This is a genomic window from Paenibacillus tyrphae (assembly GCF_027925525.1).
GTDB classification, from domain to species: Bacteria; Bacillota; Bacilli; order Paenibacillales; family NBRC-103111; genus Paenibacillus_G; species Paenibacillus_G tyrfis_B.
Window position 1 is genome coordinate 1 of sequence record NZ_BSDJ01000003.1, and the last position, 55,885, is coordinate 55,885.

A 55,885-nucleotide genomic window follows, 5' to 3' on the forward strand; every position below is an offset into this window, starting at 1 on the left:
AAGCGCGGCGAACCTCAACCGGGTCTGTACCTCTACGGGCAATATGGACAAGCATATTGCCTTCTTCAATCGTTAACTCGCGAACAAACAACGTCATAATAACCCCTCCGAATCGTAGTTGATAAGGTTATTTACCCGTTTTTCCAACTACGATTTCAGATGGGGCACTAGCTCCCAAAGTCGCGTTATGTTTACTTGAAAACCCTAGCAACGAAACGGAAGACTCTTTGCAACGACTTTATTACTTTACACAAGCGGGTAATGATTCTAGCTTAAGATTAGAACTGTATAACGTCATTGTGAAATATTCGAGAAAGCATGGCGTTATGAACTATATTGCGAAAGGGTTATTACAGAAGTATTTGATCGAAAGAGCAGATTTCAAACGTATTGACCAATCCTTCCAACAAGGACTAGAAATAGCGCATTATACTGACTTCTTAACTAACGAAGAAAACGTAATCTATCACTTTAGGATGGCTTTACATGCTTATGCTACAAAAAAATATAGGGAATGCATTGAATTTGCTGAAAATGGACTAGTGCTAGAAAGAATGCAATCGGAATTAAAGGCGAGAGTACATTTATCTCTGATCCATTCTTATTCGGCTTTGAAAAACTACGATAAAGTTGAAGAGTTATTAGACATTTTTGAAAAATACGAGTACGATTTTGTTTACGAGGCGGCTAATATTACACGGGCAATAACCAAAGCAAGAAAAGGGGAATATGATATTGCAATCCCTCAACTCGAATATCACCTTGAAAAATGTAGTCAGCAGAATCGGTTACATATCGTTGACGAGCTTTTGGAGATTTATTTAAAGATAGATAATTTAGATGCGTGTTCGAAACTTTTAGAAAGAGAGAATGAAATAATGAGTACGTGTCCTGATAGCCCTAATGCTTGCAGAGCGAAAGGGAAGTATTATCGACACAAAGGACATTATCAGTTAACTATTGGTCTAATTGATGAGGGAGTGAAGAGTTTCGCCCGTAGTCTGCAATATTTGAATAAGATTAATGCTTTTGAAGAAAAGGATGCTTGCATGTGTGAGTTTTTTTATTGTTTAACCAAAAATTCAATAATACTTAATAAGGAGTTTATGGATATAATTTATATTATGGCATATAATGTAAATGAATAAGCGTCAAGGAGGGAAAAGTTTATGAAGAAAGCAATTCTTTTTTCCATTGTTCTATTTTTATCTTTGAGTGGTAGTTTTTACAATACCCCAACTTACCCCATAGAAAAGCAAACTCAAATTATGATGTATAGTGATATAGATCCGGGATATTAATTTCTTTATGTTGTATTTGCTGAGTCGATAAATAGATAGAACAAATGAACAGGCATATTTGCCTGTTTTTTTATTTTTAAAAGCAAAATGTTTCTCATTTCTTGGATTAAATGGAAAATAAGAAAGATGATTTAGACTTATATTATGAAAAATATTTTTAGGAGGAGGAGCGGTGAATAGTCTAGTAGCAGATTGCAGCGACGAAATATTACATCACGCAATGAAAGCCATCCTACAGGAAATGGACAGGGCTGTGCAACAAGGCGAAAGCTTAACGAGTGAATCGATGGTTCGATTGAGTCAACAATTAGATACATACGTGTTAATTGCTCAAATTCGAAAAATGCGGTGCGCAAGCTAGAAATCGTTATGGTATGAGGTGTGTTTATGCAAGAGGATCGAAGAACTGGAATTGTTAGAGTGGTGGACAATTTAGGTAGAATCGTAATTCCTATGGAGCTCAGGCGTATGTTGAATCTGAATCCCGACGTGAAGACAGAGTATTTTTGCGATGACAAGAGAAAGGCGATTATGGTTTATAGATATCAATGCAATGAATGTTTGTTTTGCTCAGGTAAGGAACAAACCATTTACTTCAAAAAATTTTATATTTGTATGCCCTGCATTCAAAGCCTTCCGGCGCTTCAAGTGTTCTTAGCGCGGGTAGAACGTGAACGAGTCAACGAGAAAAAAAAGATAAAAAAAATTACCAAAAGAAGAAAAGAACTATTGGATCGACTGCATAAAGCGATGAAGGAAAATCCGGAAGCTTCGCAGAGAAAACTGGCCGAAATCTTAGGAGTTTCACAATCATGGGTTAGTCAATTGATTAGGAACCAACCTATAGATGGGTCGGGTGTCGGGTGCTAAACCCCATATAAAAGGAGTCCTGGATGTCGGTCCGGGGCTCCTATTATTTTCTCGAAAAATATGAGATTTTTTCTCTTATTTGGACAATATTGCATAAACCGCAATTATAAGCGTTCATTAATTTTGATCAGCATTTCCTTTAAGGTTCGCTTCTCCTCTGCGGTAAGGGCTTGAACGATTTCGTCCTCCACGCTTTGGAAGGAGTCATTAAAGGCTTCAATCAATTCAACGGCTTTGGGCAAAACATATATATTTTTTTGCCGTTCATTATTGGCAGGGATCTTACGCTCGATAAATCCTCTTTTCTCAAGGCCCTGAAGCATGCTTGTAATACTGGCTCCTCGCACGTGAAACCGATCGGCAAGGTCCTTTTGAATAATATTTTTATCTTGGTTTTCGTAGATATAGTCGATTATTTTTCCTTGCTGAGCGTTTAAACCCAACTCTTTTATGCTCTCGTCCGCTCTTTTCTTTAACTTAAGGCCGATAATCTGAAACAAATCCAGATAAGGCGTATCCTTACGGGGCTTCATGATCGTACCTCCTCAAATTATTAGAAGGCTAACTGTCGGTAAATAGACTATACAGAAAACTAGCATAAACGTCAATAAAAACTTAGTTTATTGACAGTTAGTATTCTAACAATTATACTCCTAAATAAAACAATGCCGCGCTAAGGAGGAAAAAGAAAATGAAGAATGGTACTCAATACTCTCCGTTAGAAAAAGTGACTGCAATTACGAATGCGCGTATTTTCGATGGAGAAAAAGTGATCGAGGCAAGGAGTGTTGTCATCAAAGGGGGAACCATTATTGCGGTGGGCGGCGACCTTCCGGCGAATGCAACTGTCATCGATGCTGAGAATGCAACATTATTGCCCGGCTTGATTGATGCGCATGTCCACACTTCCATCGGTGGATTACGAGATGCATTACATTTCGGCGTGACGACAGAACTCGAAATGAACGGTGATTTTACGGAAAGAGGGCGCACGATCCAATTGAAAAATGTGGACGACGTCGCCGATGTCCGTTCTGCAGGCACGGCAATCACCGCTCCGGGTGGTCATCCGGATGAATTGCTGCCAGATGGGGATGAGATTCCGGAATTCGTGTTAAAGGAATTGGAGAAGTTATCGAAGGAAGACCGGGAAGCTATGCTAGCCGCTTACGCCCACGATCACGAAGAAGTGCCGCAAGTAACGACGGTGGAAGAAGCGATCAAACATGTGCATACCCAGGTGGAGAATGGTGCCGACTATATAAAAATCATGATTGAAGAAGGAACAGTCATGGGTGCCCCTGGTCTGCCTGTTTTAAGCGACGAGATTCTAAAAGCAGCCGTGGAAGAAGCCCATAAGTTCGATAAAGTCGTTATCGCCCACGTCTTGACCGCTCATTCTTCGCAAACCGCCATCGATCTTGGAGTGGACGGATTGGGCCACCTGTTTATCGACAGGCCCGATTACACGTCGGAGTTAGTGCAATCCATCGTCGATTCTGGCGCGTTTGTTACACCGTGCTTGGTGTTGAACGCATCCATTCTTGGGAACCCAGCATCGGAATTGGCGAATGACCCGCGTGTTTATTCCAAACTAAGTCCGGAATGGATCGATATTTTGAACTCTAGCTTCAATACTTTCCCGCAAGGGAAAATGGAAAATAGCTTTAAAAATGTGATGGATCTTCATAGGGCCGGAGTGGATATTCTGGTCGGGACGGATGTCGCCCCCGTTCCCGTTCCGAACCTTGGCGGCCTTGCTCATGGAGCCAGCGTACATCATGAATTGCAATTGCTGGTTACGGCCGGGTTCACTCCAATAGAAGCGCTTCAGTCGGCTACCTCGAAACCGGCCCGTCGGTTCGGTCTTCATGATCGTGGCCGTATTGCCGAAGGTGCGCGCGCTGACCTAGTACTGGTCAATGGCGATCCGACAACCAATATCTCGGATACCCTATCCATTAAGGCCGTATGGTTCAAAGGTGTGCAAAAACTAAGTTAATCATTTTTACTAAACGTCCAACGATTGACATTCCGCCGCACCGTCCTTATAATTTGGTTGGTTGACCAACTAATAAAAAGGCGGGATTGGATGAGCACACAGGAGAAAAGACAACGATTAATCGACGCGGCTTATAAAGTATTTGTCAAAAAAGGGTACCTCAACGCATCGATCAAAGATATTGCAAGCGAGGCCGGGATGACGTCGGGGCTGGTTCATTATTATTTTAAAAATAAAGAGGAGTTGCTGCTTTCCGTACAGGAAGAGATCCAGCAGCGCTACCACAAGCAATATAACGGGCAGCCGGATGATGCCGCAACCCCCGAAGCTGTGCTGCTCGAAATCAAATCCAGAGCGGAAGACCATCCCGACTGGTACCGCTGGCGGTATGAGCTGTATTCGCTGGGGATGAAAAGCGAGAGCGGCCATCTGGAACGGGAAGTCGCGTCGATTCTCAAGAGCGGGAGGGAGAGCCTTTCCGCGCCGCTGCAGCACTTGATGGGCGATTCCGCTAACGCCTCCGCCCTTGCAAGTATCCTATTGGCCTGCTTCGACGGACTGGCGCTCCAGAAAATCGTCGACGACGAGTTTGACCTTGACCGGTCGTATCGATTGTTGATCGAGCTTCTTGGGCTTTATGTAAGCAAGTCTGAAGAGGAGAGCAGATGAAAAGGATAGTCATCAGTCTCCTCCTCTTTCTGTTCGCGGCACCTTCTCTTTCTCTAGCCGCCGAAGAGCGCGATCGTGATACGGCCCGACAAATCGACGCATTGATGAACGAAGCGCTGGCGAAATATCATATTCCCGGGACTTCGCTGGCGGTCGTGCATCGCGGGCAGACCGTCTATCAAGAAAGCTGGGGGACCATGAGCGACGGATCGGGTGTCACGGCAGACACGACTTTTCTGATCGGCTCGGTCAGCAAGCCGCTGACGGCTCTTGCCATGATGATGTTGGCGGAGGAAGGCAAGCTCAAGCTGGATGAACCGATCGAGACGTACCTCCCTTGGTTCACGTATCAAACAGATAGCGGCAAATCGATAACGGTGCGCCATCTATTGGAGCAAACGAGCGGGATCGGCGCTTATGACGGCATGAAGGTGACGGACCGGGAAGACCGCGATCGGGAAAAGGGGATTGCGCAAGCGGCTGCTGAGCTGAGCGGGGTCAAGTTGAGCCGTACTCCGGGCGAGGCCTATGAGTATAATTCGGCGAACTATTTGCTTTTGGGAGCTATTGTTGAGGCGGTATCGGGCCAGTCATTCTCTGCATTTATGGATACCCGAATCTTTTCGCCGCTTGGCATGAACCATACTTCTGCCGATTATGAAAGCGCGGTTAGCAAAGGATTCGTGCCGGGCTATCGTTCATGGTTCGGCAAACTGGTGAAAGGCGACGGGCTGTATGACCCATCGGGAGCGCCTTACGGGTATATGTCGTCAAGCGCAGCCGATCTGGGTAAATTCATCAAGTTCATGCTATACGGCGGGGAATTAGTAACGGAACAAGGTCTGAAGCAATTGCGCACGCCGCCGGAATCGAACAGACGCTATGGTCTGGGCTGGCACTTCCCGAGATCGGGGGAGAAGTATCCTTATCATACAGGGGCAACGCCGGAATACCGCTCGGAGCTGTTTATTATGCCTGAGCAAGATCTGGGCGCTGTTCTTTTGCTGAATAAATACCACGAGTTAGAGGCTGTCTCGTATTTAAGCATCATGGAGGGAATCCGGTCCATCATGAAGGGTGAGAAGCCACAATTGGCGGAAATGAACGCCAGCACGCAGTGGGTGACGCTCGGGGTTGTCATATTGCTCGTTATGGTATGCGTACTGATTTTAATCCGTCTACAGCGAAAAAGCGCAATAAATAAACCATTGTGGGTGTCTGTGGGGGGTCTCTCTCTGATCCTTGCCGCCGCGCTTATTCCATTGTTCACCTATAGTATGGGCATCTCGTGGAGAACGGTGGGCCTTTTCCTTCCGGACATCGCATTTCTCATGCAATGTCTCATTGCGGTATTGGCCGTCCATGGTCTGTTAGCCATTATCTTCGTTGCAGCGAAACGAAACGTAAGTTAAGAGCATGAAAACACCTGGTGCGGGCCCGCATGCTAGGTGTTTATTCCCTGTTCTCTTGATGTTCGGTAATCGTACTTAACTTAGTAAATTCATCATCAATAAAATTCGTTAATTCAATGAATTGAATCTGTTCATCGATTTGCGCTAATACTGTTGAAGCTTCCCCCAACTGTTGGACAAGGTTATGATATACGTTAATTTGAAGCTTGCTCTCTGTGAGTTCAATATTGTCCAATTGTTTTTCCAAAGACAAGGGAATCCCTGCTGCAGAACCTATGCTTTGACTTAAAATTGGCTGATTCGGCTGTTCATTAGCAATAAACGGAATATTGCTGGGAACCTGACGATAAGAAAAAGGCTGCGTAACAGGTTGCACGTTGGTTTTAGCTTTAGCATCGATCTTAGGCGTAACAGGTTGCACGTTGGTTTTAACTTTAGCATCGATCTTAGGCGTAACAGGTTGCACGTTGGTTTTAACTTTGGCATCGGCCTTAGGCGTAACAGGTTGCACGTTGGTTTTAGCTTTAGCATCGACCTTAGGCGTAACAGGCTGCACGTTGGTTTTAGCTTTGGCGTCGACCTTCGGCGCAGCAGGCTGCACGATGCTATTAGCTTTAGCATCGACCTTAGGCGTAACAGGTTGCAGGTTGGTTTTAGCTTTGGCATCGACCTTAGGCGTAGCAGTCTGCACGTTGGTTTTAGCTTTAGCATCGACTTTGGGCGTAGCAGTCTGCACGATGCTATTAGCTTTAGCCTCGGCCTTAGGTGTAACAGGTTGCACGTTGGTTTTAGCTTTAGCATCAATCTTAGGCGTAACAGGTTGTACGTTGGTTTTAGCTTTAGCATCGACCTTAGGCGTAACAGGTTGCACGTTGCTTTTAGCTTTGGCGTCGATCTTAGGCGTTACGGGTTGCACGGTGGTTTTAGCTTTAGCATCGACTTTAGGCGTTACAGCCTGCACGCTGCTTTTTTCCTTATCTTCCCGTATATCAGGCACAACTTGAAGGTGGCTTCTTTTTTTATCCGGCTCATTTTTACTACGAGCAATGCTTTTTGCTTCGAATGGGTGAAGCTCCTGAGCCGCTTCTATATTCGCCGCTTCCTTCAAGTGATGAGGATGTTCCCTATGCGTATGTTCCTCGTGATCGGCTAATTGCTTGGCGAAGCCTCTCAAGAAAATAATGCCTATGACAACAGCAATCATGATAAAGATAAAAGCTGTAATTAACATCCCTTCATTTCCCCTTCGTATTCGACGTTCTCTAAAAAAGAGGGTTACGCCGCAACGCAACCCGCATAAGTGCAGAAGGAATGATTAGTGAGTTTGGTTCATACTGAAGCTGCTTTGGTTGAAGCTTTGTTGATTCATTTGATTCTGTTGATTTTGTTGATTTTGCTGATTCATTTGATTCGCTTGCTGCTGAGATTGTTGGATCAGCTGCTGCATTTGGCTCAGCATTTGGAACGATTGAACGGTTTGGTTCGCTTGGTTCAACGTTTGGTTGGCTTGCTGAATGGATTGTTGAAGCTGTTGAATGGCTTGCTTTTGCTGGCTTTGCACTTGTTGGTTGAATTGGTTCATTTGGTTGACAAGCTGACCAATCTGCTGCTGATTTTGATTGGAGCTCGTCGAAGCGGAGCTTTGGGAAGAAGGGTTTTGAACTTGGGTTAAAATCTTTTGGATCTGGTTAAGCTGGTTTTCCAGCGGAGTCAACTCACTAGCCACTTCAGCCTTCACCTTATCCGCGATTTGTTCTTGAGTTACGGCTTCTTTTTTGGTAGTCATTCGAAATCAGGCCTCCTTAGGAATAAGTGTTGTTCAAAGAACACAACCGTATTGTGCCTTTGTCCGGAACTCTCTATCCTCCCGGGAGGCTTTGTTTATAATGGGAAACGTCGCACCGCAAATCAAAAGGGCCTGTCCGAAGGTCTAAGCAGACCTTTCGGGCAGCGCCCTTTGCGCGTTTCTTAATCTGTATCGTTCGACCACTTCAGCACATCGAACAATTTGAACACCAGGCTGAGCAGAATCGCCACGACCGTAGCAAGAGCCATGCCCTTCAGCTCAAGATGCCCCCACTTGAACGCAGCCCCGCTTAGACCGACGACCAGTACGACCGTAGTCAGGATCAAATTCGCAGGCTTGGAATAGTCCACCTTCGTCTCGACCAGCATGCGGATGCCGGATGCGGCAATGACGCCGAACAGCAGCAGCGAAACGCCACCCATCACCGCGACGGGAATGGTTTGGATCAGCGCCGACAGCTTGCCGACGAAGGAAAGGACGATAGCCATGACCGCAGCCAGTCCGACGATCCAAACGGAATAGACGCGACTGATCGCCATGACGCCGATATTTTCCCCATACGTCGTATTGGGGGTGGAGCCTACCGCCGCGGAGATCACGGTGGAGACGCCGTTGCCAAGCAATGATCGGCTGAGTCCCGGGTCCTTGGACAGATCTTTGCCGACAATGTTGCCGGTCACAATCAGGTGGCCGATGTGCTCGGCGATGACCACCAGCGCGGCAGGGGCAATAATGGCGATGCTCGTCCAATCCCATGCCGGTGTATAGAAGGTAGGCAGCGTCAGCCAGTTGGCTGCGGTGATCGCCTCTTGTACATGTACAAGCCCGAGCACACTGGACAGCACATAGCCGACGACGATGGCGATCAGGATCGGAATGATTTTAAAAATTCCGCGGAACAGCACCGATCCGAGCACGCCGACCAGCATCGTGACCACGGAGACCGTAACGGTCGTGGTATCCGGGGACCAACCGGCGGGCGCTCCGTCCGGAGCGATGAAGCCGGCCATCTTGGAGGCCGTCGGAACGAGCTCGAGCCCGATCACCGCGACGATCGCCCCCATGGAAGCCGGAGGGAATACGACATCGATCCAGGCCGTTCCCACATAACGGATCAGCAGGGCGACGACGGTGAAGATGACACCGACCACCAGAAAGCCGCCGATCGCGGCGTTATAACCTTTTTCTCCCAGGACGACGAAAACGGGCGATAGAAAGGCGAAGCTGGAGCCGAGATAAGCGGGAATTTTCCCCTTGGTAATGAAGAGGTACAGCAAGGTTCCGATACCGTTCATCAACAGGATCGTGGCTGGGTCGACCTTGAACAGAATGGGCACAAGAACCGTCGATCCGAACATGGCAAATAGATGCTGCAGCCCAAGCGGCAAGCTTTTCCAGAAGGGCGGTCTCTCATGAACTTGGATGATACGTGACATTGAAGTTCCCCTTTTGATCGTTTGAATTATTGTTATCTACCGTATTATAGTGCATGCAAAGAGGCATGAAAAGACGAATTTGCACGATCGCGACTTTGTTGAGAGACAGACATGTTGACCAAATGGTCAGCATATAATACAATGTTACTAACCAATTGGTCAGCAACGTTGAAGGGAAGTGAAGCATCTGCCTTTACAGCTGTACGAACGGGAAAAAATCCTCGAGGCCTGTTTGTCTGTTTTTGCGCGCTATGGGTTCAAAAACACTTCGACGGAGATGCTGGCGGAAGCCGCCGGTATTTCCAAGGCTTTGATCTTTCATCATTTCACCAGCAAAAAGAAGCTGTATCTCGGCTTACTGGAGCATTGCTTCGAGAAGGTCAGGACGGCGATGCGATTTGACGCCGTTTCGGAGTATGACGATTTTTTTGAAGCGATAGACAGATTTAGCCGCATCAAGCTCGACTACTTCCGCAAGCATCCCGATGAATTGAAATTGGTGTATGAGGCTTTTTATTCACCGCCGAATGAATTAAAACAGGATATTGAGGGAAAGTATGGTCAAGCGATTGCGGAGAGGAATCAAGCGTTAGAGAAGTTATTTAAAGCGGTTCCCCTTCGGGAAGGGGTGGACCGGAAGCAGGCGTTCGAGCTGATTACGATGACAACGAAGCATTTCGAAAATAAGTTTTCTTCGGCGTTCTCGGATATCGGTGTGATGGATGACGAGGCGGCCGACCGCCTGTTCGATGAGATGAACCGGTTTTTCAGCATGATCCGGCATGGAATTGCAAAGTAGAGGAAAGGGGTAAGTGATATGGAAAAAATCACTGGCGGCGATTTTGCCTCACCCGAGACGATGCGTGATTTCATTGTGTTCTATAAGCGGCTCACCGGGCAGCAAGAGCCTCTCTACCGCCTTGATGACTTTTTCGGGATGGGAGGAGCATGGCTTGCTTTCCGGCACGAGGATGTCGTTGCGATCCTGAAGGACCCCCGGTTTATCAAAGATATCCGGAAGCTCGCACCGCCGCAGGATCAAGGGGAGCCCGGCCAGAAGTACGCAGCTGTGAGTAGGTTAAGGCAATGGTTCAAGCAGATGCCGAATATGCTGACGGTCGATCCGCCGGACCATACCCGCTTGCGCAGGCTGGCATCCAAAGCCTTCACGCCTCATACGATCGAGGGCCTGCGTCCCCGGATTCAGCAGATTGCCGACGAACTGCTCGATGCCGTGCAGGAGCGGGGAAGGATGGACCTGATTACGGATTTTGCCTATCCGCTTCCCATCACAGTCATTTCCGAGATGCTGGGAATTCCCGCTGCCGATCGGGACCAGTTCCGCGAGTGGACACGTAAGCTCTTGAATGCTTCCCTGGACCCGAAACAAGAGGATACCGTCAGTGAAGTTCTGGATAGGTTTGTTGAATATATCAAAACATTGCTGGCCGAAAAGCGCGCACATCCCGGCAATGACGTAACAAGCGGCCTGGTCCAAGCTCATGATGAAGGAGATCAATTAAGCGAGAACGAGCTTCTATCGACCATTTGGCTGCTCATTGTCGCCGGGCATGAAACGACGGTCAATCTGATCGGTAACGGCATCGTGGCCTTGCTGCAGCATCCCGAACAAATGCGCTTGCTTCGCAGCGATCCTTCCCTGCTCCCCTCCGCGGTTGAGGAACTGCTGCGCTATGCGGGCCCCGTCATGATTGCCAGCCGCTTTGCGAGCGAGGATGTCACCGTGCACGGCAAGGAAATTCGCAAAGGGGAGATGGTTCTGGTCTCGCTGGCGGGTGCTAATGTGGACCCGCATCATTTTTCCAATCCGGAGGCATTGGATATTACGCGGGAAGAGAACGAGCATCTCGCCTTCGGCAAGGGCATCCATCTCTGCTTGGGAGCACCGCTGGCGCGTCTGGAAGGGCAGATCGCTTTCGGCACGCTGCTGCGGCGGCTGCCTCATCTGCGCTTGGCCGTCGCGCCGGAGCAGTTGACGTATAACCGCAGCACATTGCGCTCTCTTACGAACCTGCCGGTGCTGTTCTAGGCAAGAGCAGTTTGTAGGGGAATTACTACGACAATGAACCAGGGGCGCCGCTATAGGCGCCCCTTAACGTGTAGTCCCTATTTAGCTGGCTTGAAGCTGGCGCCACATGGTCACCATGTCGATCCAACCGCGGTGCTCGGCAATTTTGCCGTCGACGACGCGATATTGGCGGTACAGCGTGACATCGATGGAATTGCCCGTAGGGGCGGTTCCAAAGAACGTCCCGGTATGCGTGCCTTTCACGGTCATTCGGACCAGGACCTTCTCCCCTTGGGCGATCATCTCTTCCACGGTGTAGCGCTTATCGGGAAAAGCCTCCAGTATTTTGCCGGCAAATCGCTTCAGCCCTTCTTTGGATTCATAAGCGAGCTCTTGATAATTGTCCGATAAAAACCGGTCCGTACATTCCATGTCGCTTTCATTCCAGAACGCCTCGATAAACGCCGTAACGGTTTCGATATTTTTCTGCTCCATCGTTTGCATCATTCAACATCTCCTTCCTTTCGTTTTAATTGGCTTGAAGCTGGGGCAGCAGCGTTCCGGTATCGAACCACCCGCGATGCTCTACAATCTGGCCGTCGACGACGCGAAATTCACGGAACTGCGTAATTTTCACCGATCGGCCCGTAGGTGCTTTGCCGGCAAACGTGCCTTGATGTGTGCCTGTGATTGCAATTCTGGCCGTGACTTTCTCCCCTTGAGCCAGAATTTCGTCCACCGCATAGTGCCGGTCCGCAAAGGCCTCGCCGAGCTGCTTCGCAAAAAATTGGTCCGTGCGATCCAGCTCGCTTCGATTCTCAACAGTTTCGATAAACGCCGTAACGATTTCGACATTTTTCTGTTCCACCGTTTTCATGGCAAACCAACTCCTTTGTTGTTTGATTATATGGCGGCTTCGACTCCCGCCGTGAGCTTCCGGGTGAGGTCTACGAATTTCCCGACCGCGCTTTCGACCCTTCCCCGCATTCCCTCGTCTGACGGATGACCGTCCGAATCAAAGCTGTGGAACCCGGCTCCGATGGAAATCCACTCGGGACTGTTAACGCCGTGCAAATTGCGTACAATACTCTGGAGATGAAGCAGCGAGCTGACCCCCATCGGACCGCCGGCGGCGCTTACGGAAAGCACCGGCTTCCCGGCAACCAGACCGCCATGCAAGTAGTCCAGGGCGTTCTTCAACACTCCCGATATGGAGCCGTGGTATTCCGGGGTCGCGAGGATGAGCCCCTCGGCGTCCGCGATCACTTCTGCCAACCGCTGGACATTCGGATGGATCGCTTGGGCATCGGGGGAATACAGCGGCAAGGGCAGCTCTCGCAAATCAACAAACGTGACCGATATATTTTGGGCGTTCAACAGACTCTCGATGGACCGAAGAATAGAGGTACTCGTAGCGCCTTCGCGGTTACTGCCGGCAATCAGGGTAATTTTCATATCAAACATCACCTTTCACTCTGATTTGATGGTTGCAAACCGATTGGTTTGTGATAACATGTGACTATATTGTCACCCTTATAATATGTGACCATTAGGTAACGTGTCAAGGGGTAAAAATAAAATCCTGCAGCATGCTGTCCCAGAAGGAGGTGTTCTTATTGGAAAATGAAATCTTTAAGGCATTGGCCGATCCCAGCCGGCGCACGCTCCTGGATCTGCTTCACGCCTCCGACGGGCGGACGCTGAACGATCTCTGCACCCCTCTGCAAATGTCGAGATTCGGCGTCATGAAGCATCTGAACATTTTGGAGGAAGCCGGTCTCATTACGACCCGCAAAGTCGGCCGGGAAAAGCTGCATTATTTGAATGCCGTGCCGATTCGGCAAATCTACGACCGGTGGGTGAGCAAATACGCCGAGCCTTGGGCCATCGAACTAACATCTCTGAAAAACGAACTGGAGCGTGAAACGACTATGGAGAACAAACCCCGGCATGTTAACCGGATTGCTATTAAAGCGACACCCGAACAAATCTGGCAAGCCCTTACCGATCCGGCCAAAACCTCGAAATTTTGGTTCAATTGCTCGATCCGATCCGATTGGGAGGTCGGCTCTCCCTTCGAATTGTGGAACCCGCAAGGGAAGAAGCAAGTCGAAGGCACCATTCTCGACTTGAACCGTCCGCACAGGCTGACGGTGAGCTGGAAGTTTCTTTCGTTTCCCCATACGGCCGGCGATTCCCCGTCGCGCATGACATGGGAAATCGATCCGCATGCCGAGCTGCAGGGGGTAACTCTCGTAACGGTCGTGCACGATGAATTCGAGCAGGCTTTACCTACCGCCGCCATTCTTGAAAATGGTGTGCCGATTGTGCTCTCGGGCATGAAGACATTCCTTGAAACCGGGGCAACCCTCGCCGGGGATTAACAGCAGGCGGGTGGGGTATCCGCTGGAGAAAACAAAAGAAGAAGGAGTAAAAATCGCACGGATTTTTACTCCTTCTTCTTCCAAACAAATTAATGCTGGTTCTTCACGACTTCTTGCCCGCGAACGTTCCAAGTCAGGGCAAAGAGCACGGCTGCAATCGCGCACGAACCGACCAGCAGCGTAAATCCTGCATTCCATCCGGAGGCACTGACGATTACGCCCATCAAAGCGTTCGCCGTTACCGTACCTCCCAGGTAACCGAACAAACCGGTAAGTCCGGCTGCCGTCCCGGCGGCTTTCTTCGGAACGAAATCCAGCGCCTGCAGACCGACCAACATCACCGGACCGTAGATCAGGAAGCCGATCGCGATCAGGCAAAGCATGTCGACCGTCGGATTGCCCGGCGGATTAAACCAGTACACCAGAACCGCGATCAATACCCCGATCATAAATACGACGCCTGCCGGTCCGCGGCGGCCTTTAAACATTTTATCCGAAATCCAGCCGCAGAGCAGCGTTCCCGGGATTCCCGCCCATTCGTACAAGAAGTAAGCCCAGCTGGACTTGTTCATGTTGAAGCCTTTTTCTTCGCTCAGATACGTCGGCGCCCAGTCCAACACGCCATACCGGACAAAGTAAACGAAGATGTTCGCAAACGCAATTGCCCAAACCCACTTATTGTTCAACACATACTTGAAAAGAATTTCTTTGGTCGAAAGCTCGGTTTCGAACGTTTTCTTCGTAGCGCTCGGATAATCGTTACGGTATTCCTCGATCGACGGCAATCCGACCGATTGCGGCGTATCGCGGATTAAAAAGTAAGAGACAATCGCGAAAACAATGGCTGCCAAAGCAGGCAAAATAAAGACGCCTTCATACCCCGATTGGGAGAAACCGGACATTCCTGCGAAAATCGCAACGCCTGCAACGGCAAGCGGCGCCATGACGCCTCCGCCAACGTTGTGGGCCACGTTCCAAATGGCGGTTTTGTTTCCCCGTTCATTCAAGCTGAACCAGTGAACAAGAACCCGGCCGGACGGCGGCCATCCCATCCCTTGGAACCATCCGTTTAAGAAAAGCATAATAAACATGATGGCAACGGACGAGGTGAAGAAAGGAACGACCCCCATCAGCAAACTGACGACCCCGGAAAGGATCAGGCCCGCCGGTAAAAACATTCTGGCATTGCTTCGGTCGGAAATGGTCGCCATCACAAATTTACTGATGCCGTAAGCAATCGAAATGGCCGATAACGCAAAGCCGAGCTCCGCTTTGGAGAAACCTTGCGCGGTTAAGTAGGGCATGGCCAGCGAGAAGTTTTTGCGAAGCAAATAGTACGCTGCGTAACCAATGAAGATACCGAGAAAAACCTGGAGTCTGAGCTTCTTATACTCAGAATCGATTTTGTTGTCTGGTAACCTGTCGATCGGCGGAGCAGGTTTGAAGAGATTAAACATCGTTGTCCTCCTTGATGTAATTGATAACAACGGAAACCATGAAAAAAAACCCATACTTTAATAACACTTTCTTTAACGAAAGTGCCACAAAGTATGAGTCTCAGCGTCTCCATCATCGTTTTTTACTTGTAGGCAATATTTTAGTATTCGATGTAAACGTTGTCAATAAGTTTTTTTTATAAATTGTCCTTGGAGGGGAGAAGCAGTGGAACAGGTTGGAAAAAAATGAGGCCTGAAGTCCACATGGAAAAAATTCAATTTTACTCGGAAGGTTTGCAAATAGGAGAAGACTATGACAGTATAAGTCTATCTAATACGAACGAATGGAGCTATAGAAATATGTCTAATTTGCCAAGTTGCCCGAAATGTAATTCAGCGTACACTTACGAAGACGGAAGCCTTCTGATTTGCCCGGAATGTGCTCATGAATGGAAGTTAGAAGCAGAAGCGGAAAATCGCGAAGACCACAAGATTGTCAAAGACGCGAATGGAAATGTTTTGAATGATGGCGATACGGTAACGGTCATCAAGGACCTGAAAGTTAAAGGAAGCTCATCGGTCTTGAAAATGGGAACAAAAGTAAAAAATATCCGTTTGGTCGACGGAGATCACGATATTGATTGCAAAATCGACGGCTTTGGAGCGATGAAATTAAAATCGGAATTTGTAAAAAAAATCTAGTGCGGTTTATAGGAAACCGGCGGATTTATATTCGGAGGCCCTCTGTTGCGGAGGGCTTTTTTGTCGTAAAAAACAATGATCGTTTTGTCATACACAGACAGATCCACCGGGTAAATGATAAGATGGAAGAAGGGTAAAAGATTACTTTTATGTCAGGAAGGAAAAGAAAAAACTTGAGATTCCTATCCCGTTCTGTCCAGCGCTTTCGTCGATTGCAATGGAAGCTGACCTTATTTTATATTCTCACAACGATGGTTGTTCTGATCGTGCTCGAAATGGCGGGTATTCTGATCATGTTTGGCATAGCCAAATATAATGTCAGACAAACGCTTGCCTACGAAGTGGGAGTGGTGGCGCAGAACGTAGGCTCCAACTTCACGGGGCCCTTCATCAACCGGAATCGGCTGAATGAAGCTCTGAGGGATTGGCGCCTGGAAAACGGCACCGAATTTCAGGGGTTTTCTGCCGTGGTCGATCCCGAAGGGCAACTGATCGCCGTAGCAGGAGAGGATTGGGCCGAGGCGGGCGGATTCGGGGCAGGGCTGCCCGCAATCGTGCAGAGGCACATTCGGACGGCTCTGGCTTTGGAGCCCGGCTCGATTCCCCTCATGAATACGTCTACCTACGAGGAAAAGGGCACCATCTATATTGTGGCTCCGATTGTCAATGCGAAGGAGATCAAGGGGGCCTTGGTGGTGAAAGCCGGACAGGTCCGGACGTCTGCGAACAATTTGTGGGAGTTTATACCGAAAGCCTTTCAATTTTTCGGCTTCAGCATCATTGCCTTTTTTATAGGCGCGGCGATTGTCGGTCTCGCCTTCGGAATCGTGACGTCGAGAAGTCTTGTTCGGCGGTTGCGAAGGATTCTGACGTCGGCCGACCGATGGAGTCAAGGCGATTTCACGACCTTTGTTGACGATCCCTCCGGCGACGAGTTAGGGCGGCTGGCGCAACGGCTTAACCAGATGGCGAAGCAGCTTCAGCATCTGCTCCGGACGCGGCAGGACCTTGCGGCGCTGGACGAGCGCAACCGGCTCGCCAGAGAGCTGCACGATAGTGTGAAGCAGCAGATGTTTGCCGTCTCGATCTGGGTGAATACGGCCAAAACCTTGATCGGCCAGGATGAGCATGCGGCTCGTTCGCATCTGGTCGAGGCGGAAAAATTGATACGCCAAACGCAGCAGGAGCTGCGTGCGCTCATTCATCAGCTTCGTCCGGTTGCTCTGGAGGGCAAGAATCTGGCGCATGCCTTGGAGGATTATGTGAAGGTCTGGCAAGAGCAGACGGGGATTGCCGCAGAGGTGGAGGCGCCCGGCGGCCAACAGGTGTCTCCGCTTATTGAAGAAGCCTTCTTTCGTATCACCCAAGAGGCGCTGGCCAATATTGCCCGCCACAGCCAGGCGAGCGTGATGAAGCTCTCTCTGGCATGCGGCGAGACGGTGACGCTCTCCATCCATGACAATGGCTGCGGATTCGATGTCCGTCTCGCAGACCGGCAGGGCGTCGGTCTGTCCTCCATGCGCGAGCGCGTTCAGGCGTTAGGCGGCCATATCGATATCCGCAGCGAGAAGGGACACGGCACGACAATTGTCGTCCGCTGCAAGCAAACGGAGCTTCAAGCGGTGTAAAAGAACAAGATTACTTTTTTCGAATGGAGCGGGCAACATGACAAAGACGGAACCGATCACAATTCTGATTGTCGACGATCACTCGATTGTGCGTCAGGGCTTGTGCGCATTGTTCAAAATTCAGCCGGATTGCCGGGTCGTAGGCGAAGCCGATGCGGGAGAGAGCGCCGTCCGCTTGGCCGCCGAGCTTGTGCCCGACGTCATTCTCATGGATCTGGTGATGCCCGGGATGGATGGCGTAGAAGCTACGAGGCAGGTCAAGCAAGTCAGCCCCCGTTCTCAGGTGATTGTGCTGACCTCTTATCATGACGACGAGCATATCTTTCCGGCTTTGCGCGCCGGAGCGCTCTCCTATGTGCTCAAGGATATTGAACCGGAACAACTGGTCGAAACCGTGCGCAGAGCCGTACATGGCGAGTCGATGATGCATCCGCGCGTGGCTGCGCGGGTTGTTCAGGAGATACGCGATACGCAACGGGCGGATGACAGCCCGTTCGCCGAATTGAGCGACCGGGAGCTCGAAGTGCTGCGCTTGATCGCGGGCGGGCTGACGAACGCGGAGATTGCGGAGCGCCTGATCATCAGCGAGAAGACGGTGAAAGGCCACGTCAGCAATATTTTAAGCAAGCTGCATATGCTGGACCGTACCAAAGCAGCCGTTTTCGCTTGGCAGCAGGGACTTATGCGTCCGGACGACGAGTAAAAGCAGCTTTTTTCATTCATTTTCCTCAGCATGCACCTATTCATTCCAATGCCGGCTCCCCTTAACAGGGGAGCCGGTTCTGTTTACAACGGACCTCTGGTCGGGGGGATAAACAGATCTGCAGACGCGTCCCATTTCCGCTTGGCTGCCCTATGATTAAGGAGGAACAGGTCATATTTTCCATATTACGGAAGGGTCCGCTGTGGATGGCCGTTCGCGATTCGATTCTTAGAAATAGGGAGTTGTTCTTGATGGATACCGTGAAAAATTCTCTGCTGCAAACAACCGGCAATCCGTCCTCGCAGGTCGGACAGTGGCCATCCTGGATCGGCTATGCTGCGGCAGCTTGGTCTTTGGTTTACGGGCTGCTTGGCTTGTACTGGGCTTTAGGGGGCAGCGGCTTTCCCTTCGGCGAAGGGGATTCCCAGCCCAATATGTCGTTCTTAGGCAGCTTGCAAGCGAAGAGCGGAGCACCGTGGATAGCCGTTCTTGGTTTCGTCGGCGCGATATTGGCAGCAGCGATGACGCGGCTGACAGGGAAGGGCATTCTGCGCGCGGCCGTTCTGGCTTTCGCTTGTGCCGCTTCGGCTATCCTGTTGATCGCCATTCCGGACGCCAGAGTCATCATGGCCGTCGGGTATGCGCCTATATGTCTGCTCGGCGCTCCCTTCGGTTGGCCACCGGTCAATTATTTGGAGAAAGCTTTCCCTTGGGAAGTGATCAACCAGTTCATCTGCATGGCCGGCGGGTTCTTGTGGGTCGGCACGGCCCTCGCTTATTATCGCCGATCCCGGCAAGCTTGCGGGAGCTGCGGCCGGACGGGCAGCAGCGCCACTGCGGGCTGGACAACACCCGAAGCTGCGGCGCGTTGGGGGAGATGGGCCGTCTACGTAGCATTTGTCTTACCGTTCGGCTATGCCGGGATGCGGTGGGCGTGGGCTTTTGGCATCCCTCTCGGAATTGACCGGGAGCTGCTTCAGGAGCTTCACACCAACGGTCTATGGCTGGCCGGCGCGGGCTTGGCTACGGTAGCGGCCGGCGGCTCGGTGTTTACCTTGGGGCTCATCCAACGCTGGGGCGAGATCTTCCCGCGTTGGACGCTGGGACTGTCCGGCAAACGGGTCCCCCCGGCGCTTGCGATTGTCCCCGCCTCCTTTATCACCGTCGTGGTGATGACCGGCGGGCTGACGGTCATCCACATGAATTGGTCTGCTTTTCTCAGCGGCGCTTTTATGACGAATCCGATGATGTGGTGGCCGGTTTGGGGGATCTCGCTGGGAGCGGCTACGCTCGCCTATTATTACCGCAGGCGCGGGCAGTGCTCGGTGTGCGGCCGTGAATAATCGCTTCGAACGAGGAGGAGGATCGGTATGGATAGGGTATCGCCCCGCCCAACTGCGCGGTAGAGCGCGACCATGACCATATCAAATGTTAATAAAATCTTTATCTTTACCTTACTTCTTTTTAAACGTTATTCTTTATCCTTACAGAATGAAAGCGTAAGGAGGAAACGTAGATGAAGAAGTGGGTTTTTTTGCTTGTCATGCTTTTGCCGCTGGGGTGTGAAGCCATTCAACAGGAGCCGCAAGCCGTAAACGTGGAATACAGCAAGGCGGTCGACCAAGCTCAGGAGGCGGCTCCCCAAAAGAAGGCTCCAACGAAGACTCAAACAAAGAATCAAACAAAGGCTCAAACGATAAAAGTAACCAAAAACCAGATTTACCAAGGGAATCTGCTGCTGGTTAACAAGCAGTATCCGGTGCATGAAGAGGGCGTTACGGCCGATGTGGTCAACCTGTTTCGGGATAAGGAGCTGTCCCAGGGATACGTGGTGCTCGATAAGACGATCCGGCTGTCGAAAGGCGTGGCGCAAAAATTTCAAACGATGGTCAATGCCGCCTCCAAAGAAGGGGTGAGTGCTTTTATGATCAGCAGCGGCTACCGGGACAACAAAGAACAAAGCCAGCTGTATAAAAGTATGGGCGCCGATTATGCGCTGCCTGCGGGCTACAGTGAGCATAACTTAGGCTTATCCCTTGATATCGGATCGACACAAACGGAGATGAACCGCGCCCCGGAAGGAAAATGGCTGCAAAAAAACGCTTGGGCTTACGGATTTATTTTGCGCTATCCCAAGGACAAGACGGAGATCACGGGCATTCAATACGAGCCTTGGCATTTTCGCTATGTCGGCTTGCCGCATAGTGTGATCATGCAGGAGAAAAACTTTACATTGGAGCAATATTTGGATTACCTGAAGGAACAAGAGACGGTTTCGACGACGATAGAGGGCAAATCCTACGAAGTCTCGTATTATCCCGTGTCTGGCAATACATCGATTCCGGTGCCGGTCGGTCGCAACTATGAACTATCGGGAAACAATATGGATGGCGTCATTGTAACCTTGCTTCCTTGACTGGAAGTTCTGGTACAATGGAATGGTTAACTCTATGCAGAGGGTGAATGCGATGAAGCGGATCACGATTTTGATCGCGGATGACGAGATGGCGATTGCCGATTTGATCGGACTGCATCTAACCAAAGAAGGCTACCATGTGATTAAAGCGGCGGATGGGCAGGAGGCCATTCAAGCCGTTCAGACGCATTCGATCGATCTGGCGATTTTGGATATTATGATGCCCAAAGTGGATGGTTACGAAGTGACCCGGCAAATCCGGGAAACGAATCATATGCCGATCATTTTCCTGAGCGCGAAAACGTCCGACATGGATAAAATCGCAGGCTTGGTGAGGGGCGCGGACGATTATATGACCAAGCCGTTCAACCCGATGGAGCTGATCGCCCGCGTGAACGCCCAACTGCGGCGTTCCAGACTGCTCAGCCAATCGTCGGAGGAGAACAAGCCCGTGCTGGAAGCGGGAGGCTTGGCCATTTATCCCGATCAGCGTACGGTTACCTTATATAGCGAACCGGTCGATCTCACGCCGAAAGAATTCGATATCCTGTATCTGCTGGCCAGCTATCCGAAGAAAGTGTTCAGCGCGGAAAATATTTTTCAGCAGGTGTGGGGCGAAGATTACTATGAAGGCGGCAATACGGTGATGGTGCACATCCGGAAGCTGAGGAAAAAATTACAAGAGGATGAACGTAAACATAAGCTGATCAAAACGGTATGGGGGGTGGGATATACATTCAATGGCTAGCATGATGCGCAGCTTCCGGTCCAGAATGATCCTGCTGCTCGGTTTAAGCATGCTGTTCGCGGGCACCATTACGTATTTGTTCTATAAACTCCTTCAGTTTTATTACCGAACGTTCGTGAAGTTTCAGGATCCGCTGGCTTACGTGCGCATGTTCATCAACATTGTCGGAGATATTAACTTCTTTTTGCTGTTTTTCATCCCGCTTGCGACGTTGTTTTTCTTTGTCCTCACCAAGCCCTACGCCACTTATTTCAATGAAATTTCCAAGGGGATTCATCATCTGGCCAACGGCGATTTCAAGCAGCGCGTTCATATTTCCTCCCGCGACGAGTTCGAGGACATTGCGACGGACATCAATCTGGCGAGCGAAAAGCTGCAGCAGGCCGTCGAAAGAGGAGACTTTGCAGAAAGCAGCAAGGATCAGCTCGTCCTGAATTTGGCGCATGATTTGCGCACGCCGTTGACTTCGGTGATCGGCTATTTGGATTTTATTCTGAAGGACGAGCAGTTGACCAAGGAGCAGGTCAGACAGTATGCGGATATTGCTTTTCAAAAATCGCAGCGTCTGGAGAAGCTGGTCGACGAGCTGTTCGAAATTACGAGAATGAACTACGGCATGCTGGCCTTCGAGAAACAAACCATCGATCTCAGCGAGCTGTTGGTTCAGTTGAACGAAGAGCTGTACCCTGCCTTCGAGAAGCATCAATTGACGGCCCGGCTGCAGGTGGCTCCCGGTTTATCGGTATTGGGCGATGGAGACCTGCTGGCGCGCGTCTTCGAGAATTTGCTGACCAATGCCATCCGTTACGGAAAAGACGGCCGGTTCGTGGATATGAACGCTTATTCCGAAGCGGAAGCGGTCGTGGTGCAGGTGATCAATTACGGAGTCCCGATCCAGCCCGATGAGCTGCCGCACATCTTCGATATGTTCTATACCGGCGACAAGGCGCGCACGTATCAAGAGGGAAGCACGGGTCTCGGCCTCTATATCACGAAGAACATTGTGATGCAGCATGACGGAACGGTGACCGCCCATAGCAGCACGAACCGCACCATCTTTGAAGTGCGTCTGCCGCAAACAAATTAAGAAAAACTTTAAGATTGCCCTACTTCTTTTTAAACAGTATTTCCTATCCTAGGAGTGAAGGATAGGACAGAGCTGGGGATGAAGAAGCGGGGTTTTTTTGTTATCACGCACAGAAAGCGGGAGTGATCCGATGAATTACAACGGCCAAACGGCGGCGATTGCCGATTCATGCTGAAGCCAGGAATGAAACGCTGGACCCGGAGCGATGCGGCGGCGGCCCTGCTGTTTCTCGCACCCAGCGTCGCAGGCTTCGCACTGTTCTACCTTATTCCGTTTGCTGCGGGGGTGTACGACTCCTTCCTGGATCGCCCGGTCGGGGGTCGGTTCGTTGGGCTGGCGAATTACGGCGAGCTGCTCGCGGGCGGTTCGTTTCGGAAAGCGGCCTCCAATACGTTCTATTTTACCGCGGTCAGCGTGCCGCTCATCGTGGGGCTGTCTTTAGGACTGGCGCTGCTGCTGAACCGGAAGATGTACATGCGCAATATGCTGAGAACGGCTTACGTGCTGCCGCTTGTCGTCCCCGTAGCCTCGGTTGTTCTCATCTGGCAGATGCTGTTCGACTGGAACGGTTCGCTGAACGCGTGGCTCGGTTATTTCGGGCTCGAACGTGTGGATTGGATGAAGACGGAGGCGGCCCGGCATGTGGTCATGGTCATTTATTTATGGAAAAACGTTGGCTATAACATGATTTTATTTCTGGCCGGGCTTCAGCAAATTCCAAGCGATTACTACGAGACCGCCCGGCTGGAAGGCGCCGGACGACTCCGACAGTTCGTCGGCATTACGCTCGTTTATTTAACGCCGACGATGTTTTTCGTCGTCATCATGTCCATCACCGGCTCGTTTAAAATATTCCGGGAGACGTACTTGATCGCGGGCGATTATCCGCACGACAGCATCTATACGCTGCAGCACTATATGAACAATATGTTCATGACGCTCGAGATGCAGAAATTGACTGCGGCGGCAACGTTGATGGCGGGCTGCCTTCTGCTTGTAGTTTTCGCGTTGTTTGCGCTGGAGCGCCGTTTCCGGCAGTTCATGGAATAGCGGGAGGTGATTCGGCTGCGAAGTTCAAGAGCCTGGCAAAAAGGAGCGTTAACGGCCGTCATGGCCGTGATCGCGGCGGCACTGCTAATGCCCATCGTGATTTCTTTCACAAATTCGTTGATGACCGAATGGGAAATCGGCAGCAATTACGGACTGATCGGGAAAATGACCGACGCTGCCGCAGGGAACGCGAACCGGTTTGTGAATTTAAAGCTGCTGCCGAATCTGGCCTCGCTGGAGCAGTATGCGAGCGTGCTGGTCCTCGATTCAAGCTTTCTGAGGATGTTCTGGAATTCGGTCTTCCTGGTGGTGCCGATCATTGCGGGACAGACCGTCGTCGGCGCGCTGGCGGCCTATGCCTTCGCCAAGCTGCGTTTCCGGGGCCGGGATGCGCTGTTTCTCGTCTATGTCATGACGATGCTTATGCCGTTCCAAGTGACACTGGTGCCCAACTATATGATGGCCGATAAGCTGGGGCTGCTGAACAGTCCGTCTGCGATCATATGGCCCGGCGTGTTCGCGGCATTCGGCGTATTCATGCTCAGGCAGTTCGCGCTGCATATTCCGTTTTCCTATATCGAGGCGGCCAAGATGGACGGGGCCGGGCATGTGCGGATTTTCAGCGAGATCATTGTCCCGATGCTCAAGCCGGGGCTGGGGGCGCTCGTTGTTCTGCTGTTCGCGGATTATTGGAACATGGTGGAGCAGCCGCTTGTTTTTCTGGACGATTCGCTCAAGCAGCCGCTGTCGGTTTATTTATCGAAAGTGCAGGAAGGCGAACGGGGGATTGCTTTCGCCGCGTCCATGCTTTATATGACGCCGATGGTGCTGCTGTTTTTGTATGCGGAAACTTACTTCATCGAAGGCATCGAGCTGTCCGGCATCAAGGGGTAGCTTGTACGGTTAGGAGGCGGGGGACGCGGAAATGGGACCGAACGAAGAGCCCGTAGAACGTAGTCGCAAAAGAAAGCTTCGCGCGGTGTTCGGCAGCTTTATCGCGCTGCTCGTGCTGTTCACCTTATTCGGCAATACGCTGCAGTCGTTGACCTTGCCGAAGGTCAGAACGGAGAAGCCGGCGCGCGCGGGCTTGGTCTATACGCTTGAAGGAAGCGGGAACCTGAAGCCGATCGCGGAGGCCAAGCTAACGAATCCCGGCGGCTGGAAGGTCAAAGCGGTTCACGTGAAGGAAGGGGAGCGGGTGGCGAAGGGACAGGCGCTTGTCACCTATGACAGCTCGTCCGCTGAGCGGGAACTGCAGGATGAAAAGGCGCAACTGGAAAAGCAACACATCGAGCTGCAAAATACCCAGGACCGCTTCATCGTATCAGCACAGGAAGCGGACGAGATGAAGAAGCGGAGCGTTAGCCGCGATCTGGAGAAGCAAAAAATCGATTTGGGCATCCAGGAACGCAAAATCAAGCAATTGGAGGACCGTCTGGCCAGCCAAAAAGAAATTCCCGCCCCGTTCGACGGGATGGTTACGAAATTGAATGCCGTCGTGGGCTTGGCTTCCGCGGGAGAGCCAGATGTTGTGATCACGAACGAAAGCCGGGGCTACCGGTTCGAATTTATCGCCGATGCGCCGCTGTTGACCAATCTGGGGATTTCCCTGGAGGACAAGGTGCAGGTCGAAGTTCAGGCCATAGGGGATCAGCAACCGACCATGCTGGAAGGTGCCATTCTGGAGTTGGCGGATGCCGAGCCGCGCATGGCGAGCTCGTCCGATAAAAAGGCCAATCAGACAGCTACGATCACCCGGAAAGTGGTGCGCGTGAAGGTGGCGGCTTCCGAACTGAAAGGAGGTGAGCAGGCATGGGTCAAACTCACGAAGCGCTCGCAGCAAGAGGGGCTGTTGATTTCGAACGAGGCCATACATGAGGATCGCGCAGGCAAGTTCATCTATAAAGTGGAAGAACGGAAAGGCGCTTTGGGTGATGTGTTTATTGTGCGCAAGGTCCAAATTCGTGCCACGGAAACGAATGACAAAGTAACGAAGGTTCCGGAGGATGGCAGCGTGTACGAGGGCGATCCGATCATTCTGGAAAGCAGCGAGCCCTTGCAGGATGGCAATCGGGTGCGTTTGCAGTAGCTGCGCACGAATATAATCATTTGATGGAAGAGAGGAATCTACGATGAAAAAACGATTAGGGCTTGGATTCGCCTGCGCGATTCTTGCCACGACAACCGCATGCGGAAACGGCAATGAGACGACGGCAAGCAAGGAGCAGCCGAAATCGAAAGAGGGAAAGAAGGTCGTGACCTTATCTCTAAAAGAGCCGAACCCGTACTTCGAGGCGACTGCGAAGAAATTCAAGGAGAAATATCCCGACATCGACGTGCAAATCCAGAGCTTCAAGCAGCCGGGCGAAGAGCATGTCGATAGAGAGAAATATATAAAAACGATGAACACGGCGCTGCTATCGGGAAAAGGCGCGGATATTATCGACGTGAGCGGCTTACCCACCGACAAATATGCGAATCAAAAGCTTCTCCTGAACATGAGCGATATGCTGGACCAGGACAAAACGGTGAATAAAAGCAACTTGCAGATGAACGTTTTGGACGCGATGAAATTGAACGGCGGCTTGTATACGATGCCTGCCAGTTTCTTCTTGATGGCACTCGTAGGAGACGGGGACGTTCTGGAGAAGGCCAACATAAAGGTCGACGACAAAAGCTGGAATTGGAAGCAATTCGAAGAGATAGGCCGAAAGCTGGTGCAGCAGACAGCGAGCGGCAAGGACCGCCGCAATTTCTTGGAGAGTAATCCGCCGGAGTACATCCTGCAGGAAAGGGTGACGGACAGCTACGGACAATTGATCGACCGTGCGACCCGGAAAGCCAAATTCGACTCCCCCGCGTTCACGGACATGCTGCGGCAAGTTAAAAAGCTGTATGACGACAAAATCATGATAGCCCAAGCGACGGATAAAGAAAATCCGCTGTTCTACACTGAGCGGATACTCTCGCCGGCCGATTTTATCAAGGGCCCCTATGCGAAATTCTCCAATCCGAAGCTGCTGCAAAAGCCGCACCCGGAAGGAAAAACCGGCGGAATCAAGATCGTTACCACCTCGGAGCTTGCGATACAAGCCAAATCCGAGGTCAAAGAGGAAGCATGGAAGTTTATGGCCTTCTTGCTATCCGAAGAAGTGCAGTCTTCTCCCTACCAGGACAGATTTTCCCTCCTGAAATCGGTGAACGAGAAGAAGCTGGACGAGCTTCAGAAGCAAACGAAAGGCGGAGCGTATAAGCTTGAGGATGGAAAAACGGCGAAGGTGTCGGGGGAGGATTTTGCCCGATTCAAGCAGTTCCTTCATACGGCCGATCGTTATGCTGAGGAGGATGTTAAAGTGTTTAACATCATCTATGAAGAGTCCGAAGCGTTCTTCAGCGGCCAGAAGTCCGCGGAGGAAGTCGCGAAGCTGATCCAGAACAAGACGACAACTTACTTGAACGAATAAGGAGTAAGCATGGCGGGAAGAGCCGACGTATGCCGCAACCGTAACGATTGCAGTCGCAGCAGCGGCAAAAAGCCGCTCCGCGTAATATAATGGATCAAGATGCGGAAAAGGAAGGACGGTATCTTTTGAGAAAATATATTATAGCTTCAATCGTCTGCGTATTCGTAGTGATTACCGTTGCGGCTTACGGGGCAAGCTCCTCTCTGGACTTTCTAACGTCCGAGAAATTCGTCATCAACGGGGCAGACAAAAGGTTGTCCGTGATCAACTATAACGGACACGTCTATGTCCCGCTGCGCTTCGTGGCGGAACAGATGGCAGCGGACATTGATTACCGGGAGGACGAGCGGACAACGTATATTCAGCAACAAAGCGTCAAATTTGACGGACGGAACTTCGCGCCCGTTCCCTCCGTTGCCTATGAGAAGAAAACCGAGAGCGGAATCGTCTGGATGCAGGAGATTCCGCTGCTTGATGGCAACGCATGTTGGACGGATTGCTTCAATCCCTACACAGGGCCCGGCCCGGCATCAGAAATGATCAAGCAAGCCGAATACCCTCCGGTGGCCGTGAAGCCGGAATCGGATATTGTCATTACATACCCGAAGGGCATGAAGCCCTTGCACCTGGAGGTTACTATGGCGTCCGAATCGGATGCCGGCAAAAAAGAAGATAAGGCGGTGCCCTTGGACGGCGATCGGCTGCACTTACCCAAACAACCCGGACGCTACACGATCTCGATCTATGCCTACTGGAATAAAAGCCAACAAACAAGATCTATTTTTGCAGTCGATGTGAAATAGAGTTAATAAACCTCGTAGCACTGTCCGGTTTGTTTGCCTTCGATGCTCTTCTGATATGCGGCGGCCGCTTTGCTGGCAGGAACGGGCACGAATCCGGCAAAATAACCGGCATAATCGTTCCAAGATTCTTCCAGCACATTTGGACTGACGGTGTTAATCCGGATGCCCCGCGGCATTTCGATCGCAGCCGACTTGACGAACGCCCGGATGGCGCCGTTGGCCATCGCGGAAGAGGTTCCTTGCGCGATAGGATCGTCCATCAGAATGCCCGACACCAGCGTAAAGCTGCCGCCGTCATGGACATAATCCAATCCGAGCAGAACAATATTGACCTGGCCTTTGAGCTTGCCGTCGATGGCAACCTGATTATCCTCCGGGGTCATATCGGTCAGTGGAAGAAACTTGGCGCTTCCCGCCGTGACAACGACCGCATCGACTTTTCCTACCGCTTCGTACATCGCTGCGATGCTCTCCGTTGATGTCATATCTACGGTCACATCGCCACCGCTCCGCGCCGCTTTGATAATCTCGTGGTTATCCTTCAATCGGTCAACGACAGCTCTGCCAAGCGTCCCCGTAGCGCCAACAACTAATATTCTCATCGGTTACCCGCCTTTCCAGTCGTATTGATACAAATTTTACCATGGGTTTATGTCCGGTTCAATTGCGCCTCCGGATGAGCGAAAAGCAGCCGTCCCCCGATGCCGGGAAACGGCTGCTTTCTATGATTGCTGCGGAGAAACGAATTTCGCCCCGACCTGTTTCAATACAATCGCCACATCTTCACGGGTAAATTGACCGTCTCCGTTCAAGTCATTATGCCCGTACAGCGAGTTCAGATAAGCGAGAACTTCACGGATGCCAATCCCGTCATGGTCGGTATCGAGATCGGCCAGCCTGCGCTGCATTTGCTGAATAGGGTCTCCGTAGACTACCTTGAGGCTCACGACCGCGTTCGTCTCCCCGCTATAGCTGCTTACCGCCCCGGCTTGGATACGGAATTCCAGATCATCCCCCGGCTGAAGCAGGCCGCTCGTGGTGAAGCCTACTTCAGCGGCTCCCGGCGTGTAGACGACATCGGTTACCGACAGCGCCGTGTTGCGGCTCATATTGGCGACGCTGAAGTAGGTCGCATCCGCGACGGACTGCAAGGGCTCGGAGAAGGTCAGTCGCACCTTCATCCCGTCTATGACCAGCTTCGTCAATACCGGCGTTCCGGCTTGAGACACGCGAATGGTGTATACCCGGGTCGTCCCGTCTTGTGCGGTGACCAGCACTTCGATGACATTTTGTACGCCGGAGATCAGGGGCAGCGCGGGGCTGTCCGTGCCGCTCTGAACGGGAACGTAGCTGCCGCCGTTGGCGCGGACCTGAATCTTAGCGACCGGGTTGCCATCCGGCAGGACGGGCTTCACCGTGAGCGATGGGACGGAGCGGCTTACCGTCATAGAATAGTCCGTTACCTGGCCGGAGAAGTCAAGGTATCCGGGCGAAACGGTTAAGCCGGACAAGCTGGCCTCGCTATTTTTTAATCTCGTTACGGTGAGCGTATATATTTTTTCCACGGACGGGTCCTCGGCCAGTACCTTGATCTCCAGCGTATTGCTGCCCACCGTCAGAGGCAGGGTCGCCGGAGAGCCGTTCGCCGCCGGTACGTAGCTGCCTCCGTTGGCGCGAACGTAGACGGAGGCGTTCGCATCGGATAACGCGGGCGTTACCGTCAAGCTGGACGTGGAGTAAGGGACGTCCGCCATCGTATAAGCCAGCCTATCGTATGCGAACGCTTCGTTCAAGGTTCCCGGGGCCACGTCCAGCCCGCTTAACCATGCGTTGTTGTTTTGCCGTTTCACGGTCATGTTATAGGTATTCGTTTTCGTTCCGTCTTCCGCGATCACTTTGACCTGGATGCGGTTGCCCCCGACGTTCACGGCAAACGGCTGGCTGGGCAAGCCGCTGCTAACCGTTGTGAAACCTCCGTCATTAATTTGAAGCTGCACGGTTGCTGCCGAATCGGCTGCCGTCGGCGTCACCGTCATTTCCTGGGTCGCATAGCCGACATCCGTCAGAACATATCCCATAAGATACGGTTGAAAAGGCGGACTTAGCGTGCTCCCGGATACGGTTAATGCGCTCAACTCCGCATTCGTGCCCGGCTCAGCCCGCATGACCGTAATCGCATACGTTTTATTGGCCGTTTTATCATTCGATGTCGTCTGCACCGCGATCGTATTGCTTCCGACGTTCAAAGGAACGGGAGCGGACGCCGTCCCGTCAGTAGCTGCCGTTCCGTTGATGCTGAAGGAGGCGGCGGGGTCGTCCAACACCCCGGTGATCGACAGGCTGCTCGTCGTATAAGGAACGCTTGCCGTGTAGCTCGTTGTGGAAGGTTGGAAAGGCGGGGTTAACGCCGTTCCGTTTATACGCAAATCGCTCAAATCCACATCGTTCGTCGCAGGGAAGTACACATGGATCTTATACGTTTTGACCGTTGACGAATCGGCCGAGGTGACTTTGATTTGAAAGGTGTTCTCTCCCCGGTTCGTCGCGATATAGCCGGTCGACGCATTTTCGCTCATCGTGATCCAGGAGCTTCCGTTCATCGAGTACGCCATCGTCGCCCCGGAATTCGCAGGGATGGCGGCGGTGTAAAAGCCTTGTTCGGAGCTGCGCATCTTTACCCAATATTCCGTCACGGACGGCGAAAAAGCGGGCGAGAGCGCCCCTGCGCCCTGATGAATGCTCGTCAGATCGGCATTGGCATCATTACCTGCCGCACGTGTATGCCAAGGGAAAATAACAATAAACATCATAGCCGTAAAAATGACCATCAAAAGCTTGGAAGTTCGCACAAAACGTCCCCCTTCATGATGATAACCACCATTGTGAGAAAATGTATGGCATTCTCGTTGCCGCGTTTCGAATGTTTAGGAAAGCAGGAGGTTTCCATGCTATGACCGGGTCAGCCTTCCCGGTAGTCCTCGACAATGACCTCGATCGCCCCGGTCTCGGGGTCCATCACGAAGCCGTGAACAGGGATCGCTTGGGGGAAAAGCGGATGTCTGCGAATCATTTTGACGCTGTGCATGACACCTTCTTCCGCACAGCTAAAGCCGCGCAAAAACTTTTCCATGCGGATGCCGGATCGCTCAAGCGTCTCGATCACTAACGGATCGATGCCATGCTCCGCGAATTTGTTCACCATGCTCGCCGGATCAATCTCCGTCATGCCGCAGCCGTGGTGTCCGATCACGATCACCTCGCGCGCGCCCAGCTCGTAGACGGCGACCAGAAGGCTGCGCATGGCGCTGCCGAACGGCTGGGTCAAAATCGCGCCCGCATTTTTGATGAACTTCGCATCTCCGTTTTTGAAGCCTAGCGCCTTCGGAAGCAGCTCGCTAAGCCGCGTGTCCATGCAGGTCAGCACGGCGACCTCTTTATCGGGATATTTGTCCGTTAAGTAATCTTCATACCGTTTCTCGGCAACGAATTTTTTATTGAACTCCAGTAAGCTCGGGACAATTGACATTGTGTGTGACCTCCTTGCTGCACGCTAGATTCTTATGTTTAAGTCTAGCATCAAATACAGGAGAATGAATAGTAAAAATCTGTTTAACATCAGTGCGGAGAAGCGCCAATTCCAAAAACCTTATGTTTTTCGTCGGGTTATTGTAATAAGATGAGGATAACAAGTAAGGCTGCGGCGAAATCGTACAATTCGCTCCTATAGAAGAGAGGAGGACGCAGCGATGAACAAAACGGATCGTCTGTTAGCCATCGTCATCGAGTTACAGCGCAAAGGGGTATTGCGGGCGGAGGATTTGGCGGCCCGCTTCGAGACGAGTACGCGAACCATCTACCGGGACATTCAGGCGCTTAGCGAGGCGGGGGTTCCGGTTGTCGGCGCTCCGGGGCAGGGCTATTCCTTGATGGAGGGGTATTTTCTGCCTCCGGTGAGCTTTACGGTGGAAGAAGCGGTAGCGCTGCTGATCGGAACGGACTTCGTCGAACAAAAGTTCGATACCGGGTATGGCGCGAAGGCGCAGAGCGCCCGGGGGAAGATCGAAGCCGTCTTGCCGGAGAGTGTCCACAGCGAGGCGTCCCGGGTCCGCGCGACCATGCGGCTGCTGGCTGCAGGTGATGCGCCGATCAGCGGGCGGGAGAAGCAGTACTTGGAAGCTCTGCGGCAAGCGATATTGGAGCGGAGGAAGGTGAAGTTCCATTACTCGAAGAACAGGCCGGAGGTGGATGGGAACCGCCATAGCCACCGCACGACCGCCCCTTACGGGCTTATCCTTGTTCGCGGCTCCTGGATCTTGCTTGCGCATTGCGAGCTGCGGCAAGAGCTTCGCCATTTCCGGTTGTCCCGAATGAACGGCTTGGCCGTTCTGGAGGACCCATTCTTGTTTCCTCCTGATTTTCAATTGGAGGATTACTTGCCTGCGGATGACCGGAACGTGCGGGTGCGTATTCTGGCAAATCCGGCGATCGTGGATCGGGTAAAGGAAACGTGCAGCTTTTATCTGGAAACCTTCGAGGATCGGGAGGAAGGCTTGGTCATCACATTTCGCGTCCGGCAGCCCGAGGAGCTGCTGAATTGGGTGCTCGGCTGGGGAGCGAATGCCGTGGTACTGGAGCCCGAGGCGCTGAAGATCAGGGTCCGGCAGGAAGCCGAAAAGATGTTGGAGCGCTACTGACATACTGTTGTCAGTAGCGTTTTTGTATAGTAAGAGCAGATGATGAAAAGGAGCTGGGATAAGCTATGAATACAACGGAAATTTTGCGGAGTTTTGAGGAAATTACAGAGCATTATATTCAAGAGCTGGAAGAGTTCAGTATGGAACAGTTGAAGCGGCAGCCGGGGGAGAACGAATGGTCGCTCGGACAAATGTACCAGCATTTGATCAATGCTGCATTGTACATGCAGCTTGCCAATGCGGAGCGCTGTCTGACACCAGAGGGGAATGACGCCGTATCCGCAGGCGAAAAGACGGAGGTGGGGGCAGCCATATTCGAGCAAGGAAGCTTTCCGCCGGTGCGCATTCAGGTGCCGCCTTCACCGCAATACACGCCTCAGCAGCCGGAAAGCAAAGAGCAGCTTGTCGAAGGGCTGAGTTCTGTCGTGCGCCGTATGAACGAGATTGCGCTAAAGCTGGAAAATGCGCCGCTGCACCATACCGTCGCACATCCCCGATTTGGGGGACTGACCGCGGAAGAATGGTTCAGGCTCGTCGAAATGCATTACCGCCACCATCTTCTGCAGAAGGACCGTTTGAAGCAAGCTCTTTTGCTTAACGCTTAACTGTGATTGAAATGAACAGGAGGAATGACAAATGCCGGACGGATCGGTATCCGGGCAAGAACGCTACTGGATCGGCGTCGTTTCCGCTTCCCATGTAAGCCGGGGCGTGCAGGGCGGGTTCGCCCAGCTTTGCCACGGCAAATCCGCGCCGCTCCGGAGGATGCGCCCCGGAGACTGGCTCATTTATTATTCTCCGCGTACTGACATGAAGGAAGGGAAGCCGCTGCAAGCCTTTACCGCCGTCGGACGGGTGGCGGACGACCGGGTTTACGAATACCGGATGTCCGATTCCTTCGTGCCGTTCCGCCGGGATATCCGCTATGTGCCCTGCAGCGAAGTGAAAATCGCCCCGCTGCTGGATCGGCTCAGCTTTACGCGCGAAAACCGGTATTGGGGGTATAAGCTCCGCTCGGGCCATTTCGAGATCGCGCGGGAGGACTTTCTGACGATTGCCGGAGCGATGCTGGGCGAGGCGGGAATTCTCAACATAGAGGCAGGAAATATATCTGTATCTTGAGGCTGGACTTGCCCAAGCGACGAGCTTGGGACGGTCCGGCTTTTTCTTTTTTTAGCGGACTGTAACTTATCCCACCGACGTTCTTGTTCGGGAAAGCTAAGGGCGAATTTTTTACCTTGCCCGCATGGGCTCAATCTTCGAAAAGCTTTGCGGCATAAAGGATTACATGACGCGGTATACAGAGCATCAACAAGCGGAGGGTTCTCCACCCGAAGATTGGCAGAGCTCGGCTATAGCGACGAGCAAGTTGAGAAACTGTTACGGAGCGATTGTTTTTTATAGAGTAAACAAAACGGGAAACTAAGCCAAAAAACCACTTAGTCTGTAGTACCGATTGACGTGGTGGTTTTTAGCCCTTCTGTTCAATTTATTGATCAACTATTTTCGTCCCCACAGTGCCATTGCAGTAATTTCTATTAAACCCACTACGATAAAAACTATTGATCCTACCATAAGAGATGTTTGAAGATCTACGTTCAAAATGCTAGGCAAAATTGTGAATAAAATAATAAAATTCAAAATATTCCATGGCAGTCTTTTTTTTAAAAAATTAAGTAGTACTTGCTTCATTGTATAATTTCTCCCTTTTAAGTTTGTTTAAATTTTACCATATTATCGAATTTCTTGCGCTATGCTAACTAAAAAAATTTTATATATCTAGGTTTTAATTGAAAATATATCCTTATATTGATAATATTAATTTGTTGGAAGAAATATTCATTTATTTCTAAATAATAGGATGTTTTTGGGATGAAAAAAATTATTGTCGCTTCGTCTTTATCTTTGGCTTTATTGGGAAGTCAGGTCGGCTCTGCTTTTGCTGCTCCTCCAGAAGTTACTGTTCAAGCTGATCAGGCAATTTCACAACTTTCACAGGATTTTATCGATAAGGTTAATCCGTATGTAAAAATTGATTCTGCTAAACAGTTTTATTTGACCAAAGAAGCAGATAAAATCTTAAGTAAAGCAGACATTCAGACAGCCAAAGAAGTAATCGAAAAGACGAATGCTTTTGTGAGAGAACATGCACAGGAGTTGTCTGTCTCCAGCAACGGTACATTAGTACCGACACAATTCGAACGTGCTGCTATCAATTTAGGTGATAATTTTTCTTTTGATATTGCTTGGTGGGGAACTCAGATTCACTTCTCTCATGAATTTGTTCAAAAATTTAAGGACAATGTTCTTTTATATACTGCATCTGTTGCAGGAACAATTGCTGCTATGCAAGCAACTATGCTTTTCTTTTCGGTGACTCCTCCTGCTTGGTTTGCTTCTGCGGTGACCGCCGTTGCAGCAGCAGGAGCATGGATGCTTATAAACACAGACAAAGGAGCAGGCACTTACGTAGACTTTTATGGATGGTATGGAACTATTGGGATAACAGTCCCAGTTCCTATTTTCCACTCTTATTAACTCTGGACGGCGATTTTGAATTCGTGGAACAATGAAAAAAAACGGCTCTTATTCGCGGCAAGAGCCGTTTTTTTGTTTTTCTTCGAATTTATTTTCGAGGTCCTTGGCTTCTCAAACGATAGGTATGGGTCCCCTGGTTCACCAGCTCTAGAACCCAAGCGACTACAGTACCAGGTTCCATTGGTATTTTTTACGGACCTCGTAGGGTAACACTTTTACGGGTATGGCTCTACGGGGCAGGGCACGGCCTACCCCCGAAGAGCCGCGGACCATTCCCATTACAGCGTCTGCCCGCTGTCCACCGTAATGATCTGGCCGGTCATGGCCTCCTGCTCCAAGGTGGCGCAGATCATGCGAGCGATATCCTCGGGCGTGGAAATGCGCTGCAGCAATAGCTGTGGGGCCAGCCGCTTCATTTGCTCTTCCTTGCCGTCCCACCAACGGGTCGCGACGGCTCCGGGAACGATGCAGGAGACGCGGATATACGGCGCCAGAGCGCGTGCCAAAGATTTCGTCAGGCCGTGAACGGCCGCTTTCGATACGGCATACGGAAGCGAAGAGCCTAATCCGGTGATCCCGGCGATGCTGCCTACATTCACGATGGCTCCCTGCTTGTTGCTCTTCATGAAAGGAGCCACGGCTCTCGCGCAGAAAAACATCCCCTTCACATTGACGTTGTAAAGCTCGTCCCATACCTCGTCCGTCGCCGCTTCCAGATCCTCCATCGGAATATGCCGGGTGATTCCGGCATTATTCACGAGCAGGTCCACCGTCCCGAACTGCCGGACCGCCTGATCGACCATATGCCGCACCTCGCGGTCTTGGGAGACGTCGGCCCGGATCGCCACCGCTTGTCCGCCCATGTCCTTGATGCTCTGAACCGTTGTTTCCGCGTCGGCAGCAGATCGCGAATAATTGACGATGACCGTCGTTCCTCGCTCAGCCAATGCAAGACAGGCCGCTCTGCCGATCCCCGTACCTCCGCCCGTTACAAGTGCTACTTTATTACGCAAATTCATTGAAAATGCCCTCCCTATCCTTCGTTGCTTACTATAAGGCGATTGTACGTCAGGAATCGCATTCTGTATAATTGAATTAAGCGAATGCAGAGTTCATAAAAATTGAATTCAATAGCCCGAGGGATAAAAATGGACCTGAAAATGCTAAAAACGTTTCAGACGATTGTACAGCACGGCAGCTTCATCCGCGCCGCCGAACAAATGAATTATGCCCAGTCTACCGTTACGATGCAGATGCAGAAGCTGGAATCCGACTTGGGCGTTCAATTGATCGAGCGCGGGAAGAAAATCCGGTTAACCGAGGCGGGGCGGCTGCTCTACGAACAAAGTTTGCCTCTCGTCAGAGACATGGAGCGGGTACAGCAAAATATGGCCGAGCTGCAATGGGGCATGGCGGGCAGCCTTCGTTTGGGCGTGACGGAACCGACGGCAAGCTACCGGCTGCCGGCCATTTTGAAGAAGTTTCTAAACCTCTATCCGAAGATTCGCATTGCGGTGGAATTCGGAAGTACGCCGTCGCTGAGCGAGCGGCTGCTTCAAGGCGACATCGACTTGGCCCTTTGCTCGGCGCCGGATTTGGGAACCGAGCTCTACTTCGAGCCTTTGTTCAAAGAGCCGTTTCTCGTCTTGATGCCCGAAGACCACCCGCTGACGAAGCAGGAGGTCGTCGAACCGGATCAGATCCGGGAGCATCCGCTGCTCATCACCTCAAGCACTTGTCCGTATCGGCGTAAGCTTGAGATGGTCATGCAGGATTCCGGGGGCATGCCGTTAAACACGATGGAAATCGGCAGCATGACGGCCTTGAAATATTATGTCGCCGGCGGATTGGGCATTGCGCTTGTACCAAAGATTACCGTAGATTCGCTGCCGGAAGGAACGACGGCCCGGGCCATAAGCGGCGAACTCATCGAGATGACCTTCGGCTTGCTCTGCAAAACGTCGGAGGTTCCTTTGAAGCTGGCGGGGGCGAAGCTGTATCAATTTCTCAAGCAAGAGCTCCGGTAAAACAAAACAAGCCCCCGCCGCAAAAAGGCAGGAGCTTTCTTAATTCACTGATAAGGGAACTGCGACGAATACCCGCTGAATTGCTGCTGCGCTTGCTGAACCTTCTGCTGCTCCTCGGCCTCCAGCTTATACCATCCGTTTTGAAACATCAGGTTAAACAGCTCGCGGGCGCTTTGATGCGTTTCCGTCAAAATCTGGAGCATATCGGTATGAAGCTGCTCGTGGCTGGCCTCGCGGACGGCTACGTTGAAGTTGTCGGTTAACAATTTGCATGTGGCCAGTCCGTCGTTGAGGAAGTCGCGGTCGTTCATCTCCGGTCCTTTGACCTGCGGCAGCTGTCCGCTTTGCGGATTGGCGATTTCATTAGGGTTCTGGGCTTGCTGGCCTGGCATCGGCTGCATCCTCCTTCCTTGGAATTATTGGGACGCCTGCTGCGCCTGCTGCGACGGACGGGGCAGGCTAGCCATAGCGGCGTTGTTGTCTACTTGCAGATGCGTAAGCAGCTTTTCATAGTGGCGCTGATGCATCTGTCCGGCTTTGTCGAGCGCCTGCTTGATTTGCGGATTGGTCGCCTGCTGGGCAAAAAAATGAAATTTCTTAAAAGCCGACAGCTCCCAAGACAGCGCATCCTTCAGGTAGAGCAAATCTTTCGTGGTAATCACACGCGGCGGAACGGGAATCGGCGGCTGCGTCTGCTGAGCGGGAGGGGTCATCGTCGCTGGCATAAACTTGCTCCTTTACTGGAAAATTGGCGTACGTGGTATAGAATGAACCATTCTGGACGAAATATGCTTGGCGGAAAATGGAGAAGAGGTACAGCCTTACAGGATCGAATCGATCCCGTAGGGCTTTTTTTAACCAATGGAAAATTTTTGTGTCACCTTAACTCACATTGGTAGTCAAAAAAGCTGTGAAAAACGATTGATTTTTTAAGAAAAGTGAGTATAATCGAAATTAACAAAAAATTTAAAAAAGAACCACTGTACCGATAATCGGTACAAAGAAGGGAGAGGTCTTATAAGCTTCCATCATCTTGGAGCCCGGAAGTGACGCGGGAAGGACCTATTTGGGATGAACGGACGACGCTACATGAACATCTCCTTCCATGCACACAATAGCTACGATGCCGTTACTTATTTTTACAAAAAGGGGGTAAGAGATGGTGGTTAACTACATCCTTCGGCGAATCGTGTTTATGATTCCGGGGCTGATCGGGATTGCACTGATTACGTTTATTATCTCGCGAGTCCTGCCCGGCGACCCGGCGGTGATGCTGGCAGGCGAACAAGCCCCTCCGGCTGTAGTCGAGAAAATTCGTCAAGAGATGGGGCTGAACAATCCGCTCTACGTACAATTTGTCGATTACGTCAAGCAGCTGCTGCAAGGGGATTTCGGACTGGCCTGGCATACGGGCAATACGGTGCTCGGCGATTTTGCCACGCGCTTCCCCGCTACGCTGGAGCTGACCATTGCGAGCTTTATCATTGCCGTCCTCGTCGCTGTTCCCGTCGGAATTATCGCCGCTACAAAGAAAGAATCGGTCGTCGACCACATTTCGCGTATTTTCTCGCTCATCGGGGCCTGTGTTCCCGTCTTCTGGCTCGGATTGATCCTCATCTCCATTTTTTATTCCAAATTAGGCTGGGCCCCGGCGCCGCTGGGCCGCATCGGCGAAGACATTAACCCGCCTACGCATGTTACCGGATTATACTTGCTCGACAGTCTGCTTTCAGGGGATTTCATTGCTTTTCAGAAAGCGCTGTCACATCTGATTCTGCCTGCCATCTGTCTCAGTACGGGCACCATGGCGATTATCGCCCGCATGATGCGCTCCAGCATGCTGGAAGTGATCGGACAGGACTTTATCCGCACGGCTCGGGCCAAAGGGATTTACGAGCTCACCGTCATTCTGAAGCACGCCCTCGTGAACGCGTTAATTCCTACTTTGACCGTACTCGGCTTGCAGTTCGGCTATCTGCTGGGCGGCGCGGTCATTACCGAAACGATCTTCGCCTGGCCGGGGATCGGCGGCTATGTGACCGAATCGATCCTGGCTACCGACTATGCGCCTATTCAGGCATTTACTCTGATCAGCGCTATTCTGTACAGCGTTATCAATTTGGCGGTGGACCTGCTCTACGGATTCATTGATCCGAGAATTCGATACGAATAACCGCCGGGGAAAGGAGAGATCGACACGTGAGTAAATTTACAGCTTCCATTCCGGCTGCCAAGGCGAAGACGCGGGAAGGCAGCAAGGCGGCGGCGACGTTCAGGCTGCTGCTTCGCAACCGGCTGGCCGTGATCGGCCTTGCGTTTATTGTCATCTGGTCCGTATTGGCTCTGCTTGCGCCGGCTATCGCTCCGTACGGGCCGAACGAGACGAATACGGCGGTCAAGCTTCAGGCTCCGAGCGCGGCGCATTGGTTCGGGACGGACAATTTCGGCCGGGACATCCTTAGTCGGGTGCTCTACGGAGCGCAAATTACGATTTGGTCCGGCCTGATCGCCGTGGGCATTTCCTTCTGCGTCGGCGTTCCGCTGGGCGGGATCGCCGCTTATTACGGCGGGATGCTCGGCAACATCATCATGCGGATCATGGACATGCTGCTCGCATTTCCTTCCTTGGTGCTGGCGATGGCAATCGCCGCTTCCATGGGACCGGGACTGACCAGCGCGATGATTGCCGTCGGTATCGTCGGCGTCCCCGAATTCGCGCGGTTGATGCACGGGCAGACGATTTCTCTGCGGGAGAAAGAGTTCGTCGAAGCGGGACGGGCCATCGGCTTGAAGGACTCCGTCATTTTGTTCCGGCATATTTTTCCCAACGCCTTGGCTCCGCTTATGGTGCGGGTGACGCTCGGCATGGGCTTCGCGATTCTGACGGCGGCCAGCCTGAACTTCCTCGGGCTTGGGGTCAAGCCGCCGACGGCGGAATGGGGCGCCATGATCTCCGAAGGCCGCGGCTACATTATTTCCGGCGACTGGTGGATCGTTACTTTTCCGGGACTGGCCATCGCCACCTCAATTCTCGGTTTCAACTTGCTTGGCGACGGTCTGCGCGACGTGCTGGACCCGCGGCTTCGCTCAAGCAAATAACTTGATATGCTGGACCATCTGACAACTTTGAGGGGGAAGAACACATGAAGAAGCACCAATGGTTAGCCGGACTTGCCGCGAGCGCATTGCTTTTGACGGCCGTGGGCTGCAGCCCGAATGCGAACCAGAAGCCCGACGCCTCCGCCGCGCCGGAGCAAAGCAAGAAGGACAAGATCATCACGATCGCCTATTCGGATGGCGGCACCACCATGGACCCGGCCGAAGCGAGCGATCTGACCTCCGACACGCTGGTCGTCGCCGCGTACGATCAATTGGTGACGTACGGGGTCAAAACCGTGGACGGCGGGCAGGTGGCGAAGACCGACGAGATCAAGCCGATGCTGGCCAAAAGCTGGACCGTATCCGATGACAAGCTGACCTACACCTTCAAGCTACAGGAGAACGCCAAGTTCCAGAGCGGGAATCCGGTAACGGCGGATTCGGTCGCCTTCTCGCTTGATCATCTGAAAAACTCCAAAGCGGGCAGCTTCCTCTACCAATTGTCCGGCATTAAAGCTTACACCGTGAAAGACGCGCAGACGATCAGCATTCAGCTGGAAAAGGAAAACCATACGTTCCTGCAAATGCTGGCGCTTTATAACTTCTCCGTTCTGGACGAGAAAGTGATCAAAGAGAAGGGCAACGACTTCTTGGCCAAAAATGCAGCCGGCTCCGGTCCGTTTGCCATCGAGAAGTGGGACCCGGCCTCGGAAGCCGTCATGACGGCGAACAAAAACTACTGGCAGGGCGCTCCGCAGGTGGACAAAGTGACGATGAAGTTTTTGAAGGAAGCTTCCAACCGGGTCATGCTGCTCGGCAAAGGCGATGTCGACCTCGCGATCGAGATTCCTCCGAAGGACGTCGCCGATCTGAAAAACAACGCCAACCTGACGGTCAAGTCCGATGCGAGCAACCGGATTCTGTATTTTGCGCTCAATACGACCAAGAAGCCGTTCGACAACGTGAAAGTCAGACAAGCGCTTGCTTACGCCGTTCCTTACGATCAATTGGTGCACGACGTTATGTACGATCAGGCCAAGCAGCTGAAAAGCGCGGTACCTAGCAACACGCCGGGGTACTCCGATTCCGGATTTATTTATAAGCACGACTTGGACAAAGCAAAGCAGCTGCTGAAAGAAGCCGGCTACGAGAACGGGCTCAGCTTCGACCTCACGCTTGGATCGGGCTTCCAGGACTGGGAGGATGACGCCGTCCTGATGCAGGCCGAATTCGCCAAAATCGGCGTGACGATGAACATCCAAAAGGTCGCGCGCGCCCAATTCCTGCAAATGCAAAGAGAGCGCAACCTGACGGCGTATATCTCCAAATGGACGTCCTTCGTCAACGATCCGAGCTACCATCTGGGCTTCCTGCTGTACGGAAAAGGCACCTCGAACTACGGAAACTACAAGAACGCGAAGGTTGACGAGCTGTGGGAAAAAGCCAACAACGAGCCGGATCAAACGAAGCGCAACGAGATGTACAAGCAAGCGCAGGAGCTGATTACGGCGGACGCGCCTTGGCTGTACCTGTACGAATACAACCGCATTGTGGGGATGAACAAAAACCTGAAGGGCTACGTGTACTACCCGGATGAAATTCTCCGCTTCTATCCGATGAGCAAGGGGCAGTAACAGTTCCAGGCAGAAGGGAAGGCTAAAGCGATGGATTGGAAAAAGACGGTATTGGAAGAAATCGATAAACGTCAGGACGAGCTTATAGACTTGTGCTGTAAATTGATTCAATTTCCAAGCGAAAATCCGCCGGGCGATACCCGCGACATCAGCAAGTTCATTACCGACTACTTGAAGGAAGCCGGAATCGAGACGGCCGCGCACGAGTCGGAGCAGCATATGTTCAATCTGCTGTCCACCATAGGGACGAAGAGCGATAAGCATTTGCTCTTCTGCGGGCATACCGATGTCGTACCGGCGGGCGACTTGTCCCGCTGGGACTTCCCTCCCTTTGCCGGGGAGGTGAAGGACGGCTACATTCTCGGCCGCGGCGCTTCGGACATGAAATGCGGCTTGGGCGGACTGATCTTCGTCGCCGCATTATTGAAACGTCTCGGCGTGCCGCTGGCGGGGGAGCTCTCCTTATTTATCGTGCCGGACGAGGAAACGGGAGGACACTTCGGCGTGCCGTGGGTGCTGGAGCGGGGCTTGATTACGGGGACGGCGGCGGTCATCGCCGAGCCGTCCTCTCCGGAGCATCCGACCATCGGTCAAAAAGGCAGCGCCTGGTTCGAATTTACGGTTGAAGGTACGCCGGGCCACGGCAGCCTGTCGCCGTTCAAGGGCGATAGCGCCATCGTCAAGGCGGCCAAAGCGATCGAAGTGCTGCAGCGGCTGACGGACATGAAGCCGAACATTCCCGAGGAAATGCGCGAAATTATCGAGATTTCGAAGAACTATGTCCGCGAGCGGGAGAAGACCGATGTCAGCGCCGTTTACGATCACGTGACGGTCAATATCGGAACGATTCACGGCGGGACGAAAGCGAACGTGGTCGCGGACCGCTGCACGATCGAGGTCGACTCGCGCGTGCCGTTCGGCATCGACTACCGCGATGTATTGAAGGAAGCAAAGCGTCTGCTGCTTGAAGTCGGAATCGACGCCGAGCTGAAGCCGATCGGCTTCCGGGGCAATGCGAACTGGACGCCTTCGACGGAGGAGATCGTGCATTACTTGGTCGAAAGCATCACTGATGTCAGCGGGAAGGAAGCTTATGGCGTGCTGCAGTGGGCGTCGAGCGATGCCCGTCACTTCCGCAACCATGGGATTCCGGTGCTGCAGTACGGGCCGGCGGAGTTGTCCACGATCCATAACTTCAACGAGCGCGCGCCGGTTTGGCAAGTCGTTCAAGCGGCCAAAGTGTACGCGCTGACCGCGCTTAAATATTTGGGCACGACCGACGGCAACTGACGGTATGACGGTAACCACCCAGAAAGGAGGACGGGGCAGTGAACGCTTTACTAGAGGTGCAGGGACTGCAAACGGAGTTCGTCACCCGTTCCGGCGTAGTGAGGGCGGTTGACGGGGTCGATCTGGTGCTTCACAAGGGGGAGACCTTGGGGGTCGTCGGCGAATCGGGCTGCGGCAAAAGCGTTACCTCCATGTCGATCATGGGGCTGCTTCCCAAGGGGATCAGCCGAATTGCCGGCGGGGATATCCGGTATAACGGTACAAGCCTGCTCTCCCTGTCCGCCGCCGAGCTGCGAAAAATTCGCGGCAACAAGATGGCGATGATTTTTCAAGAGCCGATGACTTCGCTCAACCCGGTGTTCAAGATCGGTTCGCAAATTGCAGAGTCGGTCCGCTTCCACATGAAGGTGAGCAAGAAGGAAGCCTGGAGCAGGGCGGTCGAAATGCTGACCAAGGTAGGCATTCCCCGTCCCGGGCAGATCGCCATGGAATATCCGCATCAGCTGTCGGGCGGGATGCGGCAGCGGGTCATGATTGCTATGGCGATGGCTTGCGGCCCCGAGGTGCTGATCGCCGACGAGCCGACGACCGCGCTCGATGTAACGATTCAAGCGCAAATTCTGGACCTGATGCGCGAGCTGCAGGAAGCGCAGGGGACGGCCGTGCTGCTCATAACCCATGACCTCGGCGTCGTGGCGGAGACATGTCAGCGGGTCGTGGTGATGTATGCCGGTCAGGTGGTCGAGGAAACCGACGTGAAGACGCTGTTTCGGCGGCCGAAGCATCCGTACACCCGGGGGCTGCTGGCTTCCTTGCCGCAGCTTGTGGGCGAGCAGCATCGTCTGGAACCGATTCCGGGCAGCGTGCCGAATCCGGCGGAGATGCCCACAGGATGCCGGTTCGCTCCCCGCTGCGCTTTCCGGACGGATGCATGCGATACCGTGCCTCCACAGCTGACGGAGGTCGAGGCCGGGCACAAATGCCGCTGCTTGCTCGTTCAGGAGGGACTATTATGAGCGCATTGCTGGAGATTCGCAATCTGAAGAAGCACTATCCGATCCGCAAAGGCTTATTTTCAAAACAGGTCGGCGTCGTCAAGGCGGTCGACGGCGTCAACTTGACCATCGAAAAAGGCGAGACGCTGGCGATCGTCGGGGAGTCCGGCTGCGGCAAATCGACGACGGGTCGTTCCATTCTGCGCCTCATCGAGCCGACCGAAGGCGACATTTTCTTCGAGGGAACCGACGTGCGCAAGCTGTCGCCGGAGGAGATGCGCAAGTTCCGCACGAAGATGCAAATCGTGTTCCAGGACCCGTACGCTTCGCTCGATCCGCGGTGGACCGTGCAGCAGACGCTGGAGGAGCCGCTCCGTACGCACGAGAAGCTGCCCGAAGACGAGCTTAAACGCCGCGTTGCGGAGCTGATGGAAGTCGTAGGACTGTCCTCGTACCATGCTCACCGTTACCCGCACGAGTTTTCCGGCGGGCAGCGGCAGCGGATCGGGATAGCCCGCGCGCTCGCGCTGAAGCCGAAGTTCATCGTATGCGACGAGCCGGTATCCGCGCTGGACGTGTCCATCCGGGCCCAGGTGCTCAATCTGATGCAAGAGCTGCAGGAGCAGTTTTCGCTCACGTACATGTTTATTTCCCATGATCTGTCCGTCGTGAAGTTCATCAGCGACCGGGTCGGGGTGATGTACCTGGGCCGTATGGTGGAGTTGGCGCCGACGCAGGAGCTGTACGACAAGCCGCTGCATCCTTACACGCAGGCACTGATGTCGGCCCTGCCCGTGCCCGATCCCGAGACGAAGCGGGAGCGAATTATTTTGACCGGCGACGTGCCGAATCCGCAAAATCCCCCCGCCGGGTGCGCGTTCCATACCCGGTGCCCGGTCGCCAAGCCCGAATGCGGGAGCGTCCCGCCCGAGTGGAAGGAAGTCTCTCCCGGGCGGAGCGTGGCTTGTCACTTGTATTCATGATAAATTTAAAAGTGATGGGCAATTATGGGTTTGGGGGCTAAGCTGTCATGCTGAAAACATTAGATAATGCGCTGGAGCTTTTGGAATATTTTACAAGGGAAACGCCATCTTGGGGCGTGCGGGAATTGGCGAAAGAGATGGACATGAGCCACTCGATCGTCCACCGCATCTTGACGACCTTCGAGTCCCGCGGTTTCCTGATTCAAAACGACGAAACGAAAAAGTACGAGCTGGGAACGAAGCTGTGGGAATACGGTTCGATTATTAGGGATAATCTCCGTATTTCCGATGTGATCCTGCCCGTTATGCATACATTGTCCGAGGAAACGGGAGAATCCGTGTTCCTCACCTGGCTGGACGATCATGAAGGCATCTGTGTGGAGATCGCGGAAAGCCAGCAGCGGATCAAATATGCGATGTCCTCGGTCGGAGACCGGACGCCGCTCTATGCCGGAGCCTCCAATAAGGTCATTATGGCGTATTTGCCGAAGGCCGATCAGGAGACGATCATCGACAAGGGCTTGAAGCCCAAGACCGGCAAGACGGTCATCGATCCGGAGAAGCTGATGGAGGATTTGGCGGCGATCCGCAAGGCGGGCTGGGCTTACTCTGTTGGAGAATACTCCGACGCGACGTTCGGGATCGCGCTTCCGATGTTTAACAAGCGGCGTGAAATCGTGGCGTCGCTTACGCTCGCCGGACCGGAGTATCGGATGCCGGAAGCGAAAGTGTCGGAGGTGCTGGATATGATGCGCAGAAAGCGCGACGAGATTGAAGCCTGCCTGCATAAGCTGAGCATCTCGTCGGTCGCCGGACGGCGTCATCCGATATCCTGACAAGGAATGTAAGCATTCCCGCCCGCTGATCGCCGATCGCCGTCTGCCGATCGTTCGGAAAAACGCAAGTTTTTGAAGAGGAGAGGGGAATGACACCATGTCTTTACAGCAAACGCTGCTTGTCTATGAAACGATGGATAGCGCCTATGTTAACGGAAACCAAATCAAAGAGCTGTTCGCAGCCTATCCGGAGGTAGAGGTCTCCGTCCAGACGGTACGGGGAGAGAAGGGCTCGACCGATTTTGTCAAAATCGTTATTCCGGGCACGAACGGGAAGCGGAACGGTGGGTCCGCGCCGACGTTCGGCATTATCGGACGCCTCGGCGGCATCGGAGCCCGCCCGTCCCGGATCGGCATCGTATCCGATGCGGACGGCGCCGTGGCTGCGGTAGCCAGCGCGCTGAAGCTCGCGGACATGAAGCGGAAGGGTGATCATCTCCGGGGTGACGTGATCGTCACGACCCATATCTGCCCGGATGCGCCGACTCGGCCGCATGAGCCGGTCGATTTTATGGACTCTCCTGTCGATATACTGACCATGAATCAATATGAGGTCGTGCCGGAGATGGAAGCGATTCTGTCCATCGATACGACGAAGGGGAACCGAGTCATTAACCATAAAGGCATCACGATTTCGCCGACGGTGAAGGAAGGCTATATTTTGCGGATCAGCGACGACTTGCTGCGCATCATGGAGATGACGACCGGTCAGTACCCGGTCACCTTCCCGATTACGATGCAGGACATTACGCCTTACGGCAACGATCTGTACCATATCAACAGCATTCTGCAGCCTGCGGTCGCCACGAGTGCGCCGGTCGTCGGGCTGGCGATCACCGCGCAATCGACCGTTCCGGGCTGCGGCACGGGGGCGAGCCATGAGGTGGATATCGCCGCCGCGGTGAAATTTGCCGTCGAAACGGCGAAGGAAGTCACGAACGGGACCTGCTCTTTCTACAGCAAGGACGAATTTGCGAAAATTCAGCAGCTTTACGGCTCGATGAAGGTTCTTCAGACAATGGGCGGCACGTCCGTCAACGCCTAATACCCGGTCCGGAGTGGATGCGCCGGCAGAAATGGAGATGGCTGAAGTGAAGAAATTAGGTACCGTTACCATCGGGCAAGCGCCCCGCCCGGACGTGACTCCGATTCTGGAGCGGCACTTGGGAGATCGGGTTGAGCTGCTCCAGGTCGGCGTTCTGGATGGGATGACGAAGCAAGAGATCGCCGTCTCGCTGTCTCCGGACCCGGAACATTATGTGCTGACCTCGCGGCTGGCGAGCGGCGACGCCGTCGTGATGGCAAGGGAAAAAATCGCGCCGGTGCTCCAGCAAAAGATCGATTGGCTCGAAGAGCTTGGCTGCCGGCAAATTCTTGTTCTCTGCACGGGGGTATTCGATGGATTGACGACGAATAATGCCCGTCTGCTGGAGCCCGACGAGCTGCTTGCCCCAATTGTCGCCGCCATGGTCCGCGGCATGCGGTTCGGCGTCCTTGTTCCTTTGGCCGAGCAGCAGGAAGCCCTGGCGGAGAAGTGGCGACATCGCGGGCTAGACCCGTTCATCGCGGCCGCTTCGCCGTACGATTTCAGGGAAAAGCAGGCGCTTGCCGCATGCGCGCAGCTGAAGGATCAGGCGGACATCGTACTGCTCGATTGCATGGGATATACGGAAGCGATGCGGACGTTTGTCGCGAGGCATACGGGGCTGCCTGTGATTTTGTCCAATGCGCTGATGGCCAAGGTGATTTCGGAAATGATCTGAAAAGGCAAGTCAAATTCGCAAGATAGGAAGTTAGGCTATGGATACGTCTTTGGTCAAAGTAAGCTCCGGCCTGCTGCAAAGCTGCCTCGGGCTCAAGCCGCACGAGAAGCTGCTGGTGGTCGCCGACGACCGGAAGAAAGACATCGGCGAAGCGTTATACGAGGCGGGGAAGCAGCTCGGCGCCGAGGCGATGCTGATGGTGATGAAGGAGCGGGAGAAGTCGGGACAAGAACCGCCGTCTCCGGTTAGCGAGGCGATGAAGCAGGCCGATGTCGTCATCTGTGCGACCGAGCATTCCCTTACCCATACGAAAGCGCGCAAAGAAGCGGTCGCGCAAGGAGCCCGGTTGGCAACAATGCCGGGCATTACCCGGGATATGTTCCTGGAAGGCGCGATAGCCGCCGATTACGATAAAGTCCAACAGGTCACCGAGCAGGTGACCGACCTCCTCAGCCGCGGCAAGCGGGTACGGATCGAGAAGGACGGCAAGGTGCTGACCTTTTCCATCGAAGGACGCAGCGGCATTCCGAGCACCGGCGTCTACGTGAATCCGGGCGAGTCGGGGAATTTGCCGTCCGGAGAAGGCTATATCGCCCCGCTTGAAGGGTCCGCTTCGGGACAACTCGTGGTCGACGGTTCGATCGCGGACATCGGCAAGCTCTATAGCCCGGTGACGATCACGGTGGAAAACGGACGCCTGACCGAGGCGGAGGGAGAAGCGGCCACGGAGCTGCTTCGGAAGCTCGGCGACGGCCAAGGCCGGCTCCTCGGCGAGTTCGGCATCGGCACGAACGACAAGGCCAGAATTACCGGCGTCGTGCTGGAAGACGAGAAGGTGTACGGCACGATCCACGTGGCCTTCGGCAGCAACCACACGTTCGGCGGAACGGTCGAAGCCGGAGTCCACATCGATCTGGTCGTGAACCGGCCAGACGTCTATATCGACGACGTGCTTATTTTAGACAAAGGCAGGCTGCTGGTTTAACCTGATGGGTCTGCTCTAAACCGAAGCGCTGTTAAGGGGGGACGCGATATGTTCCTTTTCCTTAACGGCGTTTTTCTTTTCGCGACGAACTTGCTTCGAGGAGGTATTTCCATTTACAATTTGTGTTTAAGGAGAAATCGGCCGGTTGATCCCAAGATGTGAGGTGCATGTTATGTCGTTTCAACCTGTCACCGCTTCATTTTTTCAACAGCCGACGCTGGAGCTGGCTCGTTCCTTGCTCGGTATGCTGCTTGTGAAGGAGACCGAAGCCGGCACGGCATCGGGCTGGATTGTCGAGACCGAGGCCTACATCGGCCCGGGAGATCGGGCGGCGCACAGCTTCGGCAACCGGAGGACGGCCCGAACGGAAGTGATGTTCGGCCCTCCCGGCCACGCCTATACCTATGTGATGCATACGCATTGTCTCCTCAATGTGGTCAGCGGGCCGGTGGACCATCCCGAGGTGGTATTGATTCGGGCGGTCGAGCCATGCACGGGAACGGAGCTCATGTACGAACGCCGCGGCCAGGATAAGAAGGAGCGGGACCTGACCAGCGGCCCGGGGAAGCTGACGAAAGCGCTCGGCATTACGATGGACGATTACGGCAGGCCGCTCTTCGAATCGCCGCTCTATATCGCCGAAGGAAAAGCGTTCGGGCCGGTGGAGACCGGCACCCGGATTGGGATCGAGAACAGCGGCGAAGCCCGCGATTATCCATGGCGCTTTTGGATCGGCGGCAACCGGTTTGTCTCGAAGTAGAGGAGGTAGCGGATGAATCCATTTTCGCAGCGGGTGATCGAGATCATTCAAGGCATTCCGGAAGGGTATGTCATGACTTACGGTCAAATCGCCGGGCTGGCCGGAAGTCCGAGAGGGGCCAGGCAGGTCGTGCGCATTCTTCATTCCTCAAGCGGCAAGCACGGACTACCCTGGCACCGGGTGGTTAACGCCCGGGGGGAAATTGGAATCCAGCAAGAAGAAGGCCGCATGCTCCAAATGCTGTACCTGCGGGGCGAAGGCGTCGAGGTCGCCGACAACGGACAACTTGATTTGGACCGATGGCGCTTCATTCCACTTGACGAGTAACGGCTCTGAAGGTACAGAATATCATCATGCCATTCCCGGGAGAAAGTTCATGTTCAAAAAAATAAGCTTAGCCCTCCTCTACGCCGTCATGGCTTACCTCATCTACAGGTACGGGGAAGAGATCGTGGCGTGGTTTCAATCCTCTAGCGACATGGCTCTGGTCATCGTTGCGGCAACGGTTATGGCGTTGTTCCCGGTTATCCCCTATCCGGTTGTCGGCGGGGTCATTGGCGCGGCATTCGGGCCGGTACTCGGTGCGGCGATCACATGGGCGGGCTCGACGGCGGCTTCGCTCCTGATGTTTTTATTTGTCCGTTACGGGTATCAGGAATGGGGCCAGCGAATGCTGCACCGCTACGAACGTCTCGGCAAGCTGACCGTTCTGTTCGAGCGGAACGCCTTTCTGACCATCCTCTTCGCCAGGCTCATTCCTTTCCTTCCGTCGATTATCATCAATGCGTATTCCGCTTTAAGCCGCGTTTCCTTTGCCGCGTATGCCGCGGCGTCCGCGCTGGGCAAAATCCCGGCCATGCTCTTGTTCGCGTTCGTAGGCAATACTTTGATGACGGAGCCGGGAGCGGTATGGCTTGCCATGGGAATTTACGGAGGCTTCCTCGCGGTCACGCTACTGGCCTACCGGCAATGGAAACGAAGCAAGGAACCGATTCAAAGCAACCGGCAGGCATGAAAAAGAGAGGCGCCGTTGTACGTCGTTTGAACCTCCGTTGAGCAGGGGGATTTCATGCGTTTATTACCTTCAGGCGCTTTATATCTTGTATAGGTGAAAAACCAAACATTCGGGAATATTCACGGCTGAATTGCGACGGACTTTCATAGCCTACCCGGAATGCGACATCCGCGGCATCTGTTGACTCGGATAATAACAGACGCCGTGCTTCCTGCAGTCTCAGTTGTTTTTGGAACTGAATAGGGCTCATAGCGGTTACCTCTTTAAAGTGCCTATGTAGCGAAGAAGCACTCATATTCGCTATTTCCGCAAGCTCCTCAATCCGAAAAGACCTATCATAATTATTCATGATATGTCTAATAACGTCTCTGATTCGTTTGGTGCTGCTTCCATCTATAGCAATTTGTTCCAGTATAACTCCGTGCTGCCCTTGCAGAACCCTATAGAGAATTTCCTTCGTGAAGAGAGGAGCAAGTACCGGGATATCCTTAGGGTTATCCAGCAAACGAGCCAACCTGATTACCGCATCCAACAAAGATAATTCCATCCGGCTGACAAACATACCTCGCTTAGCGTTTTCTTTCGGGCCAACTCGGTTGTCAGAATCGCTTAAAATCTCTAAGATTTGACTCGGGGTAAATTCAAGTTTGAGAGACAAATACGGAACTTGGGAAGAGGCTTCCATGACTTGGCCGGTAACCGGCAAGTCAACGGATGCAACAAGGTAATCGGCAGGACCGTATCTAAAGCGCTCCTGTGCCAGCAATACCTCCTTCACACCCTGAACGACCATGCAAAAGGAAGGATTGTACACTCCAAAATTTGATCCAGTAACGTTAGATCGACGAGTGAAAAATAAAGACGGAATTGCAGTCGCGTGAACACCGTCCTGGCCTGAATAACGCTCAATGAGTTTGGCAAGCTCCCCCTGCTGTTCATATATTCGTTCAGACATAAGCTCCTCCTGTTCCTCCATCCTTGATAGTTCCATCATAATTCAGATTCGTACGTAACGTAAATGGCTGTGAGAGTATTAGGCAATCATTTGAGAAGAATGAGATACCGATCGCCTTTTCATTTGCTGCATAATTGTCAGTATGCCAAGTTAAAGGGGAAGATTAGGATGGATAAACAGGGGAAATATACAGTTATTACCGGAGCAAGCTCCGGTATAGGTTACGCGACAGCTAAAGCTTTCGCAAAACGTAAGAAAAATATCATACTTGTTGCTCGCCGCGAAAACAATCTGAATGAACTGAAAAGAGAAATTTTGCGGGATATTCCCGAGCTGGATATTGTGGTGAAAGCAGTCGATATATCCGTCAGTCAAAACGCCCATCAGCTCTATCGAGAATTAAATCAGTATCAAATCGAAACATGGATTAATAATGCAGGTTTCGGTAGTTATGACCGTGTTTCCGGTCAAGACTTGGAAAAGATTGAAACAATGCTGCGCCTCAACGTGGAAGCCCTAACTATATTTTCGTCCTTGTATGTGCGTGATTATAGAGACGTGGATGATACACAATTAATCAATATCTCTTCAGCTGGCGGATACACACTCGTGCCAACGGCCGTTACCTACTGTGCTTCCAAGTTTTTTGTCAGCGCGTTTACCGAGGGGTTGGCCCATGAACTGAAAGCCGCCAATGCAAAATTACAAGCTAAAGTTTTGGCGCCGGCGGCAACCAAAACCGAATTTGGAAAAGTGGCAAACAATACGAGCGAGTATGACTATGACAAAATTTTTAATTCATACCATACAAGCGATGTAATGGCCAATTTTCTCTTGCAGCTTTATGATAGCAACATGACTGTTGGTATAGTTGACAGAGAAACCTTTGAATTCAGACTTAGTGAACCACTTTTTGCTTATGCAGGTGATTCCAAGAATAACCAAAAAGTCCGACTGAACGATTGACACAGCTCAATTTTAAAGCGGTGGAGCGATTTATCGACGGCTGCCGTTGCCGTTGAACCAGAGATAGCAATAAAGCCGATTACACCGTTAGAGTGGTGAAAATCGGCTTTTTTCAATGTTCAAAGCTCCTTAGCGTTTTGCTGGCGGTGCCCCGAGTAGGAAACGTGTAAGAGGACGGAGGCTAGCCGCCCCTCCTACTTAATTTATCGACAAACTTACCCCTGAGCGGCAGGCCGGCGGTGAAGCTCAGCCAGCGCTTCCGACTGCATAATTCTTTCTTCGATCCGCTCGAAGCCGCGAGCGGCTGCGCCGCCCTCGAAGCTGTACAGGAAGCGGGGCGCCGAAGACTTCACTTGGGCTTCCGCTTTCTGAGCGCGGGCCACAAGCTCCGTACGCTTCTCCTGCATGGCCGCGTAGGCCGCTTTCGTTTCCTCCAACTGCTGCGAGAGTTCTTCCGAGCGCTGCTTGGCGGATTCGTACCACTCCGAGCATTCCAGTGACTTGTCCAAATAATGCAGCTTCGCTTCGACGGCTTGGCGGGCTTCCGCTTCGCGGCCGTCAGCCAGCGCTTCGGCGGCATTTTTATCGCATTGAGCAGCCAGTCGGTTGTAGGCGTCGATTTGCATTTTCAACGACCGTTCCGCGCCGGACTGCTTGTTCAGCGTCCGCTGGACCGCGTCGATTTCCTCTTTCATGGTACGGAGGTAGTGATTCAGCATCATCACCGGGTCCTCCAGCTTGCTCAGCGCCTCGTGTGCGGCGGCTCTCGATAGATCGGATAGTCTCGTTAATACTCCCATGGTTGTTTTTAGCTCCTTTTGTCGTATTTTATAGTTTGATGTAGATTTGCGTAGATTAATAGTTATGATAAGGGTTCATGACTGCGTAGTCGTCGTACGGTGCTTTCGGGACAAGCAGGCTGAGAACAAAATAGATCAGCGTGACAGTACCGAAGCTGCAGAAGGCGGCGATGACGACCAGCAGGCGGACGAGCGTCGCGTCCAGACCGAAATATTGCGCGAGGCCTCCGCAAAGGCCGGTCAGTCTGCTGTTGCTGCGGGAGCGGTATAATTTTTTGTTCATAAAACATTCTCCTTTTTCGAAATATATATTTTTCATTTTCGTTAGTCGGTTGTTTTGTGCTTGCTTCATGTCTTAATTGTAGTCTACAAGCGATCTTGCGAAAACCGACCTGTGGCGGTTTTTGAACTGGACCTAAGGAGGGGAAGTTATTCTACCTAAGTCGGAGCAAATGTAAAATTTTACCTTCAGACAATTCCATAATTTGTTTATACTAGTGTTATTATCCTATAAAAGTTGGGGAGTAGAGTATGAAAAACGATCAAGGTTCTGAGAACGTTCCTAAAGCCAAGGGAGAGAAGGGGGAAAGGTTTACGACAAGCGGCTTCATTCTGGCCGCGATCGGGAGCTCGGTGGGGCTCGGCAACATGTGGAAGTTTCCTTACATTACGGGCAAGCATGGGGGAGCCGCATTTTTTCTGTTGTTTATTGTTTGTTTGATCATCGTAGGGCTGCCGATACTGTTGGCCGAGATGACGATCGGCCGGGGCGGCCGGGCGAACGCTTCGCTAGCCTTCTACAAGCTGACTAATAAAAAGGTATGGGGCTACTTCGGTTTTTTATCTGTCCTTACCGCTTTTTTGGTCATGTCTTACTACGCTGTCGTTGCCGGATGGACGCTGCATTATACCTTGGAATCGTTTACAGGGATGCTGTTCCAGCAAGGCGCCGATTACAAGGATAAGTTCGTTACGTTCGCGGGCGGGTATTGGCCTTTGTTCTGGCAAGCCGTCGTTATGATCGTCTGCGCCTGGGTTCTTGCGAGGGGCGTCTCCGGTGGGATCGAGAAGTTCAATAAAATTTTGATCCCGGGCTTTCTGGTCATTTTGCTGGTGCTGATGTTCCGTTCGCTTACGCTTCCTGGCGCCGGCGCGGGGGTCGAGTTTTTCTTGAAGCCGGATTTCTCCAAACTGGATGCGGAGTCCGCTCTCATTGCCTTAGGACATGCCTTCTTCTCCTTATCCCTCGGGATGGGCATCATGATCACGTACGGATCGTATGTCGACAAGAGACAATCCCTCGGCAGCGCAACGCTTGCGATCGGGTTCGGGGATCTGATTTATGCATTTATTGCCGGGATCGTTATATTTCCGACCGTCTTCTCTTACGGTTTGAAGCCTAGCGAAGGGGTAGGGCTGGCGTTCATGGCGCTTCCTGCCGCGTTCGCTCAAATGCCGTTTGGCGCGATCTTCGGAGGGTTGTTCTTCCTGCTGCTGGCGATCGCCGCGCTGACTTCCGCCGTCTCTATTCTGGAGGTTCCGGTTGCGTATGCGATGAACCGCTGGGCCTGGACCCGGAAGAAAGCGGCCGTGATCGTGTCCGCCGTATGCTTTGTGGTCGGAATCCCGTCCGCCCTCTCGGTTGGCGGCGTGCTCGGCTCCTTCACCCTTGGCGGAAAGTCGATCTTTGATTTGGTCGATTTTATGACGTCTTATGTGCTCATGCCGATTGGCGGCCTGGTCGTTACGCTGTTTACCGGCTACGCGTGGAAATTGGCCGGGGAAGAGGCGGGACTGACCAGCTTCTGGTACCGCGCTTGGATGTTCCTGCTGAGAATCGTATCGCCGATTATGATCATTCTGGTGTTCCTGTATTCCGTCGGCCTTCTGTCCTTTTAGGACGGGAAGGGGATTATAAAAAAAAGAGAAGGGCAGGAGCCCTTCTCAGGCTGTCGAGAAATTTTCGGCAGCCATTTTTTATATCCATTTGATTTAATGCGACACCGCAGTAATATATTACAATAATGAGCGATTGCGGCAGAATAGCTTAATACCCTTGTAATGCGATGTACTATGTATTAAAATTTGGGTAACAAATTAGAGGTGAGTGTCATGGACAAAGAAATGATGAAAGGCAGTATTGATATTTTACTGTTAGCAGAACTAAACAGAGGCGATTCTTATGGATACGAAATCGTAAAAAATTTAAGACAAAGAAGCAACAACTTATATGATATGAGTGAAGGAACATTATACCCTGCATTAAAACGCTTGGAGAGAAAGGCTTTTGTGGATTCGTATTGGGGGGAATCAAATGATGGGGGCAGAAGAAAGTATTACCGCGTTACAGAAAGCGGGAAAACTGAACTCGCTCGGAAACTCAGACAATGGAATGAACTTAACATAATGATATTAAACGTTACGGAGGGGGCATTATGAGTCATATTGACCGATATTTACAACAACTTTCTTCCAATCTTGATTGTGATGCAAGGACAAAAGAAGAACTCATTGAGGAGTTTCAAGACCATTTGATGTTATTAAAGAAAGAATACATAGCGAAAGGAATTGCGGAGGATATTGCTGAAAAATGTGCTG

Annotated in this window: 61 protein-coding genes (1 of these 61 cut by a window edge); 43 read left to right on the top strand and 18 right to left on the bottom strand. The window is 52.3% G+C overall.

Going from position 1 to position 55,885, the window contains the following annotated elements:
* Positions 1-326: 326 nt before the first annotated feature.
* The 3 genes from QMG93_RS03575 (at position 327) to QMG93_RS03590 (ending at position 2,171) form a co-directional block, all read left to right on the top strand.
* On the top strand, positions 327-1,148 hold the full coding sequence (locus tag QMG93_RS03575) for a tetratricopeptide repeat protein (RefSeq protein WP_281933595.1): 822 nt from the start codon (positions 327-329) through the stop codon (positions 1,146-1,148).
* A 21-nt stretch (positions 1,149-1,169) separates the two neighbouring features.
* Positions 1,170-1,301 (top strand): hypothetical protein, encoded by a 132-nt coding sequence (locus QMG93_RS03580; RefSeq protein ID WP_281933598.1) that lies wholly within the window; start codon positions 1,170-1,172, stop codon positions 1,299-1,301.
* A gap of 387 nt (positions 1,302-1,688) precedes the next feature.
* On the top strand, positions 1,689-2,171 hold the full coding sequence (locus tag QMG93_RS03590; RefSeq protein WP_281933600.1) for a regulator: 483 nt from the start codon (positions 1,689-1,691) through the stop codon (positions 2,169-2,171).
* A 104-nt stretch (positions 2,172-2,275) separates the two neighbouring features.
* Here QMG93_RS03590 and QMG93_RS03595 read toward each other — a convergent pair whose 3' ends face one another.
* On the bottom strand, positions 2,276-2,704 hold the full coding sequence (locus tag QMG93_RS03595) for a MarR family winged helix-turn-helix transcriptional regulator (RefSeq protein ID WP_063179602.1): 429 nt from the start codon (positions 2,702-2,704) through the stop codon (positions 2,276-2,278).
* A 158-nt stretch (positions 2,705-2,862) separates the two neighbouring features.
* Between QMG93_RS03595 and QMG93_RS03600 the strand changes: the two genes are divergently transcribed.
* From QMG93_RS03600 to QMG93_RS03610, 3 genes are all read left to right on the top strand, one after another.
* Positions 2,863-4,173 carry an amidohydrolase family protein gene (locus tag QMG93_RS03600; RefSeq protein WP_281933605.1) on the top strand — a complete coding sequence of 437 codons (1,311 nt, stop codon included), beginning with the start codon at positions 2,863-2,865 and terminating at the stop codon, positions 4,171-4,173.
* A gap of 90 nt (positions 4,174-4,263) precedes the next feature.
* Positions 4,264-4,842: a TetR/AcrR family transcriptional regulator gene (locus QMG93_RS03605; RefSeq protein WP_281933606.1), complete on the top strand. Its 579-nt coding sequence runs from the start codon at positions 4,264-4,266 to the stop codon at positions 4,840-4,842.
* Complete coding sequence (locus tag QMG93_RS03610; protein ID WP_281933607.1) at positions 4,839-6,254, top strand: serine hydrolase domain-containing protein; 1,416 nt, start codon at positions 4,839-4,841, stop codon at positions 6,252-6,254. The genes QMG93_RS03605 and QMG93_RS03610 overlap by 4 nt, the downstream gene beginning before the upstream one ends.
* 40 nt (positions 6,255-6,294) lie before the next feature.
* On the opposite strand, the gene QMG93_RS03615 is transcribed toward QMG93_RS03610, so the two are convergent.
* The 3 genes from QMG93_RS03615 to uraA form a co-directional block, all read right to left on the bottom strand.
* Positions 6,295-7,485, bottom strand: a complete 1,191-nt coding sequence (locus QMG93_RS03615) for a hypothetical protein (protein WP_281933609.1) — start codon at positions 7,483-7,485, stop codon at positions 6,295-6,297.
* An 84-nt stretch (positions 7,486-7,569) separates the two neighbouring features.
* A complete protein-coding gene (locus QMG93_RS03620; protein WP_281933611.1) occupies positions 7,570-8,040 on the bottom strand; it encodes a hypothetical protein in 471 nt (156 codons plus the stop codon).
* Between the two features lie 182 nt (positions 8,041-8,222).
* A complete protein-coding gene (uraA, locus tag QMG93_RS03625) occupies positions 8,223-9,497 on the bottom strand; it encodes a uracil permease (RefSeq protein WP_281933613.1) in 1,275 nt (424 codons plus the stop codon).
* Between the two features lie 232 nt (positions 9,498-9,729).
* On the opposite strand from uraA, the gene QMG93_RS03630 reads away from it, so the two are divergent.
* Positions 9,730-10,296, top strand: coding sequence for a TetR/AcrR family transcriptional regulator (locus tag QMG93_RS03630; protein ID WP_413789262.1), 567 nt, complete (start codon positions 9,730-9,732; stop codon positions 10,294-10,296).
* An 18-nt stretch (positions 10,297-10,314) separates the two neighbouring features.
* Positions 10,315-11,547, top strand: a complete 1,233-nt coding sequence (locus tag QMG93_RS03635) for a cytochrome P450 family protein (RefSeq protein WP_281933617.1) — start codon at positions 10,315-10,317, stop codon at positions 11,545-11,547.
* An 81-nt stretch (positions 11,548-11,628) separates the two neighbouring features.
* Here the strand turns inward: QMG93_RS03635 and QMG93_RS03640 are convergent, their stop codons facing one another.
* Genes QMG93_RS03640 through QMG93_RS03650 form a run of 3 tightly spaced genes read right to left on the bottom strand, consistent with a single transcriptional unit; the run spans position 11,629 to position 12,981 of the window.
* A complete protein-coding gene (locus tag QMG93_RS03640) occupies positions 11,629-12,033 on the bottom strand; it encodes an ester cyclase (RefSeq protein ID WP_413789263.1) in 405 nt (134 codons plus the stop codon).
* A 22-nt stretch (positions 12,034-12,055) separates the two neighbouring features.
* A complete protein-coding gene (locus QMG93_RS03645; protein ID WP_281933619.1) occupies positions 12,056-12,403 on the bottom strand; it encodes an ester cyclase in 348 nt (115 codons plus the stop codon).
* A gap of 26 nt (positions 12,404-12,429) precedes the next feature.
* Positions 12,430-12,981: an NADPH-dependent FMN reductase gene (locus tag QMG93_RS03650; RefSeq protein WP_281933621.1), complete on the bottom strand. Its 552-nt coding sequence runs from the start codon at positions 12,979-12,981 to the stop codon at positions 12,430-12,432.
* Between the two features lie 161 nt (positions 12,982-13,142).
* On the opposite strand from QMG93_RS03650, the gene QMG93_RS03655 reads away from it, so the two are divergent.
* Positions 13,143-13,910 (top strand): ArsR/SmtB family transcription factor, encoded by a 768-nt coding sequence (locus QMG93_RS03655; RefSeq protein WP_281933623.1) that lies wholly within the window; start codon positions 13,143-13,145, stop codon positions 13,908-13,910.
* Between the two features lie 89 nt (positions 13,911-13,999).
* Here the strand turns inward: QMG93_RS03655 and glpT are convergent, their stop codons facing one another.
* Complete coding sequence (gene glpT, locus QMG93_RS03660) at positions 14,000-15,367, bottom strand: glycerol-3-phosphate transporter (RefSeq protein ID WP_281933625.1); 1,368 nt, start codon at positions 15,365-15,367, stop codon at positions 14,000-14,002.
* A 339-nt stretch (positions 15,368-15,706) separates the two neighbouring features.
* On the opposite strand from glpT, the gene QMG93_RS03665 reads away from it, so the two are divergent.
* The 12 genes from QMG93_RS03665 (at position 15,707) to QMG93_RS03720 (ending at position 27,947) form a co-directional block, all read left to right on the top strand.
* Positions 15,707-16,048 (top strand): zinc ribbon domain-containing protein YjdM, encoded by a 342-nt coding sequence (locus QMG93_RS03665; RefSeq protein ID WP_281934191.1) that lies wholly within the window; start codon positions 15,707-15,709, stop codon positions 16,046-16,048.
* A 173-nt stretch (positions 16,049-16,221) separates the two neighbouring features.
* Positions 16,222-17,676, top strand: a complete 1,455-nt coding sequence (locus QMG93_RS03670; protein WP_281933626.1) for a sensor histidine kinase — start codon at positions 16,222-16,224, stop codon at positions 17,674-17,676.
* A gap of 37 nt (positions 17,677-17,713) precedes the next feature.
* Positions 17,714-18,379, top strand: a complete 666-nt coding sequence (locus QMG93_RS03675; RefSeq protein WP_216796995.1) for a response regulator — start codon at positions 17,714-17,716, stop codon at positions 18,377-18,379.
* Between the two features lie 251 nt (positions 18,380-18,630).
* Positions 18,631-19,722, top strand: coding sequence for a hypothetical protein (locus tag QMG93_RS03680; protein WP_281933631.1), 1,092 nt, complete (start codon positions 18,631-18,633; stop codon positions 19,720-19,722).
* Between the two features lie 173 nt (positions 19,723-19,895).
* Positions 19,896-20,795, top strand: coding sequence for a VanY-A/VanY-F/VanY-M family D-Ala-D-Ala carboxypeptidase (gene vanY / locus QMG93_RS03685; protein WP_281933633.1), 900 nt, complete (start codon positions 19,896-19,898; stop codon positions 20,793-20,795).
* Between the two features lie 52 nt (positions 20,796-20,847).
* Positions 20,848-21,543 (top strand): response regulator transcription factor, encoded by a 696-nt coding sequence (locus tag QMG93_RS03690; RefSeq protein ID WP_281933635.1) that lies wholly within the window; start codon positions 20,848-20,850, stop codon positions 21,541-21,543.
* Positions 21,536-22,630 carry a sensor histidine kinase gene (locus QMG93_RS03695; protein ID WP_281933637.1) on the top strand — a complete coding sequence of 365 codons (1,095 nt, stop codon included), beginning with the start codon at positions 21,536-21,538 and terminating at the stop codon, positions 22,628-22,630. The genes QMG93_RS03690 and QMG93_RS03695 overlap by 8 nt, the downstream gene beginning before the upstream one ends.
* A 183-nt stretch (positions 22,631-22,813) precedes the next feature.
* Positions 22,814-23,680, top strand: a complete 867-nt coding sequence (locus QMG93_RS03700; RefSeq protein ID WP_281934192.1) for a carbohydrate ABC transporter permease — start codon at positions 22,814-22,816, stop codon at positions 23,678-23,680.
* A 60-nt stretch (positions 23,681-23,740) separates the two neighbouring features.
* Positions 23,741-24,574, top strand: coding sequence for a carbohydrate ABC transporter permease (locus QMG93_RS03705; RefSeq protein ID WP_281933639.1), 834 nt, complete (start codon positions 23,741-23,743; stop codon positions 24,572-24,574).
* A 31-nt stretch (positions 24,575-24,605) separates the two neighbouring features.
* Positions 24,606-25,769 (top strand): efflux RND transporter periplasmic adaptor subunit, encoded by a 1,164-nt coding sequence (locus QMG93_RS03710; RefSeq protein WP_281933642.1) that lies wholly within the window; start codon positions 24,606-24,608, stop codon positions 25,767-25,769.
* A 43-nt stretch (positions 25,770-25,812) separates the two neighbouring features.
* Positions 25,813-27,144, top strand: a complete 1,332-nt coding sequence (locus QMG93_RS03715; protein ID WP_281933644.1) for an ABC transporter substrate-binding protein — start codon at positions 25,813-25,815, stop codon at positions 27,142-27,144.
* A 125-nt stretch (positions 27,145-27,269) separates the two neighbouring features.
* A complete protein-coding gene (locus QMG93_RS03720; protein WP_281933646.1) occupies positions 27,270-27,947 on the top strand; it encodes a stalk domain-containing protein in 678 nt (225 codons plus the stop codon).
* A 2-nt stretch (positions 27,948-27,949) separates the two neighbouring features.
* Here the strand turns inward: QMG93_RS03720 and QMG93_RS03725 are convergent, their stop codons facing one another.
* The 3 genes from QMG93_RS03725 to QMG93_RS03735 all read right to left on the bottom strand — a co-directional run bounded on the left by QMG93_RS03725 (position 27,950) and on the right by QMG93_RS03735 (position 31,473).
* Positions 27,950-28,549, bottom strand: a complete 600-nt coding sequence (locus QMG93_RS03725; RefSeq protein WP_216797014.1) for a short chain dehydrogenase — start codon at positions 28,547-28,549, stop codon at positions 27,950-27,952.
* 120 nt (positions 28,550-28,669) lie between these two features.
* Positions 28,670-30,796, bottom strand: coding sequence for a cadherin-like beta sandwich domain-containing protein (locus QMG93_RS03730; RefSeq protein WP_281933649.1), 2,127 nt, complete (start codon positions 30,794-30,796; stop codon positions 28,670-28,672).
* Between the two features lie 110 nt (positions 30,797-30,906).
* Positions 30,907-31,473 carry a beta-class carbonic anhydrase gene (locus QMG93_RS03735; RefSeq protein ID WP_281933650.1) on the bottom strand — a complete coding sequence of 189 codons (567 nt, stop codon included), beginning with the start codon at positions 31,471-31,473 and terminating at the stop codon, positions 30,907-30,909.
* 220 nt (positions 31,474-31,693) lie between these two features.
* Between QMG93_RS03735 and QMG93_RS03740 the strand changes: the two genes are divergently transcribed.
* From QMG93_RS03740 to QMG93_RS03750, 3 genes are all read left to right on the top strand, one after another.
* On the top strand, positions 31,694-32,641 hold the full coding sequence (locus QMG93_RS03740; protein WP_281933651.1) for a helix-turn-helix transcriptional regulator: 948 nt from the start codon (positions 31,694-31,696) through the stop codon (positions 32,639-32,641).
* A gap of 65 nt (positions 32,642-32,706) precedes the next feature.
* Positions 32,707-33,246, top strand: coding sequence for a DinB family protein (locus tag QMG93_RS03745; protein ID WP_281933653.1), 540 nt, complete (start codon positions 32,707-32,709; stop codon positions 33,244-33,246).
* Between the two features lie 31 nt (positions 33,247-33,277).
* The gene (locus QMG93_RS03750; protein WP_281933654.1) at positions 33,278-33,763 is read left to right on the top strand and encodes an EVE domain-containing protein; all 486 of its coding nucleotides are present in this window, start codon (positions 33,278-33,280) and stop codon (positions 33,761-33,763) included.
* 378 nt (positions 33,764-34,141) lie between these two features.
* Here the strand turns inward: QMG93_RS03750 and QMG93_RS03755 are convergent, their stop codons facing one another.
* Complete coding sequence (locus QMG93_RS03755; RefSeq protein ID WP_281933656.1) at positions 34,142-34,333, bottom strand: hypothetical protein; 192 nt, start codon at positions 34,331-34,333, stop codon at positions 34,142-34,144.
* 180 nt (positions 34,334-34,513) lie between these two features.
* Between QMG93_RS03755 and QMG93_RS03760 the strand changes: the two genes are divergently transcribed.
* The gene (locus tag QMG93_RS03760) at positions 34,514-35,179 is read left to right on the top strand and encodes a hypothetical protein (RefSeq protein WP_281933658.1); all 666 of its coding nucleotides are present in this window, start codon (positions 34,514-34,516) and stop codon (positions 35,177-35,179) included.
* A gap of 278 nt (positions 35,180-35,457) precedes the next feature.
* Here QMG93_RS03760 and QMG93_RS03765 read toward each other — a convergent pair whose 3' ends face one another.
* Positions 35,458-36,198, bottom strand: coding sequence for an SDR family NAD(P)-dependent oxidoreductase (locus QMG93_RS03765; protein ID WP_281933659.1), 741 nt, complete (start codon positions 36,196-36,198; stop codon positions 35,458-35,460).
* Positions 36,199-36,327: 129 nt separating this feature from the next.
* Between QMG93_RS03765 and QMG93_RS03770 the strand changes: the two genes are divergently transcribed.
* Entirely contained in the window at positions 36,328-37,206 is an 879-nt protein-coding gene (locus QMG93_RS03770) for a LysR family transcriptional regulator (protein ID WP_281933661.1), read from the top strand.
* A gap of 44 nt (positions 37,207-37,250) precedes the next feature.
* On the opposite strand, the gene QMG93_RS03775 is transcribed toward QMG93_RS03770, so the two are convergent.
* Positions 37,251-37,598, bottom strand: coding sequence for a spore coat protein (locus QMG93_RS03775; RefSeq protein ID WP_216797035.1), 348 nt, complete (start codon positions 37,596-37,598; stop codon positions 37,251-37,253).
* Between the two features lie 24 nt (positions 37,599-37,622).
* Positions 37,623-37,931 carry a ferritin-like domain-containing protein gene (locus QMG93_RS03780; RefSeq protein ID WP_281933662.1) on the bottom strand — a complete coding sequence of 103 codons (309 nt, stop codon included), beginning with the start codon at positions 37,929-37,931 and terminating at the stop codon, positions 37,623-37,625.
* Positions 37,932-38,365: 434 nt separating this feature from the next.
* On the opposite strand from QMG93_RS03780, the gene QMG93_RS03785 reads away from it, so the two are divergent.
* The 13 genes from QMG93_RS03785 to QMG93_RS03845 all read left to right on the top strand — a co-directional run bounded on the left by QMG93_RS03785 (position 38,366) and on the right by QMG93_RS03845 (position 50,566).
* On the top strand, positions 38,366-39,379 hold the full coding sequence (locus QMG93_RS03785; RefSeq protein WP_413789264.1) for an ABC transporter permease: 1,014 nt from the start codon (positions 38,366-38,368) through the stop codon (positions 39,377-39,379).
* A 47-nt stretch (positions 39,380-39,426) separates the two neighbouring features.
* Positions 39,427-40,305, top strand: a complete 879-nt coding sequence (locus tag QMG93_RS03790) for an ABC transporter permease (RefSeq protein WP_281934196.1) — start codon at positions 39,427-39,429, stop codon at positions 40,303-40,305.
* Positions 40,306-40,349: 44 nt separating this feature from the next.
* Positions 40,350-41,939 carry an ABC transporter substrate-binding protein gene (locus QMG93_RS03795; RefSeq protein ID WP_281933664.1) on the top strand — a complete coding sequence of 530 codons (1,590 nt, stop codon included), beginning with the start codon at positions 40,350-40,352 and terminating at the stop codon, positions 41,937-41,939.
* Positions 41,940-41,969: 30 nt separating this feature from the next.
* Entirely contained in the window at positions 41,970-43,229 is a 1,260-nt protein-coding gene (locus QMG93_RS03800; RefSeq protein ID WP_281933666.1) for a M20 family metallopeptidase, read from the top strand.
* A gap of 38 nt (positions 43,230-43,267) precedes the next feature.
* A complete protein-coding gene (locus QMG93_RS03805) occupies positions 43,268-44,245 on the top strand; it encodes an ABC transporter ATP-binding protein (protein ID WP_281933668.1) in 978 nt (325 codons plus the stop codon).
* The gene (locus QMG93_RS03810) at positions 44,242-45,207 is read left to right on the top strand and encodes an ABC transporter ATP-binding protein (RefSeq protein WP_281933670.1); all 966 of its coding nucleotides are present in this window, start codon (positions 44,242-44,244) and stop codon (positions 45,205-45,207) included. The genes QMG93_RS03805 and QMG93_RS03810 overlap by 4 nt, the downstream gene beginning before the upstream one ends.
* 47 nt (positions 45,208-45,254) lie before the next feature.
* Complete coding sequence (locus QMG93_RS03815; RefSeq protein WP_281933671.1) at positions 45,255-46,043, top strand: IclR family transcriptional regulator; 789 nt, start codon at positions 45,255-45,257, stop codon at positions 46,041-46,043.
* Between the two features lie 97 nt (positions 46,044-46,140).
* Positions 46,141-47,088, top strand: coding sequence for a DUF1177 domain-containing protein (locus QMG93_RS03820; protein WP_281933673.1), 948 nt, complete (start codon positions 46,141-46,143; stop codon positions 47,086-47,088).
* Positions 47,089-47,125: 37 nt separating this feature from the next.
* Entirely contained in the window at positions 47,126-47,806 is a 681-nt protein-coding gene (locus QMG93_RS03825; protein WP_281934198.1) for an AroM family protein, read from the top strand.
* Between the two features lie 37 nt (positions 47,807-47,843).
* On the top strand, positions 47,844-48,791 hold the full coding sequence (locus QMG93_RS03830) for an aminopeptidase (RefSeq protein WP_281933674.1): 948 nt from the start codon (positions 47,844-47,846) through the stop codon (positions 48,789-48,791).
* Between the two features lie 172 nt (positions 48,792-48,963).
* Positions 48,964-49,551, top strand: a complete 588-nt coding sequence (locus QMG93_RS03835) for a DNA-3-methyladenine glycosylase (protein ID WP_281933675.1) — start codon at positions 48,964-48,966, stop codon at positions 49,549-49,551.
* Between the two features lie 12 nt (positions 49,552-49,563).
* Complete coding sequence (locus QMG93_RS03840; protein WP_216797063.1) at positions 49,564-49,878, top strand: MGMT family protein; 315 nt, start codon at positions 49,564-49,566, stop codon at positions 49,876-49,878.
* Positions 49,879-49,927: 49 nt separating this feature from the next.
* Entirely contained in the window at positions 49,928-50,566 is a 639-nt protein-coding gene (locus QMG93_RS03845; RefSeq protein ID WP_281933676.1) for a TVP38/TMEM64 family protein, read from the top strand.
* Between the two features lie 52 nt (positions 50,567-50,618).
* On the opposite strand, the gene QMG93_RS03850 is transcribed toward QMG93_RS03845, so the two are convergent.
* Positions 50,619-51,521: an AraC family transcriptional regulator gene (locus QMG93_RS03850; protein WP_281933678.1), complete on the bottom strand. Its 903-nt coding sequence runs from the start codon at positions 51,519-51,521 to the stop codon at positions 50,619-50,621.
* Between the two features lie 168 nt (positions 51,522-51,689).
* Between QMG93_RS03850 and QMG93_RS03855 the strand changes: the two genes are divergently transcribed.
* Entirely contained in the window at positions 51,690-52,487 is a 798-nt protein-coding gene (locus QMG93_RS03855) for an SDR family NAD(P)-dependent oxidoreductase (RefSeq protein ID WP_216797076.1), read from the top strand.
* Positions 52,488-52,702: 215 nt separating this feature from the next.
* Here QMG93_RS03855 and QMG93_RS03860 read toward each other — a convergent pair whose 3' ends face one another.
* Positions 52,703-53,287, bottom strand: a complete 585-nt coding sequence (locus QMG93_RS03860; RefSeq protein ID WP_281933682.1) for a PspA/IM30 family protein — start codon at positions 53,285-53,287, stop codon at positions 52,703-52,705.
* Between the two features lie 55 nt (positions 53,288-53,342).
* The gene (locus QMG93_RS03865) at positions 53,343-53,570 is read right to left on the bottom strand and encodes a PspC domain-containing protein (RefSeq protein ID WP_063185309.1); all 228 of its coding nucleotides are present in this window, start codon (positions 53,568-53,570) and stop codon (positions 53,343-53,345) included.
* 248 nt (positions 53,571-53,818) lie between these two features.
* Here QMG93_RS03865 and QMG93_RS03870 point away from each other — a divergent pair, with 248 nt between their 5' ends.
* The 3 genes from QMG93_RS03870 to QMG93_RS03880 all read left to right on the top strand — a co-directional run.
* Positions 53,819-55,186: a sodium-dependent transporter gene (locus QMG93_RS03870; RefSeq protein WP_281933687.1), complete on the top strand. Its 1,368-nt coding sequence runs from the start codon at positions 53,819-53,821 to the stop codon at positions 55,184-55,186.
* A gap of 213 nt (positions 55,187-55,399) precedes the next feature.
* Positions 55,400-55,726, top strand: a complete 327-nt coding sequence (locus QMG93_RS03875; RefSeq protein WP_281933689.1) for a PadR family transcriptional regulator — start codon at positions 55,400-55,402, stop codon at positions 55,724-55,726.
* Positions 55,723-55,885, top strand: the beginning of a protein-coding gene (locus QMG93_RS03880; protein WP_281933691.1) for a VanZ family protein. 575 nt of this gene lie beyond the right edge of the window; 163 of the gene's 738 nt are visible here — the first part of the coding sequence; its start codon is at positions 55,723-55,725; the stop codon falls past the right edge of the window. Before QMG93_RS03875 ends, QMG93_RS03880 begins: the two co-directional genes overlap by 4 nt.

What these genes read in the sequence shown, in the direction of transcription:
- QMG93_RS03575 (WP_281933595.1), top strand. Translation starts at nt 327, where the DNA reads ATGAACTATATTGCGAAAGGGTTATTACAGAAGTATTTGATCGAAAGA.
- QMG93_RS03580 (WP_281933598.1), top strand. Translation starts at nt 1,170, where the DNA reads ATGAAGAAAGCAATTCTTTTTTCCATTGTTCTATTTTTATCTTTGAGT.
- QMG93_RS03590 (WP_281933600.1), top strand. Translation starts at nt 1,689, where the DNA reads ATGCAAGAGGATCGAAGAACTGGAATTGTTAGAGTGGTGGACAATTTA.
- QMG93_RS03595 (WP_063179602.1), bottom strand. Translation starts at nt 2,704, where the DNA reads ATGAAGCCCCGTAAGGATACGCCTTATCTGGATTTGTTTCAGATTATC.
- QMG93_RS03600 (WP_281933605.1), top strand. Translation starts at nt 2,863, where the DNA reads ATGAAGAATGGTACTCAATACTCTCCGTTAGAAAAAGTGACTGCAATT.
- QMG93_RS03605 (WP_281933606.1), top strand. Translation starts at nt 4,264, where the DNA reads ATGAGCACACAGGAGAAAAGACAACGATTAATCGACGCGGCTTATAAA.
- QMG93_RS03610 (WP_281933607.1), top strand. Translation starts at nt 4,839, where the DNA reads ATGAAAAGGATAGTCATCAGTCTCCTCCTCTTTCTGTTCGCGGCACCT.
- QMG93_RS03615 (WP_281933609.1), bottom strand. Translation starts at nt 7,485, where the DNA reads ATGTTAATTACAGCTTTTATCTTTATCATGATTGCTGTTGTCATAGGC.
- QMG93_RS03620 (WP_281933611.1), bottom strand. Translation starts at nt 8,040, where the DNA reads ATGACTACCAAAAAAGAAGCCGTAACTCAAGAACAAATCGCGGATAAG.
- uraA (WP_281933613.1), bottom strand. Translation starts at nt 9,497, where the DNA reads ATGTCACGTATCATCCAAGTTCATGAGAGACCGCCCTTCTGGAAAAGC.
- QMG93_RS03635 (WP_281933617.1), top strand. Translation starts at nt 10,315, where the DNA reads ATGGAAAAAATCACTGGCGGCGATTTTGCCTCACCCGAGACGATGCGT.
- QMG93_RS03640 (WP_413789263.1), bottom strand. Translation starts at nt 12,033, where the DNA reads ATGATGCAAACGATGGAGCAGAAAAATATCGAAACCGTTACGGCGTTT.
- QMG93_RS03645 (WP_281933619.1), bottom strand. Translation starts at nt 12,403, where the DNA reads ATGAAAACGGTGGAACAGAAAAATGTCGAAATCGTTACGGCGTTTATC.
- QMG93_RS03650 (WP_281933621.1), bottom strand. Translation starts at nt 12,981, where the DNA reads ATGAAAATTACCCTGATTGCCGGCAGTAACCGCGAAGGCGCTACGAGT.
- glpT (WP_281933625.1), bottom strand. Translation starts at nt 15,367, where the DNA reads ATGTTTAATCTCTTCAAACCTGCTCCGCCGATCGACAGGTTACCAGAC.
- QMG93_RS03665 (WP_281934191.1), top strand. Translation starts at nt 15,707, where the DNA reads ATGTCTAATTTGCCAAGTTGCCCGAAATGTAATTCAGCGTACACTTAC.
- QMG93_RS03675 (WP_216796995.1), top strand. Translation starts at nt 17,714, where the DNA reads ATGACAAAGACGGAACCGATCACAATTCTGATTGTCGACGATCACTCG.
- QMG93_RS03680 (WP_281933631.1), top strand. Translation starts at nt 18,631, where the DNA reads ATGGATACCGTGAAAAATTCTCTGCTGCAAACAACCGGCAATCCGTCC.
- vanY (WP_281933633.1), top strand. Translation starts at nt 19,896, where the DNA reads ATGAAGAAGTGGGTTTTTTTGCTTGTCATGCTTTTGCCGCTGGGGTGT.
- QMG93_RS03690 (WP_281933635.1), top strand. Translation starts at nt 20,848, where the DNA reads ATGAAGCGGATCACGATTTTGATCGCGGATGACGAGATGGCGATTGCC.
- QMG93_RS03695 (WP_281933637.1), top strand. Translation starts at nt 21,536, where the DNA reads ATGGCTAGCATGATGCGCAGCTTCCGGTCCAGAATGATCCTGCTGCTC.
- QMG93_RS03700 (WP_281934192.1), top strand. Translation starts at nt 22,814, where the DNA reads ATGAAACGCTGGACCCGGAGCGATGCGGCGGCGGCCCTGCTGTTTCTC.
- QMG93_RS03705 (WP_281933639.1), top strand. Translation starts at nt 23,741, where the DNA reads ATGGCCGTGATCGCGGCGGCACTGCTAATGCCCATCGTGATTTCTTTC.
- QMG93_RS03710 (WP_281933642.1), top strand. Translation starts at nt 24,606, where the DNA reads ATGGGACCGAACGAAGAGCCCGTAGAACGTAGTCGCAAAAGAAAGCTT.
- QMG93_RS03715 (WP_281933644.1), top strand. Translation starts at nt 25,813, where the DNA reads ATGAAAAAACGATTAGGGCTTGGATTCGCCTGCGCGATTCTTGCCACG.
- QMG93_RS03725 (WP_216797014.1), bottom strand. Translation starts at nt 28,549, where the DNA reads ATGAGAATATTAGTTGTTGGCGCTACGGGGACGCTTGGCAGAGCTGTC.
- QMG93_RS03735 (WP_281933650.1), bottom strand. Translation starts at nt 31,473, where the DNA reads ATGTCAATTGTCCCGAGCTTACTGGAGTTCAATAAAAAATTCGTTGCC.
- QMG93_RS03740 (WP_281933651.1), top strand. Translation starts at nt 31,694, where the DNA reads ATGAACAAAACGGATCGTCTGTTAGCCATCGTCATCGAGTTACAGCGC.
- QMG93_RS03745 (WP_281933653.1), top strand. Translation starts at nt 32,707, where the DNA reads ATGAATACAACGGAAATTTTGCGGAGTTTTGAGGAAATTACAGAGCAT.
- QMG93_RS03750 (WP_281933654.1), top strand. Translation starts at nt 33,278, where the DNA reads ATGCCGGACGGATCGGTATCCGGGCAAGAACGCTACTGGATCGGCGTC.
- QMG93_RS03755 (WP_281933656.1), bottom strand. Translation starts at nt 34,333, where the DNA reads ATGAAGCAAGTACTACTTAATTTTTTAAAAAAAAGACTGCCATGGAAT.
- QMG93_RS03760 (WP_281933658.1), top strand. Translation starts at nt 34,514, where the DNA reads ATGAAAAAAATTATTGTCGCTTCGTCTTTATCTTTGGCTTTATTGGGA.
- QMG93_RS03765 (WP_281933659.1), bottom strand. Translation starts at nt 36,198, where the DNA reads ATGAATTTGCGTAATAAAGTAGCACTTGTAACGGGCGGAGGTACGGGG.
- QMG93_RS03770 (WP_281933661.1), top strand. Translation starts at nt 36,328, where the DNA reads ATGGACCTGAAAATGCTAAAAACGTTTCAGACGATTGTACAGCACGGC.
- QMG93_RS03775 (WP_216797035.1), bottom strand. Translation starts at nt 37,598, where the DNA reads ATGCCAGGCCAGCAAGCCCAGAACCCTAATGAAATCGCCAATCCGCAA.
- QMG93_RS03780 (WP_281933662.1), bottom strand. Translation starts at nt 37,931, where the DNA reads ATGCCAGCGACGATGACCCCTCCCGCTCAGCAGACGCAGCCGCCGATT.
- QMG93_RS03785 (WP_413789264.1), top strand. Translation starts at nt 38,366, where the DNA reads ATGGTGGTTAACTACATCCTTCGGCGAATCGTGTTTATGATTCCGGGG.
- QMG93_RS03795 (WP_281933664.1), top strand. Translation starts at nt 40,350, where the DNA reads ATGAAGAAGCACCAATGGTTAGCCGGACTTGCCGCGAGCGCATTGCTT.
- QMG93_RS03800 (WP_281933666.1), top strand. Translation starts at nt 41,970, where the DNA reads ATGGATTGGAAAAAGACGGTATTGGAAGAAATCGATAAACGTCAGGAC.
- QMG93_RS03810 (WP_281933670.1), top strand. Translation starts at nt 44,242, where the DNA reads ATGAGCGCATTGCTGGAGATTCGCAATCTGAAGAAGCACTATCCGATC.
- QMG93_RS03815 (WP_281933671.1), top strand. Translation starts at nt 45,255, where the DNA reads ATGCTGAAAACATTAGATAATGCGCTGGAGCTTTTGGAATATTTTACA.
- QMG93_RS03820 (WP_281933673.1), top strand. Translation starts at nt 46,141, where the DNA reads ATGTCTTTACAGCAAACGCTGCTTGTCTATGAAACGATGGATAGCGCC.
- QMG93_RS03825 (WP_281934198.1), top strand. Translation starts at nt 47,126, where the DNA reads ATGGCTGAAGTGAAGAAATTAGGTACCGTTACCATCGGGCAAGCGCCC.
- QMG93_RS03830 (WP_281933674.1), top strand. Translation starts at nt 47,844, where the DNA reads ATGGATACGTCTTTGGTCAAAGTAAGCTCCGGCCTGCTGCAAAGCTGC.
- QMG93_RS03835 (WP_281933675.1), top strand. Translation starts at nt 48,964, where the DNA reads ATGTCGTTTCAACCTGTCACCGCTTCATTTTTTCAACAGCCGACGCTG.
- QMG93_RS03840 (WP_216797063.1), top strand. Translation starts at nt 49,564, where the DNA reads ATGAATCCATTTTCGCAGCGGGTGATCGAGATCATTCAAGGCATTCCG.
- QMG93_RS03845 (WP_281933676.1), top strand. Translation starts at nt 49,928, where the DNA reads ATGTTCAAAAAAATAAGCTTAGCCCTCCTCTACGCCGTCATGGCTTAC.
- QMG93_RS03850 (WP_281933678.1), bottom strand. Translation starts at nt 51,521, where the DNA reads ATGTCTGAACGAATATATGAACAGCAGGGGGAGCTTGCCAAACTCATT.
- QMG93_RS03855 (WP_216797076.1), top strand. Translation starts at nt 51,690, where the DNA reads ATGGATAAACAGGGGAAATATACAGTTATTACCGGAGCAAGCTCCGGT.
- QMG93_RS03860 (WP_281933682.1), bottom strand. Translation starts at nt 53,287, where the DNA reads ATGGGAGTATTAACGAGACTATCCGATCTATCGAGAGCCGCCGCACAC.
- QMG93_RS03865 (WP_063185309.1), bottom strand. Translation starts at nt 53,570, where the DNA reads ATGAACAAAAAATTATACCGCTCCCGCAGCAACAGCAGACTGACCGGC.
- QMG93_RS03870 (WP_281933687.1), top strand. Translation starts at nt 53,819, where the DNA reads ATGAAAAACGATCAAGGTTCTGAGAACGTTCCTAAAGCCAAGGGAGAG.
- QMG93_RS03875 (WP_281933689.1), top strand. Translation starts at nt 55,400, where the DNA reads ATGGACAAAGAAATGATGAAAGGCAGTATTGATATTTTACTGTTAGCA.